62 protein-coding genes, 1 tRNA gene and 1 pseudogene (1 of these 64 running past the window's edge) are annotated in these 57671 nt (G+C 38.5%); 17 read left to right on the top strand and 47 right to left on the bottom strand.

The annotated features are described in order from the left end of the window. Nucleotides 1–205: the 3' portion of a cation diffusion facilitator family transporter gene (locus M028_RS0115140; RefSeq protein ID WP_026574596.1), read on the top strand. Its footprint begins 659 nt before the window's first position; the window shows 205 of its 864 coding nt (coding positions 660–864); the start codon falls outside the window, past its left edge; its stop codon occupies nucleotides 203–205. Between the two features lie 4 nt (nucleotides 206–209). Here the strand turns inward: M028_RS0115140 and M028_RS0115135 are convergent, their stop codons facing one another. Together M028_RS0115135 and M028_RS32855 are read right to left on the bottom strand one after the other, a co-directional pair. Next, nucleotides 210–416, bottom strand: a complete 207-nt coding sequence (locus tag M028_RS0115135; RefSeq protein WP_026574595.1) for a hypothetical protein — start codon at nucleotides 414–416, stop codon at nucleotides 210–212. After that, complete coding sequence (locus tag M028_RS32855) at nucleotides 401–535, bottom strand: aminotransferase class V-fold PLP-dependent enzyme (RefSeq protein ID WP_231510820.1); 135 nt, start codon at nucleotides 533–535, stop codon at nucleotides 401–403. The genes M028_RS0115135 and M028_RS32855 overlap by 16 nt, the downstream gene beginning before the upstream one ends. 44 nt (nucleotides 536–579) lie before the next feature. On the opposite strand from M028_RS32855, the gene M028_RS0115125 reads away from it, so the two are divergent. Beyond that, the gene (locus tag M028_RS0115125; RefSeq protein WP_026574594.1) at nucleotides 580–849 is read left to right on the top strand and encodes a hypothetical protein; all 270 of its coding nucleotides are present in this window, start codon (nucleotides 580–582) and stop codon (nucleotides 847–849) included. A 300-nt stretch (nucleotides 850–1149) separates the two neighbouring features. Here the strand turns inward: M028_RS0115125 and M028_RS0115120 are convergent, their stop codons facing one another. From M028_RS0115120 to M028_RS30160, 6 genes are all read right to left on the bottom strand, one after another. Further along, the gene (locus M028_RS0115120) at nucleotides 1150–3330 is read right to left on the bottom strand and encodes a malate synthase G (protein WP_026574593.1); all 2181 of its coding nucleotides are present in this window, start codon (nucleotides 3328–3330) and stop codon (nucleotides 1150–1152) included. Between the two features lie 817 nt (nucleotides 3331–4147). Beyond that, the gene (locus tag M028_RS0115115; protein ID WP_026574592.1) at nucleotides 4148–5392 is read right to left on the bottom strand and encodes an NAD(P)-dependent malic enzyme; all 1245 of its coding nucleotides are present in this window, start codon (nucleotides 5390–5392) and stop codon (nucleotides 4148–4150) included. Between the two features lie 416 nt (nucleotides 5393–5808). Continuing rightward, nucleotides 5809–5982 carry a protein YhfH gene (yhfH, locus tag M028_RS32145; RefSeq protein ID WP_081810758.1) on the bottom strand — a complete coding sequence of 58 codons (174 nt, stop codon included), beginning with the start codon at nucleotides 5980–5982 and terminating at the stop codon, nucleotides 5809–5811. 943 nt (nucleotides 5983–6925) lie between these two features. After that, complete coding sequence (locus M028_RS0115105) at nucleotides 6926–7294, bottom strand: cupin domain-containing protein (protein WP_231510819.1); 369 nt, start codon at nucleotides 7292–7294, stop codon at nucleotides 6926–6928. 149 nt (nucleotides 7295–7443) lie between these two features. Next, complete coding sequence (gene allE, locus M028_RS0115100; RefSeq protein WP_026574590.1) at nucleotides 7444–8208, bottom strand: (S)-ureidoglycine aminohydrolase; 765 nt, start codon at nucleotides 8206–8208, stop codon at nucleotides 7444–7446. A 278-nt stretch (nucleotides 8209–8486) separates the two neighbouring features. Continuing rightward, entirely contained in the window at nucleotides 8487–9845 is a 1359-nt protein-coding gene (locus M028_RS30160) for an allantoinase (protein WP_035424166.1), read from the bottom strand. Nucleotides 9846–10106: 261 nt separating this feature from the next. Here M028_RS30160 and M028_RS0115090 point away from each other — a divergent pair, with 261 nt between their 5' ends. Continuing rightward, on the top strand, nucleotides 10107–11741 hold the full coding sequence (locus M028_RS0115090; RefSeq protein ID WP_026574589.1) for a PucR family transcriptional regulator: 1635 nt from the start codon (nucleotides 10107–10109) through the stop codon (nucleotides 11739–11741). 154 nt (nucleotides 11742–11895) lie between these two features. Here the strand turns inward: M028_RS0115090 and M028_RS0115085 are convergent, their stop codons facing one another. From M028_RS0115085 to M028_RS0115050, 8 genes are all read right to left on the bottom strand, one after another. Beyond that, entirely contained in the window at nucleotides 11896–13161 is a 1266-nt protein-coding gene (locus tag M028_RS0115085) for an allantoate amidohydrolase (protein ID WP_026574588.1), read from the bottom strand. Between the two features lie 227 nt (nucleotides 13162–13388). Further along, a complete protein-coding gene (locus M028_RS0115080; protein WP_231510818.1) occupies nucleotides 13389–14384 on the bottom strand; it encodes a sugar phosphate isomerase/epimerase family protein in 996 nt (331 codons plus the stop codon). Nucleotides 14385–14493: 109 nt separating this feature from the next. Continuing rightward, nucleotides 14494–16257 (bottom strand): thiamine pyrophosphate-binding protein, encoded by a 1764-nt coding sequence (locus tag M028_RS0115075; protein ID WP_035424165.1) that lies wholly within the window; start codon nucleotides 16255–16257, stop codon nucleotides 14494–14496. Further along, nucleotides 16258–17709 carry a four-carbon acid sugar kinase family protein gene (locus tag M028_RS0115070; RefSeq protein ID WP_231510860.1) on the bottom strand — a complete coding sequence of 484 codons (1452 nt, stop codon included), beginning with the start codon at nucleotides 17707–17709 and terminating at the stop codon, nucleotides 16258–16260. It abuts the gene before it with no gap. Between the two features lie 42 nt (nucleotides 17710–17751). Beyond that, nucleotides 17752–18699, bottom strand: coding sequence for a transketolase family protein (locus tag M028_RS0115065; RefSeq protein ID WP_026574584.1), 948 nt, complete (start codon nucleotides 18697–18699; stop codon nucleotides 17752–17754). A 1-nt stretch (nucleotide 18700) separates the two neighbouring features. Continuing rightward, nucleotides 18701–19525, bottom strand: coding sequence for a transketolase (locus tag M028_RS0115060; RefSeq protein ID WP_026574583.1), 825 nt, complete (start codon nucleotides 19523–19525; stop codon nucleotides 18701–18703). Nucleotides 19526–19765: 240 nt separating this feature from the next. After that, a complete protein-coding gene (locus M028_RS0115055) occupies nucleotides 19766–20521 on the bottom strand; it encodes an IclR family transcriptional regulator (protein ID WP_026574582.1) in 756 nt (251 codons plus the stop codon). Between the two features lie 593 nt (nucleotides 20522–21114). After that, nucleotides 21115–22032 carry a class II fructose-bisphosphate aldolase gene (locus tag M028_RS0115050; RefSeq protein ID WP_026574581.1) on the bottom strand — a complete coding sequence of 306 codons (918 nt, stop codon included), beginning with the start codon at nucleotides 22030–22032 and terminating at the stop codon, nucleotides 21115–21117. A 213-nt stretch (nucleotides 22033–22245) separates the two neighbouring features. Here M028_RS0115050 and M028_RS32850 point away from each other — a divergent pair. Next, a pseudogene (locus M028_RS32850) lies at nucleotides 22246–22326 on the top strand (nitronate monooxygenase); the annotation flags it as partial. 1242 nt (nucleotides 22327–23568) lie between these two features. Next, nucleotides 23569–25242, top strand: a complete 1674-nt coding sequence (gene hcp, locus M028_RS0115040) for a hydroxylamine reductase (protein ID WP_442852793.1) — start codon at nucleotides 23569–23571, stop codon at nucleotides 25240–25242. A gap of 127 nt (nucleotides 25243–25369) precedes the next feature. On the opposite strand, the gene M028_RS0115035 is transcribed toward hcp, so the two are convergent. The 11 genes from M028_RS0115035 to M028_RS30150 all read right to left on the bottom strand — a co-directional run bounded on the left by M028_RS0115035 (nucleotide 25370) and on the right by M028_RS30150 (nucleotide 32291). Continuing rightward, on the bottom strand, nucleotides 25370–25552 hold the full coding sequence (locus tag M028_RS0115035; protein WP_026574579.1) for a hypothetical protein: 183 nt from the start codon (nucleotides 25550–25552) through the stop codon (nucleotides 25370–25372). A 777-nt stretch (nucleotides 25553–26329) separates the two neighbouring features. Further along, entirely contained in the window at nucleotides 26330–26548 is a 219-nt protein-coding gene (locus tag M028_RS0115025) for a hypothetical protein (RefSeq protein WP_026574578.1), read from the bottom strand. A 65-nt stretch (nucleotides 26549–26613) separates the two neighbouring features. Beyond that, nucleotides 26614–27072: a hypothetical protein gene (locus M028_RS0115020; RefSeq protein WP_026574577.1), complete on the bottom strand. Its 459-nt coding sequence runs from the start codon at nucleotides 27070–27072 to the stop codon at nucleotides 26614–26616. Continuing rightward, a complete protein-coding gene (locus tag M028_RS0115015; RefSeq protein ID WP_026574576.1) occupies nucleotides 27069–27800 on the bottom strand; it encodes a hypothetical protein in 732 nt (243 codons plus the stop codon). The genes M028_RS0115020 and M028_RS0115015 overlap by 4 nt, the downstream gene beginning before the upstream one ends. A gap of 2 nt (nucleotides 27801–27802) precedes the next feature. Continuing rightward, on the bottom strand, nucleotides 27803–28042 hold the full coding sequence (locus M028_RS0115010; RefSeq protein ID WP_026574575.1) for a hypothetical protein: 240 nt from the start codon (nucleotides 28040–28042) through the stop codon (nucleotides 27803–27805). Beyond that, entirely contained in the window at nucleotides 28030–28422 is a 393-nt protein-coding gene (locus M028_RS0115005; protein WP_026574574.1) for a hypothetical protein, read from the bottom strand. Before M028_RS0115005 ends, M028_RS0115010 begins: the two co-directional genes overlap by 13 nt. Nucleotides 28423–28424: 2 nt before the next feature. Continuing rightward, the gene (locus tag M028_RS0115000; protein ID WP_026574573.1) at nucleotides 28425–29366 is read right to left on the bottom strand and encodes an HNH endonuclease; all 942 of its coding nucleotides are present in this window, start codon (nucleotides 29364–29366) and stop codon (nucleotides 28425–28427) included. A gap of 315 nt (nucleotides 29367–29681) precedes the next feature. Further along, nucleotides 29682–29858 (bottom strand): YolD-like family protein, encoded by a 177-nt coding sequence (locus M028_RS34085; RefSeq protein WP_081810755.1) that lies wholly within the window; start codon nucleotides 29856–29858, stop codon nucleotides 29682–29684. Nucleotides 29859–30050: 192 nt separating this feature from the next. Then, entirely contained in the window at nucleotides 30051–31082 is a 1032-nt protein-coding gene (locus M028_RS31530) for a TIR domain-containing protein (RefSeq protein ID WP_051591059.1), read from the bottom strand. A 142-nt stretch (nucleotides 31083–31224) separates the two neighbouring features. Continuing rightward, a complete protein-coding gene (locus M028_RS0114990; RefSeq protein ID WP_026574572.1) occupies nucleotides 31225–31986 on the bottom strand; it encodes a helix-turn-helix domain-containing protein in 762 nt (253 codons plus the stop codon). 56 nt (nucleotides 31987–32042) lie between these two features. Beyond that, nucleotides 32043–32291 carry a helix-turn-helix transcriptional regulator gene (locus M028_RS30150; protein ID WP_035424164.1) on the bottom strand — a complete coding sequence of 83 codons (249 nt, stop codon included), beginning with the start codon at nucleotides 32289–32291 and terminating at the stop codon, nucleotides 32043–32045. Between the two features lie 1741 nt (nucleotides 32292–34032). Here M028_RS30150 and M028_RS31525 point away from each other — a divergent pair. Next, nucleotides 34033–34731 carry a DUF4145 domain-containing protein gene (locus M028_RS31525; RefSeq protein ID WP_051591058.1) on the top strand — a complete coding sequence of 233 codons (699 nt, stop codon included), beginning with the start codon at nucleotides 34033–34035 and terminating at the stop codon, nucleotides 34729–34731. A gap of 281 nt (nucleotides 34732–35012) precedes the next feature. Next, the gene (locus tag M028_RS0114975; RefSeq protein WP_026574571.1) at nucleotides 35013–35555 is read left to right on the top strand and encodes a hypothetical protein; all 543 of its coding nucleotides are present in this window, start codon (nucleotides 35013–35015) and stop codon (nucleotides 35553–35555) included. A 14-nt stretch (nucleotides 35556–35569) separates the two neighbouring features. Here M028_RS0114975 and M028_RS30140 read toward each other — a convergent pair whose 3' ends face one another. The 6 genes from M028_RS30140 to M028_RS0114945 form a co-directional block, all read right to left on the bottom strand. Next, nucleotides 35570–35767 (bottom strand): hypothetical protein, encoded by a 198-nt coding sequence (locus M028_RS30140; RefSeq protein ID WP_035424163.1) that lies wholly within the window; start codon nucleotides 35765–35767, stop codon nucleotides 35570–35572. A 36-nt stretch (nucleotides 35768–35803) separates the two neighbouring features. After that, complete coding sequence (locus M028_RS0114965) at nucleotides 35804–36286, bottom strand: hypothetical protein (protein ID WP_026574570.1); 483 nt, start codon at nucleotides 36284–36286, stop codon at nucleotides 35804–35806. A 5-nt stretch (nucleotides 36287–36291) separates the two neighbouring features. Then, nucleotides 36292–36672 carry a DUF1878 domain-containing protein gene (locus tag M028_RS0114960; protein WP_231510817.1) on the bottom strand — a complete coding sequence of 127 codons (381 nt, stop codon included), beginning with the start codon at nucleotides 36670–36672 and terminating at the stop codon, nucleotides 36292–36294. 74 nt (nucleotides 36673–36746) lie between these two features. Further along, nucleotides 36747–37586 (bottom strand): helix-turn-helix domain-containing protein, encoded by an 840-nt coding sequence (locus tag M028_RS30135; protein WP_051591057.1) that lies wholly within the window; start codon nucleotides 37584–37586, stop codon nucleotides 36747–36749. Between the two features lie 199 nt (nucleotides 37587–37785). Beyond that, nucleotides 37786–38829 (bottom strand): tyrosine-type recombinase/integrase, encoded by a 1044-nt coding sequence (locus M028_RS0114950; protein ID WP_026574568.1) that lies wholly within the window; start codon nucleotides 38827–38829, stop codon nucleotides 37786–37788. 196 nt (nucleotides 38830–39025) lie between these two features. Further along, nucleotides 39026–39098: transfer RNA gene (locus M028_RS0114945), tRNA-Val, on the bottom strand. A gap of 177 nt (nucleotides 39099–39275) precedes the next feature. Between M028_RS0114945 and M028_RS0114940 the strand changes: the two genes are divergently transcribed. The 5 genes from M028_RS0114940 (at nucleotide 39276) to M028_RS0114920 (ending at nucleotide 43889) form a co-directional block, all read left to right on the top strand. Beyond that, nucleotides 39276–39500 carry a WYL domain-containing protein gene (locus M028_RS0114940; RefSeq protein WP_026574567.1) on the top strand — a complete coding sequence of 75 codons (225 nt, stop codon included), beginning with the start codon at nucleotides 39276–39278 and terminating at the stop codon, nucleotides 39498–39500. A gap of 165 nt (nucleotides 39501–39665) precedes the next feature. After that, a complete protein-coding gene (locus M028_RS0114935) occupies nucleotides 39666–40388 on the top strand; it encodes an alpha/beta hydrolase (protein ID WP_026574566.1) in 723 nt (240 codons plus the stop codon). Between the two features lie 132 nt (nucleotides 40389–40520). Continuing rightward, the gene (locus M028_RS0114930; protein ID WP_026574565.1) at nucleotides 40521–41036 is read left to right on the top strand and encodes a YjcG family protein; all 516 of its coding nucleotides are present in this window, start codon (nucleotides 40521–40523) and stop codon (nucleotides 41034–41036) included. A 3-nt stretch (nucleotides 41037–41039) separates the two neighbouring features. Then, nucleotides 41040–41462 carry a GNAT family N-acetyltransferase gene (locus M028_RS0114925; protein ID WP_026574564.1) on the top strand — a complete coding sequence of 141 codons (423 nt, stop codon included), beginning with the start codon at nucleotides 41040–41042 and terminating at the stop codon, nucleotides 41460–41462. 117 nt (nucleotides 41463–41579) lie between these two features. Next, the gene (locus M028_RS0114920; RefSeq protein ID WP_026574563.1) at nucleotides 41580–43889 is read left to right on the top strand and encodes a UvrD-helicase domain-containing protein; all 2310 of its coding nucleotides are present in this window, start codon (nucleotides 41580–41582) and stop codon (nucleotides 43887–43889) included. Between the two features lie 17 nt (nucleotides 43890–43906). Here the strand turns inward: M028_RS0114920 and M028_RS0114915 are convergent, their stop codons facing one another. From M028_RS0114915 to M028_RS0114880, 7 genes are all read right to left on the bottom strand, one after another. After that, the gene (locus tag M028_RS0114915; protein WP_026574562.1) at nucleotides 43907–44164 is read right to left on the bottom strand and encodes a stage VI sporulation protein F; all 258 of its coding nucleotides are present in this window, start codon (nucleotides 44162–44164) and stop codon (nucleotides 43907–43909) included. A gap of 131 nt (nucleotides 44165–44295) precedes the next feature. Then, nucleotides 44296–44412, bottom strand: coding sequence for a YjcZ family sporulation protein (locus M028_RS32135; RefSeq protein ID WP_081810753.1), 117 nt, complete (start codon nucleotides 44410–44412; stop codon nucleotides 44296–44298). Nucleotides 44413–44533: 121 nt separating this feature from the next. Continuing rightward, nucleotides 44534–44890: a stage V sporulation protein AE gene (gene spoVAE, locus M028_RS0114905; protein WP_026574561.1), complete on the bottom strand. Its 357-nt coding sequence runs from the start codon at nucleotides 44888–44890 to the stop codon at nucleotides 44534–44536. A 4-nt stretch (nucleotides 44891–44894) separates the two neighbouring features. Further along, nucleotides 44895–45920 (bottom strand): stage V sporulation protein AD, encoded by a 1026-nt coding sequence (gene spoVAD, locus M028_RS0114900; protein ID WP_026574560.1) that lies wholly within the window; start codon nucleotides 45918–45920, stop codon nucleotides 44895–44897. Next, entirely contained in the window at nucleotides 45921–46397 is a 477-nt protein-coding gene (gene spoVAC, locus M028_RS0114895) for a stage V sporulation protein AC (protein WP_026574559.1), read from the bottom strand. It lies immediately after the preceding gene. Nucleotides 46398–46412: 15 nt separating this feature from the next. Beyond that, complete coding sequence (locus tag M028_RS0114890; protein WP_231510816.1) at nucleotides 46413–46793, bottom strand: YhcN/YlaJ family sporulation lipoprotein; 381 nt, start codon at nucleotides 46791–46793, stop codon at nucleotides 46413–46415. A 420-nt stretch (nucleotides 46794–47213) separates the two neighbouring features. After that, a complete protein-coding gene (locus tag M028_RS0114880) occupies nucleotides 47214–47570 on the bottom strand; it encodes a DUF1360 domain-containing protein (protein WP_026574557.1) in 357 nt (118 codons plus the stop codon). A 142-nt stretch (nucleotides 47571–47712) separates the two neighbouring features. On the opposite strand from M028_RS0114880, the gene M028_RS0114875 reads away from it, so the two are divergent. Then, nucleotides 47713–48213: a CotY/CotZ family spore coat protein gene (locus tag M028_RS0114875; protein WP_026574556.1), complete on the top strand. Its 501-nt coding sequence runs from the start codon at nucleotides 47713–47715 to the stop codon at nucleotides 48211–48213. Nucleotides 48214–48253: 40 nt separating this feature from the next. On the opposite strand, the gene M028_RS0114870 is transcribed toward M028_RS0114875, so the two are convergent. From M028_RS0114870 to M028_RS0114860, 3 genes are all read right to left on the bottom strand, one after another. Next, nucleotides 48254–48751, bottom strand: coding sequence for a CotO family spore coat protein (locus tag M028_RS0114870; RefSeq protein ID WP_026574555.1), 498 nt, complete (start codon nucleotides 48749–48751; stop codon nucleotides 48254–48256). 119 nt (nucleotides 48752–48870) lie between these two features. Then, on the bottom strand, nucleotides 48871–49638 hold the full coding sequence (gene fabI / locus M028_RS0114865; protein WP_026574554.1) for an enoyl-ACP reductase FabI: 768 nt from the start codon (nucleotides 49636–49638) through the stop codon (nucleotides 48871–48873). A gap of 91 nt (nucleotides 49639–49729) precedes the next feature. Then, the gene (locus tag M028_RS0114860; RefSeq protein ID WP_026574553.1) at nucleotides 49730–51589 is read right to left on the bottom strand and encodes a monovalent cation:proton antiporter family protein; all 1860 of its coding nucleotides are present in this window, start codon (nucleotides 51587–51589) and stop codon (nucleotides 49730–49732) included. 69 nt (nucleotides 51590–51658) lie between these two features. Between M028_RS0114860 and prpE the strand changes: the two genes are divergently transcribed. Then, complete coding sequence (prpE, locus tag M028_RS0114855; protein WP_026574552.1) at nucleotides 51659–52399, top strand: bis(5'-nucleosyl)-tetraphosphatase PrpE; 741 nt, start codon at nucleotides 51659–51661, stop codon at nucleotides 52397–52399. 55 nt (nucleotides 52400–52454) lie between these two features. On the opposite strand, the gene M028_RS0114850 is transcribed toward prpE, so the two are convergent. From M028_RS0114850 to M028_RS0114835, 4 genes are read right to left on the bottom strand one after another with little or no spacing between them, the layout of a single operon-like run. Continuing rightward, entirely contained in the window at nucleotides 52455–53354 is a 900-nt protein-coding gene (locus M028_RS0114850) for an RluA family pseudouridine synthase (RefSeq protein ID WP_026574551.1), read from the bottom strand. A gap of 18 nt (nucleotides 53355–53372) precedes the next feature. Further along, nucleotides 53373–54167 carry an NAD kinase gene (locus tag M028_RS0114845; protein ID WP_026574550.1) on the bottom strand — a complete coding sequence of 265 codons (795 nt, stop codon included), beginning with the start codon at nucleotides 54165–54167 and terminating at the stop codon, nucleotides 53373–53375. Nucleotides 54168–54189: 22 nt separating this feature from the next. Then, nucleotides 54190–54828: a GTP pyrophosphokinase gene (locus tag M028_RS0114840; protein ID WP_026574549.1), complete on the bottom strand. Its 639-nt coding sequence runs from the start codon at nucleotides 54826–54828 to the stop codon at nucleotides 54190–54192. A gap of 20 nt (nucleotides 54829–54848) precedes the next feature. Beyond that, complete coding sequence (locus tag M028_RS0114835) at nucleotides 54849–55208, bottom strand: hypothetical protein (protein ID WP_026574548.1); 360 nt, start codon at nucleotides 55206–55208, stop codon at nucleotides 54849–54851. 111 nt (nucleotides 55209–55319) lie between these two features. Here M028_RS0114835 and M028_RS0114830 point away from each other — a divergent pair, with 111 nt between their 5' ends. The 3 genes from M028_RS0114830 to M028_RS0114815 all read left to right on the top strand — a co-directional run bounded on the left by M028_RS0114830 (nucleotide 55320) and on the right by M028_RS0114815 (nucleotide 57492). Further along, a complete protein-coding gene (locus M028_RS0114830; RefSeq protein WP_026574547.1) occupies nucleotides 55320–55904 on the top strand; it encodes a CYTH domain-containing protein in 585 nt (194 codons plus the stop codon). A gap of 317 nt (nucleotides 55905–56221) precedes the next feature. Continuing rightward, the gene (locus tag M028_RS0114820) at nucleotides 56222–56626 is read left to right on the top strand and encodes a globin domain-containing protein (protein WP_026574546.1); all 405 of its coding nucleotides are present in this window, start codon (nucleotides 56222–56224) and stop codon (nucleotides 56624–56626) included. Continuing rightward, a complete protein-coding gene (locus M028_RS0114815; RefSeq protein ID WP_035424161.1) occupies nucleotides 56623–57492 on the top strand; it encodes a ClpXP adapter SpxH family protein in 870 nt (289 codons plus the stop codon). Before M028_RS0114820 ends, M028_RS0114815 begins: the two co-directional genes overlap by 4 nt. Nucleotides 57493–57671: the final 179 nt, after the last annotated feature.

Below are 57671 nucleotides of genomic sequence, written 5' to 3'. Positions count from 1 at the left end.
GATTGTAAAATCTCTACAAGAAACCAACCAAGATCTAACTGTTGAGGATGTAAAAGTATGGTGCATAAATGAAGAAGAAGTATACACATTAATTAGAGTAAAATCTTCTTCGAAGTTAGTTAAAAACATTCAAAAAGTGATAAAGGAATTAGTATCAAATCATACCAAAATACCTTTAGATAATATCTATGTCGATTTAAATTAATTGACTATAAAACAAATAGATTAAAGCCTGAATCAATTAAATGGCGTTTTAATAGAGCAATGAAAAAGCCTAATTTCTTCGCATTAGATACCCAGGTGTGGTCCAAAAAACTTTTATGCGGAACAAAATAAGAAATCGGCACCGATTTTATAGAACTGTACCAGAAAATGCGGGTAGCATGAACGGCATCTACAGTTAGTAACGCTTCCACTTCACTTTTTCCAACTTTGCAATCCTTTCAACATCCGTAATGGCCCCAACGACATTGGAGGCAAGTGTTACGGCGGCAAGTTTGGTATTCTCATCAATCAGATTGTCTAACAAAATCAAATCAAGAGTTAATCTCTCTTTGTCAACCGAAATGAAACGAATTTTTGTATTTGTTTCATTGGATTGCTCTTAAAGGTTATATTAATTCGCATCAACATCTTTTGTTGAAAACCATTTTAAAGCATATTGAGTTTTTGACTGAACAAATCGAGATGCTGGATCAAGAAGTGGCGAAAAGAGTAAGCACCCACCAAGAAGATATCGAAAGACTAGATTCCATTCCTGGAATAGCTACTGAATGGCGGAACAAATATTATCCGAAATCGGGACTGATGTTAAAAAACAATTATTTAAATAAAGTTGATTTTATTTAAAATACCCCACTTACCAGTATTTTTTAAAATAATAAGAATCCATTTTGATTGGTCAAAATGGATTTATTTAAAGAAAAAAACAGTAACCTCCGGCAATGAAATATATATTCAGGTTTTGAAGCAGAGTTGAAGACCAATGTGTAACCTTGTAAATTTCATTGTTTCAACTGAGGTTCATATTCTTAAGAGTAACTACATTATTGTTAAAGCTTCCTCAAATACATTAGTGGCTGCACCTAGACGGTATAAAACAAGGCATTCTAATCACTAGAATGCCTCTTATCATATCCATATGATTAATTATTGATCTACCGCAAACTTTGCTTTTGCTTCAATACGTCTTCGATGAAGAATTGGTTCAGTATAGCCATTTGGCTGGTCATAACCTTCGAAAATCAGGTCGCAAGCAGCCTGGAAAGCCACAGAGTCGTCAAAATTGGGAGCAATTGATCGATAATAAGAATCTCCTAGATTTTGCTGGTCTACTACTTTTGCCATGCGCTGCAATGTACCAAGGACCTGCTCTTTTGTACAAATACCATGGTGAAGCCAGTTAGTCAAATGCTGACTAGAAATTCTTAATGTTGCACGATCTTCCATTAATCCCACATTATTGATATCCAATACTTTTGAACAGCCAACTCCTTGGTCAACCCAGCGGACAACATAGCCAAGAAGAGTTTGGCAATTGTTATTTAGTTCTTCCTGAATTTCCCTAGCAGTCCAGTTATGGTTTTTAACAACTGGAATTTCTAAAATATCTTCAAGTAAGTCTGCTGACTGATTTAGTTTTTCATTCTGCACTGCTTTTACATCTACTTCATGGTAGTGTAAAGCATGCAATGTTGCAGCTGTTGGAGATGGTACCCAAGCGGTATTTGCTCCGGTTTTTACTTGACCAATCTTTTGCTTAAGCATATCAGACATTAAATCTGGCATTGCCCACATTCCTTTTCCAATCTGGGCACGGTCGATTAAGCCGCATGAGAGTCCTGCAAATACATTTGATTGTTCATACCCCTGCAGCCATTTGGATGATTTCATATCATTCTTCCGAATCATTGGGCCAGCTTCCATAGAGGTATGAATTTCATCTCCTGTTCGGTCGAGAAACCCGGTATTTATAAATACAACCCGGTCTTTCACTTGTTTAATACATGCCTTCAAATTCAATGTCGTTCGTCGTTCTTCATCCATAACACCTATTTTAAGAGTGTTTTGTTCAAGTCCAAGTAAATCTTCAACCCTGCTAAAAAGCTGATTAGCAAAAGCGACCTCTTCCGACCCATGCATTTTCGGCTTTACAATATAGATAGATCCCTTAGCCGTGTTTTGGTATTTTCCGTTTCCAAGCAGCGTATGTTTCGCGACAAGGCTCGTGATGACAGCATCCATTATCCCTTCTTGTATCTCATCCCCGTTTTGATCAAGGATTGCACTATTTGTCATCAAATGTCCTACATTACGGACAAATAGAAGGGAACGGCCTTTTAACGTAATTTCATTTCCTTTGGGCGATACATACCTACGATCCGGATTGAGCATCCGTGTCATGACTTTATCGCCTTTTTTGAATGTTGATGATAAGTTTCCTTTCATAAGGCCCAACCAGTTTCGATAGACTAGCACCTTATCCTCAGCATCTACCGCAGCAACAGAGTCCTCGCAATCGATAATCGTTGTAACAGCTGCTTCTAAGAGGACATCTTTAATACCAGCATTATCCGTTTTGCCAATCGGATGATTACGGTCGATTTGTATTTCAAAATGAAGTCCGTTATTTTTCAGCAAGATAGCAGATGGGTTTTCATGATCACCCTGGAAGCCGACAAATTTTGCTTCATTCTTTAAACCAGTCTTGATACCATTTCTTAAAGAAACGTTAAGTTTTCCATCTGCCACCGTATAGCGATCTACGTCCTTGTGAGAGAAATCTTTTAAGGGTGTTGCTTGGTCTAGAAAATTTCTGGCAAATTCGATTACTTTTTTGCCGCGGACAGGGTTATAACCGCCTTGACGCCCAGCTCCATCCTCCTCACTGATTGCATCTGTACCGTACAAAGCATCATAAAGGCTACCCCAACGAGCATTGGCTGCATTAATCGCATAACGCGCATTATTTACCGGTACAACTAATTGCGGGCCTGCCTGTAGGGTGATTTCATCATCCACTCCAGCTGTACCAATCTCAAAATCTTCTACTTCCGGTTCAAGATAACCAATTTCTTTCAAAAATGACTTATATGTATCGAGGTCAAAGTTTCCTTTGTTTTCGCGATACCATGTATTTAGTTTGCTTTGAATAACTTCACGTGTCATTAATAACTTCTTGTTAAGAGGTGTTAAGTCATGGATTAACCCTTCAAAACCAGACCAAAACTGATTTGTATCCAATCCGCTACCTGGAAGGGCTTCTGAATTAATAAATTCATAGAGTTCTTGAGCTACTTGAAGTTTTCCTTTTTTAATATAATTTACCATGATACGATTCCCCCCAAATTAATTGAAATACAATTTGTGTTTTTACTTCGTCGTTCGTTATTACGCCACAACGTTTCATTATTTGTTTAAAATAGCATAGCATGATAATCTATTTTATTTCAATATTTTTCAAAATATTTATTTCAAAATTATAAATTTTAAAATAAATTTTTTATTCCTTTATTTATTATTGATTTTATGTAAATCTCAGACAAAGTGTAACCAAACTTTATTGAATGAAATTGGGGATAAATATTACATCTGCTTAATTTGTTCATTACTTACGGCACTAATCTTTCTTGTCTAATTACCGTAGATTTTGGGCCGTTTAGTTCAAAAAAACACATATTGAAATGGTAGAAATATATTCTTCCTTCTGTCTAGTTCATACTAAGATAAAAGAATCCTAGTTTTTAAAAACAATAATCATTCACGGAAATAAATGAGAGGCGGTTTTAAGGTTAAATAATAACGACTTATTAAACAGGAGTGTATTTTACTACTTTTTGAGTATTTGAAGAGCTTGAACGAAGAACTAACCGGGGAGAGTAAACCAAAAAGGGTAACAATAAATTAACTTCAACGTTACTAACGTGAAATATTGCTGGAACAATACAGTTATATCATCCATCAAAATCTAATAATAAAATTAGCACAGATTAATTAAAATAAATTATCCTTGGACATACTAACTCCACTCTGTGTTTATATTGTTGTGTCCGTATGTCCAAGTTTTCAAAAAAAATACTGTATGTCTGCTCATAACTTTACGTGTAGTTTGTTTTCCTAGACAACTATATCAGTGAATAGGCTTTCTTTATAAAAAAATTGGCTGTTTTTCTTCTACCAATAAAAGATTCTTTTTGATTTCTTCTACATTAACATGTTTTTGTGAAACACCAGTTTCCATCGCTGCTCTGGCAACAGCTGCTGCTACATGTGCTGCAACTCTTCGGTCGAATGGATCTGGAATAACATAATCCACATTAAGCTCCTTATCTGAAATCAATCCGGCAATGGCATAAACTGCTGCCATCTTCATTTCTTCATTGATTTCTTTTGCGTAAACATCTAATGCTCCACGGAAAATTCCTGGGAACGCCAATACGTTGTTAACCTGATTCGGAAAATCAGAACGGCCTGTTCCAATGACTAGCACTCCCGCTTCTTTTGCATCTTCCGGCATGATTTCCGGAACCGGATTGGCCATAGCAAAAATAATCGGATGATGGTTCATGGTACGAATCATATCTTTCGTTACAGCACCAGCGGCTGACACACCAATAAATACATCAGCTCTCTCAAGTGCATCTGCCAGTGTCCCTTTCCTTTGTCCTTTATTGGTGATTCGAGCCATTTCCTCTTTGAACGGATTCATCCCGAAAGGACGTCCTTCATAAAGGATCCCTTTTGTGTCACATAAAATAACATCATTTACCCCCATATGAAGTAAGAGCTTCACAATCGCTACACCGGCTGCTCCAGCGCCGTTAGTCACAACACGAATATCTTCGATTTTTTTGTCAGCCAATTTAAGAGCGTTGATTAACCCTGCAGCCGTTACGATGGCCGTCCCATGCTGGTCATCATGGAAAATAGGAATATCACACACCTTTCGTAAGCGATCTTCAATTTCAAAGCATTGCGGTGCCGCGATATCTTCTAAATTAACTCCACCAAAAGTCGGTTCCAATAATTTGACGACCTCCACGATTTTATCCGGATCCGTTGTATCCAGGCAAATCGGGAATGCATCTACGCCTGCAAATGATTTGAATAATAATGCTTTTCCTTCCATAACAGGCATAGCAGCTTTCGGGCCTATATTACCAAGACCAAGTACGGCTGTCCCGTCCGAGATAACAGCAACGAGATTCCCTTTCATGGTGTAATCATAGACTTTGCTTTCATCCTCATGAATGTCCAGGCAAGGCTCCGCTACACCTGGAGAGTAGGCAAGACTTAAATCATTTGCATCTTGCACAGGAATTTTTGAATGAACCCCCAGTTTTCCTTGATACTTTTTGTGTATCTTTAATGCTTCTTCACGTAACGTTGACATACAATCCCTCTTTCCATTTCTTAATGGTTGCACTATTTGTTGTTGCTGTTATCTCCAATTCGCCTGGGGCAGAAAATGAACCTCATAGATGTCCGCTTCCTACATGGTTTACACTGTTCCGCGAATTTCTTTTGATAAACCTAATTAAATTCCCCCTCTATCTGGTGCTAACACCACCTTTCATTTCCTCATGTTGCCCATTAAGGAACGACGTTTCTATACTTTTTTAAAAAAAAGCAACGATTTACAGATTACTTTTTACAATGAAGAAATTCTGAAACTCATTTTATAGATCCAAAACCATACATTTTCACTTCGATACCTTCGTTAAGTGCCTATTGTGATACATAGTTCCATAAGGTACTTATCGAAGATGAGAAATTCAAAAGCTTTTTTGTAACACCGTTTTTCAATATTCATTTTTTATCCCAATCATACTCCTTCTTTATGCACTGTTCACATTTAGTCAGGTACAATTCATGCTGTTCGATAATATCATAGCCGCAATCAGAACAAATTTTTGAAGGGAGATTTTTATAAAACCCTAGGTAATCAGTGTCTTTCCGTTCAATTGTAATATTTGCGCACATAAAAATCCTCCTCTTAATCTAGTTTATTAATCTTGAAAGAAAATTCAGTCTAACCCATTGGTATATAAGCATAAATTTCATTAATACCGTCTTTATTGATAATTAGAAAGCACTAATTCGTTCGCTATCAAACAACGCCGTTTTAAATTCATTTTAATAAAAAAGACCTGTATTACCAAGTTATTTATTTAGTTGTGATTTTTTCTAAATGCAACTTCCAAGTTTAACTATGACCGGATAATTCCAATAGGAAATATCCGTTTTTTAAGGAAATCGTTTAGGGGCTAGATATTGTATCCACCTTTCTTTACTTATTTCATAAATATCACGCCTTTCTATTTTCTGTTGCTTATTGAGAAATACAGTTTCTCTTAAATCTTTTGTTGAAATGAATTTTATCACATGTAAGAAATTGATTCAAGAATATTCAGAATATTTTTTATCAAAGTTAAGGGGATGCCATATCATTTAATAGATTAAATCCTGCATAAAAATGACCCCAAATTTTAAAGTGACAACAAATAAAGAAAAGGTTTCAATCCATTTGTCTTTATTTATCGTAATGCCTATCCGGCTAATTTCGTTGTTAACTTATTCCAATCAACCATTTTCTCTAAAATATCATAAACGGCTTTCTCCTATATAATTTTGTACTTTGTAAGAATCCGATTGTGGCTGTACAGGAGACAAGAATGCTACAACATCTCCTTGCTTTATCATGAATCGACACCTCTTCCAAAAAAATGATTACTTTATGAATCCTATTGATTTAAATAAATTGGATTTATTTATATAAAATGAAGAGAAGCGACTGTCTTCATTACAATCGCTCCTCTTCAATCACTTATTATATGAATGTTTAAAGCATCAATCGACTTTTTAAAGACGGATACTTACATTATTTAGTTTAACAAATTTATAGTTTATAAATTCATTATTACTATTAATATCTCGTAATATCCATTGGCAATGAACCAGCAGCAAAGCCTACAAACATGAATCGCTCTGTCCCTGTATTTTTCATTCCATGAATTTGATTTGGTTTAGCTAATAATACCATGCCTTTTTTAATCGGAATTTCATTCTCTAAGTCTGGGAAATAAATTCCTTCCCCCTCCATGCACACCCAAATATCATCAACATTCGAATGGGAATGTAAATATAATTCCTGACCAGGCTCAAGACACCAAACGGCTCCAACTGTTTTATCTGTTTCATAGAAATAGTTTTTTTGCGCTTCATCTGGATCAAATTTTGCGATTTTATCAATTTCGAAAACTCTTTCTGCTTTTATCGCTTCGATGTTTGTCAAAGTCGCTTCCCCTTCCACTTCCCAACACCTCATTTTTCTTATTTTTTAGCTATTTTCGCATACTTTGTTGCGAATTTTATATATGATCATTAACAATGAAGATATACTTTCTTTCTATTCTTCATTTAAGCTATCATTCTGCTGACTTTTTACAATGCAGCGTCACGGTTGCAATCTTTAGAATAAACGTATGTTAAATTTTCTCTGCCTACAGCATAAGCTGCCTGGTGTACATATGGTCCCATAAAAATGTAATCTCCTTTTTTCACTGGAACCCATTGATTGTCTAGATTATACATACCTTCTCCTGAAAGTAAGTAGGCACCATGCTCTTGTACATGTGTTTCGATAAACGGATGGCATGCAGCAGGGTCAAAAGAAAGAATGTGAAAATTCATATCAAAATCTAGGTCTGTCGGTAAAAGATCTTTAATATTGACATTATGCATATCATCATAATTTCTATATTCAATCTTGTTCGCATGGTCTGAATAAACCCATGGTTTCCGTCCTTCAAGTGGACGATATTTTTGTTTGTAAAGGAATAGTTTTGATTCTCCGCCAAATTGGTTTTCTAGATACATTTTTGTTCCTGGAGGACAGTATAAATATCCGCTTTCTTCAAGCATAAATTCTTGCTCACCTGCAGAAGCTTTAATTTTGCCTTCAAGAACATAGACGAACGTCTCGATATTTTCTTGCCCGCCGAATCCCTCGCTATTTTTACCATCTTGTTTCATGGTTACAACGTAATCAACAAAGCTTGCACCAAGTTTTGGTGAACCTAAAATCGAAATAATGCAATTTTCAAATCCTGGAATCACATTGTTAACCAAGCCTTCAGGTGCGATTAATGCATATTTACCGTGCTCAATGATTGATCTGCTTGATAATAAGTCTTTAGGATAACCCATCTTATTTAAACTCCCCTTATGTTTTATTCTTTGAATTATTCGTTTCTAATTTAAATGTTAATCGTTTTCACTTCATTCGTCATTATCACTAATGAATAAAAACACTTTTTATTTTTGTTTACTTTGGATAAATTGTGACTGTTGCTTCTACTATTTTCTTAGTCCTTCAAACCGATTTGTATCTCCCATTTTTCTTTAGACATCTAAAAAAGCCAATAATAGGACATGAGGTAGTAATCTAGTCCTGTTATTAGCTTTTTGCTTCCTAACATATGGTATTAGTAGGAGTTGATTTCGGTTTTTTCCCCAATTGTAATATTGCCATTTTCAAAGACAATCTTTCCACTTACGATCGTTGTTGTCACTTTTCCTTTAAAGGTTTTGCCAACATATGGGGATTGCTGATGGCGGTAGAACAAATCTTCCTGTTTCAGCTCGAAGCTTTCGTTTAGATTTACTATTGCCAGATCGGCATCACTATCAACGGCAATGATTCCTTTTTGCGGATAAAGTCCGAACAGCTTAGCAGGATTCGCAGCCGTTAACTCAACAACCTTTTCTAAAGGCAGATTACGATTAAAATACCCTTCAGTCAACATAATATTCAGTGTAGATTGAGCACCTGAAATACCGCCCCAAGCCTTGAAAAAGTCTCCATTTGTTACTTTTTTCATGCTTGGCGGGGCAGGAGAATGGTCAGAAGCTATGACATCAATTTCACCATTTGCTACAGCCAGCCATAGCTGTTCTACTTCGTGATCATCGCGCAGTGGTGGGCAACATTTTGCCACCCCGCCTTTTTCCTCTAAGTCTTTCAAAGTCAATGATAAATAATGAGGACATGTTTCCACAGTAATATCTACACCTCTCTGCTTAGCCTCATTAATGACTTGGACGACTTTTCGGCTGCTCGCATGAACGATATGCAGTTTACAACCTGTCGCTTCAGCATAAGATATAATCCTTCTTACTGCTTCAATTTCGGAAATAATCGGTCTTGATTCGACAAAGTCTTTGGCAGATGTTTTATTTTGCCTTTGTTTTTCTTCAGCGAGTTGATCACAAATGACCGTACTTTCGGCATGTACTGCTAATAAAGAACCGATTGAAGCGATTTCACTCATTCCTTTAAAAATCGACCGATCATCTACATGATTGAAATCGGCAATTCCACTCGGCGACATAAAAGCCTTAAAACCAATTACCCCATTTTCATATAGTTCCTTAATATTCTCAATATTTTCTGGTACGAGTCCACCCCAGAAGCGGCAATTGATAACCGATTTTTCTTCGGACAAGACTCTTTTTAATTCTAAATTTTCTTTATTAATTGTTGGAGGTGTACTATTTAATGGCATATCAAAATAGGTTGTTCCCCCCCCTGCCGCTAAACTTCTACTACCTGTTCGTGCGCCTTCCCATTCAGTCCTGCCTGGCTCATTAAAGTGGACATGGGTATCAATTAATCCAGGTAGGATGTGCTGTCCACTTGCATCAATCTCCCTCTCTGCAGTTGCTGCTAAACTTTTTCCGACAGACAATTCTTTAATTTTCCCATCTTTAATGGCAATATCCCCTTGAACAATCGAGTCTATTACAATATTTCCATTTCGAATAATTAAATCATATGTATCCATAATTTCCCTCCCCAATAGTAAAAACCACAAGATAATAAATAACTTTTATATTAAGCTGCCTTTTTGCAATTTTTTTGAAAACAGTTTCATTCCAAATCAATTCTTTGTACAATTAATTTTAAATGATTTAATTTTCAAAATCATTATTCAATCTAAACAATTTAGTTAGAGATTTTTGTTTAAACAAAACATTAAAAAATGTCTATTCTCGTTCAATCATTAAAATACACTTGGCAAAAGAAGGAAAAAAGAGGGATAAGAATGAAAATTGTCGAAGATTTATTCATCGTAGATGTATTACAAGAAGCAAAAATTCTTGCTGGACATGCCGGACTCAAAAGGAAAGTTGAATCAATTGAGATATCAGAAACTCCTGACGTCATCAATTTTTTAGCCGAGAATTCCTTATTATTGACGACAGGCTACGCCTTCAAAGATGCCCCGCAGCAGTTAGGTGATCTCATTTCGCAAATAAATAAGCGTCCCTGTGCTGGAATTGCGATTAAGCTTAAACGATTCATTGATGTCATTCCACAAGAGGTAATCGATTTAGCTGACTCATTACAATTTCCAATCATTCAAATTCCGGAATCATTAACATTAGGTACGGTAGCCCATCAATTATTAAGCTTTATTTGGGATAACCAAATTGAAGAATTATTTTACGCGATTCATGTACACAAGAAATTTACCAATATGATGATGAAAGGCTATAGTTTGCATTCTTTAATCGAAAACCTTGGTTCTTTATTAAAATGTCCTGTTCTCCTTCTAGACCCTATCGGTGATGTAACATCATTTTCCCACCATTTTCAAACAGGAAATATGAAAATCGTCATGGAAATTGTGGAGGAACATTTTAAACGTAATCTTGATATCTACCGAGAAAAAAATGACCTTACAATCGGTATCACTCGTCAACATCATTCAGTAATTTCGTTAAAAATGTATAAAGTAAAAACGATGAACCCATATCCATATTTATTAATTATTTTAAATCCGGAGAAGCTGCCATATCCTTCTTCACAATTAACCATCGAGCAAGCATCAACTGTCATATCATTCACCTTGCTTAAAAATGAGGCGATTAGAGAGAACAGCCGTATGTTAGAAAATCACTTTTTTGCTTCGCTTGTTGATGGAAACGTATCGACTAAACAAGAAATAATTCACATGGGAAAACAGTATGGCTTATTAGACAATCAGAAATACGTTTGCATTGTATGTAAGATAGATGATAAAAAACAAAGCACAGATATCATGAATAGATTATACGATTATTTATATAAATTTTTTAAACAATCATTTTTAAAAATCGATAATAAAAATATCGTTTTCATGAAGGATTCATATTTTGTGATTTTAATACAGTTTCCTTCAAATATTGATGAGCCAAATAAAAGCTCAATTGAAGAAAGACTTATAGAATTTCAGAATGAGGCTTATACAAATTTGAAAATTTCACTCTCGTTTGGAATCGGTAACTTTTTTAATGATCTTACCAATATTCCTGTAACGTATGAAGAAGCGGTGAAGGCATGGAAACAAGGAGAAGAATTGTTTCAATACAAATTTATAAATTTTTATGAAACGAAGCAATTAAAGGAACTGATTCGATTAATTCCTGAGAAGGATCTGCGGAAATTTTACGAAAATACGTTGCGCTCTCTGGCGTATCCGAAAAATAAGGATGAAGAAGACTTAGTTAATACTTTATTTGTCTATTTAGATAATAATTGTGAAATTGCAATTACCTCTAGAAAATTGTATGTACACAGAAATACAGTAAAATATCGAATTGCCAAATGTGAGGAAATTTTAAATTATTCCATTCATGATTCTCAAGAATCGCTGCAATTACGAATCGCGTTACTTTTACGATCAAATTTCACTTAAATAAGAGGGAGTTAATCAGACCTTTCAATGAAATTTCTCATTCTATCATCGATATAAGTGAATAGTTTCTGCTTGTTGTTTTTTTATTATTCTTAAAGAAAAAACTTGTGATCCTATATAGGCGATTCACAAGTTTTTTTGTAAGTCTTTTTAATTAATCATCTATATTATTAGACTGTTTTCCAGCTATTTTCATAACTGTAGATAGAAGCACTTCAGCTCCGGCACCCATATCTTCATCTGTCACGAATTCATCAGGGTGATGACTAAGACCATCTTTACAACGGACGAAAATCATCGCAACATCCGTCACATCGGCCATCGCCATTGCATCATGACCAGCACCACTCACTAACTTAATAACGCTTCCACCCTGTTCACTAATTGATTGTTCAATTAAAGTCATGATTTCTCCGCTACAGTATACCGGGTCAGCTTCCATTACTTGTTCAAATGTAATTTGCAATCCTCTAGTCTGAGCTATTCTTTCACTTTCCATTAAAATCGCATCAATCGCTTTTTGTTTACGTTCGACATTTAAATCCCGAATATCGAGCGTACCTGTAACCAGACCAGGAATGACATTACTCGCACCAGGACTAACTGTAAGTTTACCAACTGTTGCAACTAATGGTTCGTTTTCGAGTGCAATTTTCTCGATAAAAGAAATAAGTTCACTTGCACCTAAAAGGGCATCTTGTCTAATAGCAACAGGAACTGTCCCTGCATGACCCGGTTTTCCAATAATGTCAAAAGAAAACCTTGTCGCACCGGCAATCCCGGTAACGACTCCAACAGCCTCATTTTCCTTCTCAAGAACAGGTCCCTGTTCGATATGAAGTTCTAAATAAGCGAGAAGTTCCTCAGGAGTACGTCTAGCGTTTTTATAAGCATCTGGATCAGAAATTCCAATTGCATTTAAAGCTTCAGCAATTGTGATTCCATTTTCATCTGTTCTTTCCAAATCTTCTTGAGTAAACGTTCCAGCGATTGCTTTACTTCCAAGGAAAGTTGAATGAAATCTTACTCCTTCCTCATCACAGAAACCAACTACTTCAATTGGATTGTCTAAAATAATTTGATTATCGCGAAGGTATTGAACAACTTCTATTCCCGAAATAACACCTAAAATTCCATCATACTTACCTGCTTCAATGACACTATCTAAATGGGAACCAATCATTAAAACGGGTGCTGTTGGATTTTTTCCTTCATAACGGCCGATCATATTATTAAGACCATCTTTTCTAACAGACATCCCTGCTGCTATCATCCACTCTTCAACAAGTCTTTCGGCTTTCGTACTTTCGATGGTGAATGGTAATCTTGTGACACCGACAGTAGTAGATGAACAACGAGCAAGTTCTTCAATTCTAGTACTGATTCTTTTCGCGTCAATGTCCTGCTGCAGTTTAACCAAACAATAACTCCCCTTCCTATATAATCAATATAAGATCATAGTATTGTTTATTACAAAACGTAATTTTTAATAGAATCATAACATCCTAGGCAGATGATAGACAATAAGTCATTTTGAATCATAAGCGAGTTAAACGATTGAATCATTTGTATAGTTATTGGTGTATTTTTCATGATATTACTCAGCGACAAGTACAAATACTTGTCGCTGAGTAAAGCAATTGCAATTTATATAGAAAGACTTACGAGGCGGCCTTTTGTTGAATGCACTAATGACCATGCATCAATAAGCGTACGTTTTGACTGGGCAATAACAATATCTGATGACTCTGTACCAACTGGTTTTACCTCAAAGGCAACAACATTCTTATTCCCTTCGCCGATATAACCAATTTCTAATAGAGCTCGTAAGTACTCTGCTAATTCAGGAACATCTACTTCACTTCCTGGATAGCCGAAACGAGGATGCTGATCACCATAGGCAAGATCAGAAGTATCTTTAATGTAGCAATTTCCGATATGCGCATGATTAATATAGTCTCGAGCAACCGTTAATGCATCAATTGACGTTTCGCGCTGCATTGGTAGATGGCTTAAATCAAGCATTAAACCAAAAGTAGGATCTACTTTACGAACCTCTTTTGCCACTTCAACAGCAAGTTTATTAGAACCGATTAAACATTTTTTATCTGTCTCATCATCAAATGTTTCAAGCGAAAGAATAAGATCACCTTTAGATCTTGCATATTCACATAATTCTTTAATCGAATCTGTTAATAATTGTAACGCTGTATCTTGATCAGTATCTGGTTTTGCACCGCTTAAGAAACCAAATTTAGAAGCATTTAATTCGTATGCCTGGTCAATACCACCCTTCACTAATTCGATCGCTCTTCTACGCTCAGTTTCATCAAAAGAGTTAAGGTTTCCTTTGTTTCTTAAAAGAATTGGTTGTGCACCAAATCCGACAGTCATTCGGCCAGATTCTAAAATTTGCGCAACCGCTTTACGATCTTCAAGGTTGTTAATAGATGTAATCTCAATTCCAGAGAAGAAATCATCTTGAACAATTTTCTTAACTGTTTCAACAGTTGGACCGTCTCCACCCATTGTTTCAGGATAAGCCATAAAATGGACAATTCCGACTTTCATTGAATTATGAAGATTTGCTGACATGTTTTCGCCGATTTTTCGGCTTCCCTCCCTTAATATTGAAACTTTCATGTTAACTTGATTCCATTTACATAACTGTTATTTTGATAAGATTATCTTTGAAGCAATTGGAAAATGACCAATTGCTTCATTACGTTCTCAGAGATTTACAAAGCAAAATTTATTTAGAATAGTTGATTTTATCAGAATATTTAAATCCGTTAAGTGCCCCGTTATTAGAGAACTCACATGCTTTTTCAGGATCACCATCTACTAGTACTTCAATAATATATGGTTTACCTGAGTCAACTGCACGTTGTAATGCTGGTTTGATATCATCATAATGAGTAACTAACTCACCACGAACACCCATTCCTGCTGCAGTTTTAACGAAGTCAATTCCCCGTTCACTATGTTCACCATCAGTTAATTCGTTTTTGTATTCTAAGTCAGTCGAAATGCGACGGTTATCATAGAACCAGTTTTGTTGTTGACGAATTAATCCAAGTAATGAGTTGTTCATACAGAAAATGATAACTGGGATATCATGCTTTGCAGCTGTCGCGATATCTTGTAATGACATTCCTAAGCTTCCGTCACCAAGGATGTTAACACTTTGTCTTTCAGGGAAAGCAAGTTTTGCTGCCATTGCTGCACCAAGCCCCCAGCCCATTGTACCTGCACCGCCAGTTAATAGGTATGTTCTTGGTTCATACGTTTCAAATAATTGGCAAGACCAGATTTGGCTGATACCGCAGTCATGTGATACGAATGCATCGCGATCTAAGAATTCACGAAGTTCGCGTAATGCACGCTCTTGTCTGATCGGAAGTGTTGTGTAATCCGTTTTACGAGCCCATTTTTTACGTTCTTCCGTTAAGTCAATTTTAGTATCTGCCTCGGCAGTTGCAGCTACATTAGCCCCAAGGTCTTTATACGCTTCTGTCAGTTTAACCATGAATGTTTTAACATCAGAAACGATACCTAAAGTAGTTGGTACAACTTTACCAATTTCTTTGTTATCAAGGTTTACGTGGATAATTTTCTTACCGTTTTGTGTAAATACGCCTACATTACCAGTAGAACGGTCAGCAAAACGTCCAGCAAGGTTAATTACTAAGTCAGCTTCAACAATTGTTTTGTTACCAAATGGAGTATCAAGCATTGTTCCCATACGTCCAGCGAATAATGGGTGATCGTTAGGGAAGGTATCCATACCCATACCAGTAGTTACAACAGGAATTTGAAGTTCTTCAGCTAATGCTTTTAATTCAGCAGTAGCGTTTGCAAGGTTAACCCCGCCACCAGAAAGCAATACTGGTCTTTTAGCATCTTTTAATAATTCAAAAGTTTTTTGGATATCCGCATCAGTAGCTTGTGGTAAGTTATCTACAGGAGTAGATGCAATCAGTTCATCGATATCAACTTCGATTTCAACTTTTTGTTGGTCAACTGGTAAGTCAAGTAGAACTGGACCCTTCCGACCTGTAGTAGCAGTTATCCATGCTTCATGAATAAATTGAGCAGCTTTCGAACCATCAGTTAAACGATATGCAGCTTTCGTAACTGGTTTAGCCATTTCAACTATTGGAGCTTCTTGGAATTGCATTGTTCCTATTAAACTATTTTTTTGTTGGCCAGTAATTGCAATCATAGGAACTGAATCCATCCATGCACTGTAAAGGCCTGTTAAGAAGTTCGTTCCTCCTGGACCTGAAGTTGCAGCACATACACCAACTTCCCCAGTTGCTCTTGAATAACCGTCAGCCATGAAAGCACCCGTTTGCTCATGACGAACAACATATGACTCGATTTTCGTTAATTCTTTTACTGCATCATAGAATGGTAGGATTGCAGCTCCTGGTACACCGTAAAGATGTTTTACTCCTCTTTTTTCTAAATACAATGCAATTAGCTCTGCAGCTGTCATTATTTGTTTAGCCATTTAAAACTCTCCCTTTTGATCGTTTTTAATATTTTCAAAGATTTGAGCAATCGATTCTTTTTCCCCTACATTTCCTGGAAACACGATATAAGGTGTATCTTTAAATTTTGCTTCGCTACCAGTTAACCAAACTGGAACACCAGCAATTGCCTGTCCTAAAATTTTTGCATATTTTATTTCCAAACCGTCAGTTGCCACATCACTAGAAGTGATACCGCCTTTTGCGATAATAAATTTCGGCTTAACTTTTAGTGAACGAACCACTTCGACCAAAGCACTTGAAACGGTTTGACTAATTTTTAAATTTTCTTCTTTATCTTTCGCAATAATTACATCTCTACTTGTATAAACAAGCGTATCTCGATTAGAAGAAATATTATAATCTACTAATTGGCATACTCGTGTTAGCTCATCAGCTCTCGTTTCTTCATCTATTATTTTCACAACATTAAGTTGGATTTGTTCAATCGGGTATTTCTTCATTAGTTCGTTAATTTGTTCCGTTGTTTTTTTTGTGTGAGAACCTACAACGATAAATCCACCATTGTTACGGCTTTCATCTTTTGAAACAATCTCATCAGCTGACAAATAGGGACGATCATTTATTCCAGTAATCGATTTTACAAAAGATGCTGCAGTTCTAAATAAGAAATGTTTACCAGAGTCAATTGCTTTAAGGATTGCTAATGATACAATGTCTAAATCATAATAAGATTTAGCATTCACTATAATAGGAGTATTATTGTTGGCAGAGAGTAAAATCTCGTAAATTTTATCAATACCACCGATATGAATATCTTCGAGTGAAATGATCAATGCGGACTCTGAAGATACCCTTCCATTTGTCTTCTCTTCAATCCATTTTGGCAAATTAGCTGTATGGAAGCCGAATACCGAATCCTTCGCAAATTCCGTTTCACATACAGGGACAAGCTGGCCATCTACAGCTAAATAATGAGTATTATCTAATGTATAACGATGCCCTTCAAAGAAGGCAGGGATAATTAAGTGTCCTGAAATCTCACTATTACCCACTTTAAAAAGTTCATCTTGTAGGACATCAATTTCCAGTGGATAATGTCCTCTTAATGTTGAGTCACCTCTACTAATAATTGAGAAGTTAATATCCATTTCTTTCGTTACTTCAACAATGTTTTGAACAATCTCTCTATTGATGTTTTCTGCTTTTTCCGCATTGTAACTTCTTGTATTTGTTAAAATGTAAAGTACACTTCTCTGATCAGATAAACCTTTTTTAATCCAATCTTTGCTCCAATCTGTAATGACAAAAATATCATGAACAGTTTGGACACCAGTTGGATCATCATCTAAAACAATAAACTTATGTTTTGTTTGTTTTAAATGATCTTTGATTTTTGCACGCAGGCTATCATCCGATTTAGAGAAGAGAGGATTTTCTATAGTATCCGTTAAATTTGGATATTGGGTCACGTTTGACAAAACCCCTCCCCCTTTCATTAGCTAAAAAGGTTACTAACTATTTACTCTCTCACCTAATAATTCATTTGCAGTCGAAACAATTCGATGTGCTCTTAATTCAAAGAGGTCGAGTAACTCATCCATTTTTCCAGAAACTCCGAAACGGTCATTTGTACCGATTCTTCTTAATTTAGCAGGTTGGTTTTCTGATAGTACTTCTGCAACTGCACTACCTAAACCTCCGATAATTGAATGCTCTTCAACTGAGATAACATTTTTTGTTTTCGCAGCTGATGCTACAATTGCTTCTCTATCAATAGGTTTAATTGTATGAATGTGCAAAAGTTCTGCGCTTACACCTTGTTTTTCTAACTCCTCTACTGCTTTTAGTGATTCATCAAGCATAATACCAGTACTGATGATTGTAATATCAGATCCTTCACGGTATTTAATTGCTTTACCGATTTCAAAAGGTTCTTCTTTCTTTGTAACAATCGGTACTGGTAATTTACCAACACGCAGATAAATAGGTCCTTCATGGTAATAAGCTGCTTCTACTGCTTTTTCCATTTCAACAGCATCTGCTGGAACAATTACTGTCATACGCGGAAGAGAGCGCATTAAGGATATATCTTCAAGCGGTAAATGTGTTGCTCCTTCTTGAGCAGCTGATGTACCAGCGTTATGACCGACAATTTTCACATTGTTATTTGAGTAACATACCGAAATTCTCATCTGATCAAATGCGCGCCCAGTAAGGAAGTTTGCATAAGCATTCGCAAATGGTACTTTACCTGCTATCGCCATACCAGCCGCAGTTCCAACTAAATCACATTCAGAAATACCGATGTTAAAAAAGCGTTCTGGAAATCTATTTTTAAATAGATTTGTCATATTTGATTTTGCGCAGTCCGCATCAAGAACTACTAAATTATCATGTCTTTCTCCAAGTCTAATTAGTGCATCAGCAAAACCTTTACGTGGTGCTTCTAGATTTGCCATCTTAAACCAACTCCTTTAAAGCGATTTCTAACTGCTCATCATTCGGAGCCATTCCATGCCACTCATGTGTATCTTCCATAAATGAAACTCCCTTACCTTTAACGGTATGAGCTAGAATTGCAGTAGGTTTACCTTTTGTACGTTTAGCTTCTTTAAATGCGTCATTAACTGCATTGATATCATGGCCATCGATCTCAACAACGTGCCAACCGAAAGCTCTAAATTTATCTCCAAGATTTTTAACACCTTTTACATTTTCAACGAAATCATCAAGTTGGATTTTGTTCCAGTCGATTATTGCACAAACGTTATCTAGATTGTAATGTGCAGTTGTCATCGCCGCTTCCCATATTTGTCCTTCTTGTAATTCTCCATCACCGATCATGCAATAAGATCTTCTATTGCTGCCATCTAGTTTTGCAATTAATCCAACACCATTTGCAACTGATAATCCTTGACCAAGTGATCCTGAAGATACGTCTACACCTGGGATATGCTCTCCACATGGATGTCCATGTAATCTACCGTCTACATCCCTGAATGTCATTAACTCTTCAATAGGGAAGAATCCTTTTTCAGCTAAAACTGAGTAAAACACAGGTGTACAATGTCCTTTTGATAGGAAGAAACAATCACGGTCTTGCCAATCTGGGTTGTTGGGATCTACATTCATGTGTTCAAAAAATAGTACTGACATTAGTTCAGTGGCAGATAAAGATCCACCAGGATGCCCACTTCCGGCATGATTTGTCATTTTAACTATGTGTCGGCGAATTCTTTTGGTTAGATCATTATAAAATTCGCTTTTTTCTTTAGAAAAAACCATTATTACTCCTCCTCTTTTCGTAATAAGCAACATAGTTTCAATTTATAATTAAAAAAATAAGACATTTTATTGTTGCTTATCAACTAACCGTGTTCCATGTTTTGATAATATCACCGTTTTTTGAATATTTCAAGTGTTTGTAATTAAATTTTTTTATAAAAATTCGTCGGTGAACAGAAATCAATAATTTTTTGCATAAAAAAAGAACTGGTCTTATAACCAATTCTTACTTCATACCAATCAATTGTCTGTGTAACCAAGCCGCTTGGAAATCTTTTTACCAATATCCATTATAATTGGTTTAATTTCTTCTAATCTTTCTTCAGTCATTCGGAAGCTAGGTCCTGAAATACTAACAGCAGCAGTAATTTTCTTCCGATGATCAAAAATTGGTGCTGCAATACAGGAGACTCCAGGTTCATTTTCTTCAACTTCTTTACCAATGCCTTCGTTCCTGATTTTTCCCAATTCCTTAAAAAAAGAGTCTTTATCTGTAATCGTTTGTTCAGTTTGTTTTGGTAAACCATACTTGTCAATTATATCTACAATCTCATTAAGCGGCAGATGTGCTAAGATGACCTTCCCAACTGCCGTACAATGCATCGGGGCCCTTCTTCCTACTTGTGAATGTGTTCTAAGGGTTTCACTTCCTTCAAGTTTTTCAATATAAATTACCTCTCCTTGATCATATACCGTCAAGTGGATCACTTCATTAAATTGTGATTCTAACTCTTCCAAAAAAGGTTTAGCTTGAGTTCTCAGGTCAATAGATTCAAGTAGCATCGAACTTAATTCTAAATATTTATAGCCTAATCTATATTTTTTAGTTTCAGGATTTTGTTCGATGAATCCATGATCTGCAAGAGTACTTAATAATCTGAATATAGAGCTTTTATTTAAATCTAGATTGGCGGCCAGCTCAGTAACACCCATCCCTTCTTTACGCTTGCTTACTAATGAAATAATTGTTAATGCCCTATCTACTGACTTTACCATTTATATTAAACCCCCGATTCAGGCCTAAATTACTGATCCCGTTTACTTATCACAAGAGTAATACGACCTTATTTATATAAAATGACACCACTGTAATTTTTATTTTCTTCCATTTTAACAGAAAAGACGTTGCGTATAAAGCAATAATACCTCACTCAATTATCTTTAATTAGAAATTTTACCATAAGGTCGTAACTATTCAAATATTTAAAAATTACTTTTTGAATCAAGGGTTTGATTTAAAATTAATTATCATAGGCATAAAACCATTCAAAATTTATATTTTCCGATAAATTAAAAAGAAGGTATGACTCCATAAAGAACACCTTTCATGCCCTTTTAAGTCAACCTTCATTGAGTAGTGGACGATAAAAAGACATCCACTCTAAGTTAAAGTTAAAGAAGCTTTACGATGAGCTAAATATCACGGACGCAAGTATGGAACATGATAGAAACGAGATCTATTTTATGGTTAAAAAATAGACCCCCTCTCATCACACCCAGGGGACTACAAAAAAATTAAATTGAAATGTCCCGGAAATATGGGGAGTTACAGTTTAAAGTAGGTTACTATATTCATGTAATGTCACTTCTTAAACATAGTATGAAGCACTACCGTTACTAATTAAAAAGTTTTCAATTTTATCTTCTACTACGTTTTGAACAACCTTTTGAACTAAATTTAATGTTTCTGCAGGTAGTTCAGCCCACTCCTTTTCAGTAACATAATTTTTTCTATTGAGAGCTTTTAGCATCGAATGTTCTAAATCTGTTGCAATATTCACTTTACTAATTCCACCGTTAGGAATTTGAATTGCATTCTTAATTATTTCTGATGGAATGCCTGAACCGCCATGTAACACTAATGGTACAGATGTTAACGCACGAATTTCAATTAAACGCTCAATATCAATTTTTGGATCTTTAACAAGATAGACCCCATGTGAAGTCCCTACAGAAACCGCTAATGCATCAACTCCTGTCTCTTCAACAAACTGTTTTGCTTCTTCAGGTTCTGTAAATAGCTCTTCATCAACGTCTGTTTCAATAAAGTCAGTTGTCCCAATTTTGCCTAATTCAGCTTCAACTGTTACGCCTTTTGAATGTGCATACTCAACAACCCTTTTTGTTATTTCGATATTTTTCTTAAATGGTTGCTCTGATGCATCAATCATAACGGATGTAAAACCAACTTCGATAGCTTCCGAAATTACATTGAAGTCCTTCGTATGATCCAAATGTAATACAGCAGGGATTTTAATATTCTCCTCTTGAATAACACGATAAAACTCTCTACTAAATTCCTCTAAATTAATTCCATATCGTTCTTGCTCCCTCTCAGAAGTCTGAACAATAACTGCAGAATTCATTTCTTTGGCCGCTCTAAGAATAGGAGCTATCATTTTTGTAGCCCTAGGAGTAAATGAACCGACAGCAAATTGATTTTGCTTAGCCAATGCAAGGACTTTAGTTAACGAACAAACATTATTTGCTTTTAAATTTGTTTCCATTCATTTCTTACCACCTTTCTGTTTGAAATACACAAGTTTTAGATTTTAACTCTTTTTTAAACGGTGTAACTTATTTCTTTCACCCAATTTGTTATCCAATAAACAACGCCGTTCCATTTTATTTTAATCATTTTGCAAAAATATTGCAAAAATTTTTACTCTTCCCACCCAGAAAAAAATAATGCCTCCGCAAAAGGTTTAATTTGATATCAAATAATACAAGCTCCTATGGCTGGCGGAGTAACAACTTCGAAATTAGTTGCTGAGGTATCAAATTCTGGGGGGCTAGGAATGAGCCTACCCTAATCCAAACTCTTTCTATACAAAGGAAATCATTATCGTTATTAATCATCTCAAAAAATAATTATTTTTTGTCTACAAATTAGACCCATGTTATTAACCCAATCACTTTTATTGGTATCCCTTCCCCCTAGTTATCTCCTAAAATCTGAAGTTGTATTTTTTAGATTGATTTTACTATCCTTCGAGATGTCACAGTAATCTGATTGCAATTTATGAAACTTAATTAATATTTTTATTTTCTTTTTTTTCAGAAAACTCAGTGTTATAATTATCCTACCAACTTATTTAATATTTTAAGTTGTGGGTTTTCAATAAATAACACCGAAAGGGGGATTGTTAATGGATATTTGTATTTCATGCGGAGTGGAATTATCTATTATGGAGAGGAATCGAGCGGAATGCTGGGAGTGCAGAGACACAACAAACTCAGAAGCTGAGTGATCATGACATTTAATATTTTTATGATAGTTTTATATAAAAAATAGTGTTCCTAATCCTTTTAACCGCCCTTGGACCCGGACATAAACGATTTTTCTGAGCAAAAAGGTTAAGTTTAAAGCTCCACCCCGGAAAGAGATGAATTCTTATATTTATACCAATTCAATTCTTAAAGTCTCCAATATCATAAATACTTTCTTAATATACCCTTCACAAAGTTTTAAATAAATGATTTTATTTCGTAGAATACTTCCTGATAGTTCAACCACAAAAAATGTCGGCCTCTTAGTGGTTATTTCCCTTTAAGCTTCATTTCTGCAAAATTCACTTTTCCATTGAAAAATAGCTTTTGCTCCTTATGAGTGAAGGCTATTTTTGACGAGTTTCATCTATTATAAAATATATAATAATAAATATATGACAATATAATTACTAGTCAATTCTGAAGACACCTAAAAAGGGTTCTTGTCACCATCAAAGACGGCCTCTATATCTCCAAAATGAAAATATTCTTCCTGATTGGGGTCATCATTTAAAACGGCCCAAAAATTCAACTAGGCGTTTAATGCAAACCGCATCCACTTGTCCTTTTTTCACGAAGTGTTCAAATCTTTTTGACTTGTTTGTGAACAGAATCATAAAGCACTCCAAATTTATAATAAATGAATTTACAATAACGATGTAAACACGTTGATTATATCGCTTATTGCTTATGATACTTATTCAATCATTCACACTAAATAAGAGAAGAATTAGAAATCGAAAATCATTTACTGGAGGAAATTATAAATGAGTATGTTTTGTTTTCAATGTCAAGAAACCTCAAAAGGAACAGGTTGTACCGTTGTTGGAGTATGCGGAAAAAAAGATGATTTAGCTAATATGCAAGATTTATTGATTTACACGATTAAGGGAGTTTCGATTGTGAATACAATGGCTCGTGAAATCGGGATTAATCAAAAGAAAACAGATCAGTTTATCATCAATGGCCTTTTTATGACGATTACAAATGCAAATTGGGATAAAAATGAATTTTTTAATACAGTAAGAGAAGGACTAAAGCTCCGGGAAGAAATTAAAGCGGCAATCAGAAATGCAGGGTACACTATAGACAATAATAGCGACTTTGTCACTTGGTATCTTGAGACCAATCATGAGCTTGAAATGAAATCTGCTTCTCAAGAAGTTAGTATTTTAGCTACAAGAGATGAAGATATTCGTTCATTAAGAGAGTTAGTGACTTACGGTTTAAAAGGAATGGCAGCATATTTAGAGCATGCGGCAAATCTTAGCTATGAAAATGAAGAGCTAAATGCGTTTATGCAAAAAGCACTAGCAAAGATTACAGATGATTCCGTAAGTATGGAACAATTAATCGAACTTTCAATGGAATGTGGAAAGTACGGTGTTCATGCCATGGAGCTATTAGATACAGCAAATACATCAACGTATGGTCATCCTGAAATGACAAAAGTAAACATTGGTGTACATCAAAATCCTGGAATTTTAGTTAGCGGTCATGACCTAAAAGATATGGAAGAGTTATTAAAACAAACGGAAGGCACGGGAGTAGATGTGTATACACATAGTGAAATGCTTCCAGCGCACTATTACCCAGCATTCAAAAGATATGACCATTTTGTCGGTAACTACGGAAATGCATGGTGGGAACAAACTCGTGAATTCGAGAGCTTTAACGGTCCAATTTTAATGACAACAAACTGTATTGTACCACCAAGGGAATCTTATAAAGGAAGAATGTATACAACTGGCGCAACTGCCGTCCCTGGTGTAACCTATATTCCTAAAAATGAAGATGGTACTAAAGATTTCTCCGTTATAATTGAGCATGCAAAGAAATGCCAACCACCAGTAGAAATTGAAAAAGGTGAAATTGTTGGAGGATTTGCGCATAATCAAGTAGCTCAAGTAGCTGATCAAGTTGTAGAAGCTGTGAAAAAGGGTGATATTAAACGATTCTTTGTAATGGCTGGCTGTGATGGTCGCCATAAGAGCAGGACTTATTATAAAGAGTTTGCTGAAGAGCTTCCAAAAGATACGATCATTTTAACAGCCGGTTGTGCAAAGTATCGATACAATAAGCTAGATTTAGGTGATATCAATGGGATTCCAAGGGTCCTAGATGCCGGTCAATGTAACGATTCCTACTCTCTCGTCATGACGGCATTGAAGTTGAAAGAGGCATTCGGATTAGAAAGTGTAAATGAATTACCGTTATCTTACAATATCGCATGGTATGAACAAAAAGCGGTTATCGTTTTCTTATCTTTACTTTATTTAGGTGTGAAAAATATTCACGTTGGACCAACATTACCAGCTTTCTTATCACCAAACGTAACGAACTTCTTAATTGAGAATTTTGGTATAGGCGGCATTTCAAATACCAAAGACGACATAGAAATGTTCATGAACAGTGGAATTGAAATCCAAGAAAGTGCATTAGTTTAATATTAGACTCGGGTCCCGGATGGGATGAAGGATAAAGGGAAAGTCTCAGTGGCTTTCCCTTTATCCATTTATATATTAAAGCAAAAACATCTACTGACGCTAAATTTAGCAGATTTTCGTAATGACCTCACGGTTTTAACCCGCCTGCCAGTTCGTTTATCACCCAAAATAAAAACGCCTCCTGTTCGGTTAAGTCAACGGAACAAAAGACGCAAAAATCCAGCGCAACCTTGCCGAAAATAGAAGGACTACCCTGCGAGTAAGTCTTCGCAAAGCCAACAGCAATAAAAAACGGTAGAAACTCCGTCATATCAACGTTTCTACCGCAGTGATGACCTGTACAGGGATCGAACCTGTGACCTCAACCCTGTCAAGGTTGCGCAAGTAATGCACGACTAACCATCGTTTCCTGGACGTCCTTTGATTAGCGTCAAGTCAACGCCCAGCCAGCGATATGATCTACGTCTATTCATCTTATTATCTCCAATTATAACGGTAGCTGCGCAACCTTGCAAAGAATAAAATCATTACCCTGCTTCAATCAACACAAACATCATCGACTGGATGATCCGCAGGATCCCGATGGATTTCCCGCAGCATTTTCATCATATCATCAAATTCTGCCTGGACGTCTGGCGGTGCGCCCTCTTTCAATCGCCATGATCCCGGAACAAGATCGACCCATTCTTCGAACCAGATCGGCTTTCAATCTCCACCATTAATCCCCATTGCGATCTATTACATAGTAGAAAAACGCCACTATCGTGCGACGTCCGTCTGTTCAATTAAAAACGCAAAAGGGTTCAGCTGCAGATCGCTGCTGTATCCTGGACGCTTGCGCTGACGGCAGGCATCCCTTCGAAAAGATATACAAACAGATCGCAAACTGTATCAAACGGCGACAATGCCGAATCCCGCTTCCTCTTCCCTATCGTTTTATGTGCGCAGATGTACGATCCCGCGCGTTCTTTCGGTAACTGTTTTACTGCGTAACTTTGTGCCCCTCTTCCCTGCCGCAAGATAGTCGTCCAGCACTGCCGAATAAAAAAAAAGACGCCCATGTATCGCCAGGCGTCATTCTTTCGTCTTATTGCTTTATTTTCCCGTATCGCAGCATTAATCGGATTTGTGCTTCAGCTTCGGATCTGGATGTCACGCCATCTTCAAGCGCTTGGCAGACATCTGATGCTTCAAATAGAAACGCAGGATCCAATTGCATTTCTTCCATTAGCGCAGTGAACTCTGATATCGTTATATTTGCGTCATAGGCTTTGATCAATCGATTCAGTGTTTTCTTTTCTCCCATTTCGATCTCCCTTTCGGATATACAATAAGCCAGGACACCCCCGACACGCCCCGGCTTCTGCGTTTTTATCGTTTCTTGCTGCGGACTCTGTGATATAGCTTTCTTCCAATATCTTCGTAGCTGATCGACTGATACTCTTGCCGCAGCCGATTTCCAGGACTAGGATCAGCGCATTGCTGAAATTTTCCCAATTTCAATTCGAACAGGATCGCGTCGATCTTTGCACTGATTTCCGCCGGATCCTTCAGTCCTTCCAGGTGCGTCAGCATGTTTTTCTTATCCGCTTCAGCGCCAATCCCTGCGGCTGCCATCGCTGCCTGTTTGCGCAGCTGAATCAATTCGCTGCGCTCGTCGTTTATTAAAGGCTGCGGATCTTGTTGATCATGACAGCCAGGAAGATCTTTTCGATCATCTTTCGGATCATCGATTTCACCTCCTAGCTTTGGAACGGTAGCTGGCGGCGGATCCATCGCAAACTGTTGAAGATCCAGCTTTAAAAGATAGCGATTCGGATCGATTATCATCGACCTTCACGCCCTTCCATTAGATTCATCAGCTTGTACGGCGATGTCGGATTATACGATGATGTCAGTGCCGACAGATGCGCAATTTTAGTCTTGAATTCTCTAATGCCGGGATGTGCCGCTTCCAGCTGTGAATAAATGCTGGACAGCTGCTGCTTTGCTTCGTCGTTTACAGCTGGTAGTACAGATCCGAATTTCACGAACAGCGCAGCCTTGACATCATCCCCAACAGCGGCGATCTGTTGCCCGAACAATGCTAGGACATCGGCTTGATTTGCGCTGAATGCAAGCTGTGTTCCCAGGATCGACAACATGTCGGCAGCTTGCGCAGCTGCTTCTGGCTTGACTGCCAGCTGCGTCGATTTCTTTGCAAGATCAGCCTGGATCAACTGAACGTTTTCTTCGTACTTTGTGCGCAGATCTTGGATCTTTGCGTCCAATTTCTCACGCAGATCTTGCAGCTGAAACTTGCGCTCGCTTTCGTTGTCGTTATATCTCGTAGATGTGCGGATCTGATCACGCTGCTGCTTGTAGCTTACGACCTCTTGATCAATGTCCAGTTCTATCTTTTCAAGGGCAGGGAATGAAACATTTTCGATCTTGTCTGCGTGATATTCAGCTTGTTCCTGCGTCAGATCGTAGATAGCGCCGTCATTATAGACGTTACCCAGATCCATGAATTTGTGCTTGATATAGTATCGATTACCTTTCGGCGCGATTTTTGCCATATTTATCGTCTCCTTATTGTCGGTTTGTTGTTGTATTGATTGCGTTGGCGTTTCTTGCGCGGTTTTTCCAGGAATGGCGGCTGGCCTTTTTCTACCTGGCGCAGCTGGATTCCCAATTCCTCTGCGATAACTTCTGTCCATTTTGGATCCCTGTCGAAGTATTCGCCAGCTTTTCCGCCGCGGATCACCTTCCTCTTCCACATGCTGGCATTGATTCGTTTGTTTCCGTCTAGTCGTGGCATTCAATCGATCCCCTCTGTATTTCAATTTCTTGTCCGAATGGAGTTATTTCTCCCTGGATCTCGTCCATTTCCAGTTTTCCGATGTCGCTGAAATGATCTAGGCGCCCGCTTTCAAACGTAGCCTTAACGCGTCGACGAATAAAATTTGGAATCTTTGCGGGATAATCGCAGATCATATCAATCGGCATCCATTCTGGATGGTTTTTTAAGATCTCCCACAACACAGAATCCAAATTGTACGATGCGGACGACAGCGGCTGGCGGTGATAGTCCTTGCTATAATCGTCCAACAGCGTGCCGTCAGTGTCATAGATTTCGAAGCTACCTGCATAGACGCCAGCGCGCCGCACTTTGATGCTTGCGATTATGATGATATCCATTTTTAGACGCCCCCCATTTGGTGTTCATGCAGCGCAATCACAGCGTCCTGGATCACTTCTATGTCCGCAGGATCATCCAGCTGAAAATCGAAGCGCTGCTTGAAAAATTCCCGGATCGCTGCGACTTGCAATTTTTGCTGTGCGCCTAGATCGACATTCATTTCGTCCAGAATAATCGATACCGTTGCGATCTGATCCGCATTTTCAACACCGTCAGCTTGCAGCGCATCGCCTACCAGGATCGCAGTCGCTTCTTCCCTGGATATGTTCTGTTCCAGCGCAATAAATTGGATCAATGCCGATGATTTGTCGACAAACATCAAAGCAGGCTTGTCGCCCTTGGACGAATTGCATCTTCTGCAACAGATCGCAATATTCCCGATCTTGCTGTCTCCTTTGCGCTTTGTAGGGACGATGTGATCGACTGTGACATCCTGGGAACGCTTGTCTGACAGATCCGTACCGCAATAGATACAGCTAGTTGAGATTAACAGCAGATTACGCAGCTGCTTGATCGTAAGATCCGCAACAGATCCAACTTCTTTTGCTCGTAGCCTGGCGACTCGCACCCTGTTTTCAATGCTTCGGCATGTTCTACATTCGTCGCGATGCCCGTCTGCTTTTCCTGCGTTCTTTGCGAATGCTGTGATTTCCTTGAGTTCCTGGCAGATATAACATTTTTTTGTCGCTGATATTGTTGTCATTGCGTTATTCCCCCGTTGGTATTTTATAGATCCGTAGAAGTCGCGGATTTTTTGCATTTTGAATTCTTTTATGTCAAATGCTGCGCAGATCTTTACCGTTGTTTTATCTGACACTGTCATCAGATCCGATTCGATTCGGCTGATCGTGCTGGCATTGATCCCGCAGATTTCCCCGAAGTCCTGCATTGAGAAGTCGAAGGCTTTGCGAATCAGCCGTACATCTTGATTCGATAGTTTCATAGATAGCTGAGCCCCTTTCGTTTGTTTTAAGTTGCAAATAGACAATAAAAAGACGCCAGGCTGCTTGCCTGGCGCTAATATATACAGATAAGGATTCAATCTGATAAAAAGATTGACGCCTGGATTTCCGCCGTCCAGACGTCATCGTGGTTCTGTCGGGAACCAATACCGTTTAAAGGGAACCCCATCGCGACAATGGGTTAAAGAAAGGTTGACCGCCTTCCTTCACTTCTTGTGGTCTGAAATGCAATATTTTTTGCATTCTAATTTTATTTTTGTGGCAAAAAAAGAAGCAGTAGCGTTTCCGCTACAGCTTCAGTACAGGATATTAACTTTGACCACGTCATAAAAATCGATCTTGTGCTTGTCATCTTGCGGATCTTTCATCCGCAGTACCCTTGTCAATGGATCAATATGATGAACCTTCCCTAGGACAGATTCGATAAATCCATCGCACCAGATCTCGAAAATAATCGGGAAGTTGAATTCCATCGCATAAGGATCTTGTTTTCTATTTCTTCGATCTAGTATTCGATCAGGATCGGCGTTTTTGTCTTATTGTCATCTATCCATAATTTTTTCATCATCCCAACATGTTCTGGCATAAGAAGGATGTCCACTTCTTTCTCCCACGATCTCTTATCATATAATAACCATATTAGCCATTACACTAGAACGTATGTTTTATATCAATTCTGAAGCTCTAAGTTCTTTTTGAATTTGCCTGAATACGTCATCTAAACTGTTTCTATACCTTAATTGCATGATTCCATCTAAATCACTAGGAACAGACGCACCTTCTTCGACAATTATGCACACCCTTTTACGACCTAATTGTCCATAAAACCAACCTATTTCAAAGATTACATTTGGTCTGGCTTGAAGATACGTCACATCGTTCTTTACCACAGTGTCATCGGCAGTGATTAGCGCAAAAGCGTATGAACACTCTTTTGCGTATTTCTCAAATTTTTCTATTATAGTCATCCCCTCGCTCTCTACCTCAGACAAAACGATGGGATTTAAATTAAACTCATCCTTGAGTAAGGATGCCAATTGACGCCATCTTGCTTCATTATGACCGTGAATTATAAATACATTGTTATTATTCATTTTCGTTTCCTCCTTTTTGTGTGCCTGATTTATCATTTCCCCTAATTTATGCGCTTGAATTTTCATTTCCTCCAATTTCTGTTCTTGAATACCTAGCCATTCCATTTCAATGTCAACTAGGTAAGATCTTACATAGTCCTTTATATTATGATACGTCGTTGTATAGGCGCTATAATGATTTTCGTCAAAAAGTTTATATCTATTGATTTCCTTATTGTTCATTATTCGGTCTTTTAAGATTCGAATGTGATTTTCTAATTCTGAAATAGAGTATGCTACAACTTGTTCCCCTTTTATTTCCTCCAGATTAGCATCACGAATTGAATGTACCCGTCTAAGTGTTATGGCTTTGGCTAAAGCATCTTTTTTAAGATTTTCAAATTCAGATCCTTTAATTCCGCGCTTTTCTGCAACAACCATCGCAGCACGAATTTCTGCAGAAGGAGTACCATTGTTAGCGTTTTTACTAACATATTTGAAAACAAGGTAGTTAAAAGCGTCACGACTTTGTTCAGCTAATCTTATAACCCGTGGCATAACTTTTGATAAACTGAATTCTTCAGCTTCAAGACTCTCTAATGTTTTTTGTATCATACCTAACATTCCGACAAACCCCCTAAAATACAAGTTAAATATACCATATTCCGACAATTTTTCGAATAAAAAAAAAATAGCCAGCCCCTCAGGACTGGCGTATCAATACTTCATTTCACAGGCTTTTGATCATAGCACCTTTTCGACCGATTTAGATCCATTCCAGATCTTCGTCGTCGTCCGATGGAACCGGCGCAGGATACACAAGAGGATTGTCCTGGACAGATTCCCGCGCTGGCCGGACATATGGATCCGCTGGCTGATAGTCGACCTGGACGATCGGATCAGCTGCTAGCGGCTGCATAGATTGATCGCCGTTGACACAGACAGATTCTCGTGCATCTAGCTGTTCCGATTCCGCAGGATCTGGAACAATCTGACGCGCTGCTTCCTCCATGATTTCCGCGGCTCTGGCTGCCGCCTTTTCTTTGCGCTGCTCACGTTTTTCTTGCTCTGCGTGCTTAGCTGCAGACTTCGCCATGTTTTCGTCACGCTGCGCACGACGTTTCTTTTTGTGCTTTTCCTGGCGCTCGAATACGGCAATAGTTTCTGGATATGCAGCTAAGAAGTCAGCTTCATCTGCTATGGGCATTTTCAAATAATAGCTGTTATTTAGTCCGCTGCCCTGCTCTCTTTTCTCGATTTTGACTAGATCATAGTCCACCAAAACTTCCAGCCATGCGGCGACAGTTTTCGGCGTCGTACCTGTATCGAATGCAAGCTGATCCTGTGATGGGTACGCATATCCGTCAGTATCGTTGTGATAGCTACGCAGTGTGATCCATAGAAAAGCGTGTTTCGCTTCGAATCCAGGCAGACGTGTATAAAAGCGGCGCAGCGCATTCGGCGCCATTGTGAAGTCTTTTTCTTTTTCTTTTTCTGTTGTCATTGTTTTGTCTGTTGTCGCTGTCATAGCTGCTCATAACTCCTTTGTGTGGTTTTTCAAATGCAAAAGGACGCAATCACTTGTCAGATGGCTGCGTCCCATTTTTTCGATTTGAATGTTCTCACGAACTGATCCAGCGCCTGGATTTCTTCGTCTGTTAGCGCAAAATAGTCGGATAGTTTCTGCGCCGTCCTTTTTCCCAGGTTCAGATCTCCCAATTCACAGCGGCAGATCGTCGATTGATTTAGTCCCAACGCTTCAGCAAGTGTCTTTTGATCGATTCCTTTCATGTGACGCAAGATCTTTAAGTGATCGCCCTTCAGTGTTGACATAGTCTGATCATCCCTTCGTTATGTGCGATAATTTTTTATGCGTTCGTGCCCAAAAAATATGCAGGCGCAGTTGACAAGACCGCGCCAAGCAGCTGACAAAGACAACGAACGGAAGCGATCATCATCTAATCCCTTCGCCAATAGTGGCAGCAGATGGCTTCCGTTTTGACATTTACAATGACAACAATTGAAGATTTTTTCTTCGCTTAGTTATACACAGGCGGCGCAGGTTATAACGGAGACGTGGCAAAAAAAAAGATCCGACCCCTTTTGGGATCAGATCGATATGCAGCGCAAGCTGCGCCAAAATAATTCAGCAGTGTCGCCACATTCTATTAGTCTCTTTTTCTAGCGCAAGGTAGTATATGTAATGGCGGACGCGCCGCTTTTTATATCGTAAACTATCGTTCATAATATCGTGTTCAATCCTGCGTTCATTATTTTGCGTTTATCTTTTTAGAATATTATCTGATCTCTGCGAACGTAGTGAGCGGTAGACTATAGATATTCCTATATAAATATTAGTACTATAAATATTACTACGCGGTAGTTTTTACAGGTACTCTACCCGTAATTTTTACAGGTAGGTATCCGTAATTTTTACAGGTACTTTTAAGAAATGGGCGGATCATAAAAAAGTATCCGTAATTATTACAGATACTTTTAAGCCGTATCCGTTATTCTGCACAAATAGACCCCGAAGGCTGCGAATTTTTTGAAAAAATTTTTTCGGATCGACTTTCTATTATGGAATTCGCATTTTATGATCGGCGACGTCCGTTTCCTGGCGCCACTGGCTGCACATATCTGGGATTATTCTGCCATGGCTGCGACCTGGATTGGCAGGATCTGCGACTGTTAATCGTCCTGGGATTGCGTTCCGGATCCGCAGATGATCGGATCGATCACCGTCCTAGTTGCTGCACATGTTGCGCTTGTAACATTGAGGTTTTCGAAGGTATCGCGAAAGGTTCTGGTGCTTGCTAGACGGCATGCGCCGCGACCCGCCCCCGGGCATATTTTCCGCTCATGATCCCGCTGATATGCGCCTGGCAGCTGTTCAACCGACGCCTGAATCCGTGTCCATGCGATGAATAAAGATGCACGCATTATTACGTAAAATATAATTACGTTGAAATAATGTAAAAATCAAAACGTTGATCTGGCGCGGTTCCGTTCATTACACAGATAATATCGATATGCATGATTCTATACATCATTGATATGGCGCCCTTCTGCGCATATGAACACTGTCCACGGATGGCGCAATTATGCATAAAATACTGTATAAAAAGGCGCTGATCATGGCGTACTGGCTGCAAAGACCCCCTAAAGTTTTCCGGCCATGTCTGCGCCACAGCCTTTTGCTGATCATACGCAGCAGCTTCATCCGCACTGATCCGGCACTGGATAACATGTCACCAGACGCCCATATTCGCCGAACACACCATTCATCTGACCCATAAATAGTCCATTATTCGCCCATACACGCCGGATAAAGTTGCATTCGTCACATTTTTGCGCCAGTACAACATTTACGGATCCGCGCCGTTATTGGGTTTATAAACGATATATCAATACATAATGAATGTTACAAACGTAATGATTGCGCATTATTCACATAATCGACTTTCAATATCACCGCTATATCGTATAAATCAATAACAAAATACTGATACTACCCATGGTTTTAAATTATGGCATGATACCGACATATCGCACATACATAGGAGTGATTGAAATGATCGCAAGATACAGCAGAGACGTTGTGACTCTTTTGGGGGTTGCTAACAGCACACTGCGGAAGTATTGCCAGACGCTTGAATCAGCAGGGCATAGATTTCAGAAGGATACGCAGAATCGGCGCACGTTTACCGATGATGACATCATTCTACTGAAACGGTTGGCAGAATTCAGTGCGTCCGGGATCCGACTTGAAGACGCGGCTTTGGATCTTGTGAATCGCCAGCAGCAGGACGAAACGAAAACAAATGACATAGAATCAGCCGATTATATAGAACCTTCAAATGATATGCCTGACGAAGTAAACCAGCTATACACTGAAGCATCGCTTGTAGTTAACCATTCACCACGATCTTCAGCTGCACTCTTGCGCCTAGCAATTGAAAAATTGATCCCTTTGCTGGAAGGATACAATATCCAAAAGCGCAACCTGAATACTATGATCGATGATCTAGTAAAAACCGGGATTCCTAAACACATCCAGCAGGGACTGGACGCTATCCGAGTGTATGGAAATGAAAGAATTTACTCTTCAGCGACGATAGATTTAAACGATAAACTGGAAGACGCGATCTTCTTGTTTGAGTTATTAGATCTTACCGTATATGAACTAATCACACGCAGAAAGAAAATCGCCAGTCTTCTGAAAAAATTGCCGCAAGAAAAGCTTGTTGATGACCCGAACCTATACAGTTAATCTCTTATAGTTTTAGACGGCAATGTCTATTTGCGCAGTATATTATCAAGTTGTCGCCTGGATTACAGACAGTCCGATCAATAACTAGATAATATTCGTAGATGATTCACCCAGACGATCGCCAGGATACATCTGCCAAGATCTAAACCAGGAACATGTGAATTTTTCACAATATCAAATTATTCGTAGATCCTCAGGATTGATTTGAATTTACCATGAAGGACAATGGAAAATTATGTCGAATTGTTCCAGTATAGTTCAATATTTAAAGGCGGGATCATATGGGGACAAATGGAACACAAATTAAGACAGTAAAAATAGACGAACAGCTTTTAAATCTTTATCTTATGGAAGTGCGGAATCAAGCACAATTTCTTATGATAGCAGCAAAAGACATGGATATGTGGCGACAGCAGGGTGACATGGACCGCTTCTGGTATTCTGCGCAATCGTTTCTTGTAGCAGCAGCAAACCTGTCGAAATTGTTATGGGGATCTAGCGACGAAGCTACTACTGAAAGAAAACCATTGCGGGATCGTTTAAAAGTTAAAGATCGATCTCCTTTAAAACCTAAAGGGATGCGAAATATTTTTGAACACTTTGACGAAAATATTCAAAAATGGTTCAATGAATCTACTCATAAGATCTTTGTTGATCGAAATATTGCACCAGCTGGGCGTTTGGGGGATTTTGCAATTGGTGACAACTTGCGCAATTACGATCCTGAAAGGCATATTTTGTCATACCGTGGACGCAAATACAACTTTATCCCTGTCTATAGTGAAGCAAAAAGGATTTATGAGTTAACAATGAGTCATATGTGAGAAGAAGGCGCCTTTCAATTGTGACTGGCGCCTTCACTTGGATCAATTAAAACTGCTGGATCTTGCAAAAGTTCATGGCTATTCATCGCCTTTATAAATCGATTGAATTCACGTTGGACTTCTGATAGCGCACCAGGCTTCAAATGCCAGTTCCCAGGTTCATTTACAAAGTACGGCGAATCTATAAAGTTGGGGCGCTGCATGCTAGTCATATATCAGTCCTCTTCTCTGCGAAAGGATCAGTAAATTTAATCCGCAGTCAAATTGACCAAATCTTTCCTTAAGTCCTCAAGCTCAGTTTTTACTTCACCTATTGCGAGGGTTATAGCTGTTTTAAATGTCATTAGATCTTCACTGTCTATAATTTGATCCTTCTGAATAAGTACGTCTACTGTTTCTTTTAGTGCTATTAATCTCGAAACAATCTGACTATATTTTGAGGGAATTATAGTGATTAGGCTATCAAGTTTCTTTCTAATTTCTTCATATTCTCTTAATTCATTACTAATCTTAAACCCACGTTTACCGCTGTGGTTTAATTTATATACCGATTCTTGTATGCTTTCAAGACGCACAAAAACTGTCTGTAATTTCTCTTTAGTATCGGTAGTGTAGTATATCTCACTGTATTTTTTTGCATTTTTTGAATTAATCCATGAAATAAATGCGCCAATAATACTTACTATACTTGCGATACTCCCAATAACACCGAGTATTCCGCTAAAACTCAAAATTCTTACCCCTTATTTTTGTATTTTGGCATATCACCATAAAGAGCATCAAAAACTTCTTCCCAACGATTCTCTTCTTTAAACGCGATCGTTAAATATTCGCAAAAATGGTAGTCTCCTTTACGATGCGGCACTGTGTTGTAGATTTCTTGCTCAAAAGTTCCGTGATGAACGTCTTGTTTTTTATCTATTTTATTCCGATACCTATCCATCAAATCCATTATCTCGTTATACTGTTCTTTGGTTATTTTATATTCGTACAAAAGCCTGTTTACCGAAGAATCGTAGAATAATAGATCTTGTCTGAATTCCATTTCTTGGATCGTTTGTCTTAAGTTCCCTATTTCATCCTCTAAATCATTTATTTTTTTCACATATTGATCCAAAAGAACCACTTCCTTCCTTATTTTTATATCTTAATTTTACTTCAAACTAGTAAAAAATGCACTTTTCATTTCCGCTATAAATCAGATTTATCCTCATTCAGCCAATCATAAAAGAATGGATTCACGGATCCAGTGGCAGCTGCTGTTTTTCTGCGTATCCATGTTGTCGTATTTCGCCATGCTGCGAATAAATATCCGTCCAGATTGCGGATTTTGCGCTGTTTCAGCATTAGAATGGCGTATCTGAAGGCGTCAGCATAGTGCTGGACATGATCCTCGATAAATACGTCAGATCCGCCTGCCGCTGCTTTGCTGCGCCATAAAATGCCGATCTTTTTATATAGTTCCTGTGCGCCAAAATATGGACGCATTGCTGCAAATAATTCGCCTGGAATGGCATTACTAAGCGCAGCATTATCGTCGGGATCCGTCTGCTTTTGAGTGTCTATTGTGCTTTTTTTAGATGCTTTATGTATAGATGATTCTTTGCGCCCAGATCCGTCGTCAGCGCTTGTCTGGTGCGTGCTGTTGCTGTCTGACCGCCTGGACATATCATCAACGCCCGCCTGGACATGTTGTGATTCTGGATGATCCGCAGGCTGCAAGATCTGGATCACATTTGCACCCGTTCCTTTCGACTTCGGACGGATCGTCCCGATCTTACGGATGATTCCCAACTGCTGCAATTTATTGAGAACGCGGCGCGCAGTCTTTTCGGACTTGCCGATCAGATCGCCCATCGTGGCAGCTTTCAGATGTGCTGCGCCTGGAAATTTAACAGCATAACGTGCCAGAATCTTGATAGTCTTGCGATCCGTGTCCGTCAGATCGTCCCAGTGATTGCATAAATGCGTATAGATGGCAGCGTTTAGATCTTCGACGCTGCAAAATGTCTTGTAATCTTCTAATAGCATATTTTCCGCCCCTATGAGCGCAGCACAAACAGAACGTACGTTCTATAAAATGGACAGACGGACAGAATTTTACGATTAATAGATTTTTTGTTATAATCGCAGTGTTGGATCCTGTTGCGCCTGTCCTGAAAATGTGCTGGCGCCAGTGATTTCTGGACGTCTAGCTGTTGCCGCAGCCAGGCGTCCTTTTTATATGTTTTTATCGTTTAATCTTTCGTGACTTGTTCAGCTTGTCCAGTACGTTATTGATCGCAGAATATTGGTCATGCTGCCGCTTCAGCGATTCCCTGGATAAATGTGTATAACGTGTGACCATGCGCAGATCCGAATGTCCCAACAGCAGCTGGAGATGTCGGATGTCACCGCCAGCTTCCAGGAACATCGTCGCAGATGTATGTCGGAATAAGTGGGGATGGACATTTTTGCGGATTTTGGCTGCGACTGCAAATTTATTCAATCTATTGCGGAAGTGATCCCGCGTTAATAGTTCGCCATAGTTTGATAGAAAAATATGATCTCTGTCGAAGTCTGCGGCATTTTCTTCGATTAGTTCCTGGATCAGCCGCATCGTCCGTTTTTGCAGCGGTAAAGTCCGCGCCTTCCTATTCTTTGCAATTTCTCCAGGGATCGTCACGGTCTGCGCCTGGAAGTCGAAGTCCTGAATCCGAAGTCCCAGCGCTTCACTGATCCGCAGCATTCCGTCCAGCAGCAGATTCATCATCACATAATCGCGGAAGTCCGCATAGTTCCGCTGATTCGGAACATTCAGCAGCCTGCGCAGTTCGTCCGCATTCAGCACGACTATTTCTTCTTCAGGTTCATTAATGTTCTTAATGCCGTCCATCGGATTTTCATCGATCAGTCCTTCGTCCATCAGCGTTTTAAAATAGACACGCAGTGTCTTCAGCCGTGTATTTATTGTGGATGGCGCCAGTCCGATCGTCTGATCTTGTTCCGTCTTGCAGCGATGATCTTCGAACTTAATCTTCTGATCCTTCATGTAAACGATATAGTCGCGGATCACTTCCCTGGATATGGCGTCCATTGATCGTGGGATCCCATAGTCGTCCAGGTATCCGATAAAATATCCATAGTTCGCAGAATACTGGATCATCGTTCCAGCCGCGCGCCCTTCCGCCTGTTTTATGCGCTTGAATTTTTCGAATAAGTCGTCCAGATTGCGTAGATCTCTGGATCGGCTGCGTGCAGACTTCACCGTCTTGCCCTTGCGTTTTTCTGACATAAAAAAAGATCACGCCCTTTGTCGTTTATTACAGACAAATAGACGTGACCCTTCTGGATGGTTGATAGAAGCAGCGCAACCCTGCGGAAAATAGGAGCGCAATCCTGCCGCAATTTTTTGGCGTTTTCAAGTCCCGATCCCAGGAACGCAAAAAAGCCGACAATCGCTTATTTATCGCGGTTTGTCGGCATTTAGATGACCTGTACAGGGATCGAACCTGTGACCTCAACCCTGTCAAGGTTGCGCTCTCCCAGCTGAGCTAACAGATCGTAATAGATAAGTACATTTTTAATTATAACTATATAGCCAAAAAAGTCAATATCTTTTTGTATTTTTTGAATATAAATTGGAAATAACTAATAAGAACAAGCGTTCTAAAAATATTGAATAAAGAACGAATGTTCGGATATAATAATACTATATTAAAAAGAAAGATGTGATTTTACATGGATGGACTTCTTTATCGTTCAATCGAAGAACATATGCCGTTAGAAATGATTTATCTTTCAGAAAATCAACAGCTATCGCAGAGAAAATTAATTGTGAAGGAAGTCAATGAAGAATACATTCGTGCCTATTGTCTGCTACGCAAACAGGTTCGGACTTTTCGCCGGGAAAATATTTTATCGATTATGCCGGATGCTCGCTCTAAGCAGCGATATCTCCACTAGTCTTAATATTTGAGGATGGCCCCAAACTTTTTGTACCACCCCTCTCACATATTCTCACTTTTCATCCCACTATTTCTGCTCAGCCATCCCCTCTTTCCAAATAAACAATTCAGCTATCTTTATGTTAGAATGCATTTGTACAGTTTAAAATTGGAGGTATCATCAATGAATTATCCAAAAGGCACAATTAAAGAACTTACCTTTCAAAGTTTAGAACTTGGAGAAGAAATGCAGCTTCTTGTCTATTTACCGGCAAATTTCTCACCCCTTTATAAATATTCCCTTTTAATTGCACAAGATGGAAAGGACTATTTTCAACTGGGGAGAATTGGACGGTTGGCAGACGAATTACTTTTTGAGCGTAAAATTGAAAATTTAATCATGATTGGGATACCCTATAAAAATGTAGAGGATCGCCGCAGAAAATACCATCCAGATGGTGACCAAAACAAACAATACATACGTTTCCTTGCTCATGAATTAGTTCCTTTTATCGAAAACGAATTCCCGACATACCAAATCGGAACCACAAGGGCCTTGATTGGCGACTCACTTGGTGCAACCGTCTCATTTTTGACAGCGCTTCAATACCCTCATACCTTTGGGAAAGTATTATTGCAATCACCATTAGTTGACGAACAGGTTCTTGAAAGGGTTCGCAGCTGTTCTGAACCGCAGCTTTTGGAGGTATATCATGTGGTTGGAAACCAGGAAACAGAGGTACCTACTACCGATGGAAAAGTGAGTAATTTCATTGAGCCAAATCGTCTGCTTTCAAAAGTGATGAAAGACAAGCCATTTTCTTATTTTTATGAGGAATTTGATGGAAACCACACATGGAAATACTGGCAGCCTGATTTAAGACGTGCTCTTACGATGATGTTTTAGCTTATTACACATAGTGAGGCAAAGTAATGTTATATTTTTTGAAAATTTGCTATAATCTTATTTGTGAATAATATTTTCATTTTGGAATCACCTATTTTTATATAGGAAAAATTGACTAACGGAGGTATACATATGAAATTTGGTGTTGTTATTTTTCCATCTAAAACTCTTCAAGATTTAGTAAATTCCTATCGTAAACGTTATGACCCGCATTATTCTTTAATTACTCCACATTTAACATTAAAAAATGCGTTTGAAGCAACTGAAGATGATGCTAAACAAGTTGCCGATACATTACGAAAAATCGCCGGTAACCACTATCCATTCTCAATCAAAACAACCAAAGTTAGTTCTTTTCAGCCTGTAAACAATGTCATCTATTTAAAGGTTGAGCCAACTGTTGAATTAAACGATTTGCATGTTGAAATTAATCATGAACTAAATCAAGAAGCCCCTGAATATAAATTTGTTCCACACATTACGCTTGGTCAAAAGCTTTCAAATGATGAGCACTCAGATATTTACGGTTCATTGCGTATGAAGAAATTTGATCATGAGGAAAAGGTTGACCGGTTCCATCTTCTTTATCAATTAGAGAATGGTTCTTGGACTGTATATGAAACATTTCGTCTTGGAAGGGATCAATAAAAAGTGACTGTAAAGATTGTTGAGAATGAAAAAGAATTAGAAGATGCTTTTTCTGTAAGAAGAACCGTATTTATCGACGAGCAAAATGTCCCTGAGGAGGAGGAGATTGATCAGCACGAGGAGGAAGCAACTCATTTTGTGCTGTATCATGAAGGCTCGCCAATCGGGGCCGGCCGCTTTCGCCTAGTGGATGGGTTTGGAAAAGTTGAACGTATTTGCATAATGAAAGAGGCTAGAGGTACTGGTGCAGGAAAAGCGATTATGAATGGGATCGAAGACTATGCACAGAAAAAGGGGATTCAAAAATTAAAGCTGAATTCTCAGACACACGCAATTCCTTTTTATGGTGGATTGGGCTATGAAGTTGTTTCCGAAGAATTCATGGATGCGGGAATCCCCCATAAAACGATGATGAAAAAGATTTAACTAAAAGCACTTGCCTACTTTGGGCGGGTGCTTTTTAAATTTCAAGCCTTTTTGTTACTTCAGGGTTTTGTTATGATTAAACATGTTGCTTTATTTTTTAGAGACAGAGGAAAAACTATGAAAACTGTGCTATACCAAAACCAAACGATTATACTCGATCAATTAGATCGGGATGAATATCAAAAAATATATTTAGCGGGAAAAAATGGTGAATTAGTTTGTCCCGTTTGCCGTGAGAGTGTTCGCTTAATACTTGGCATTCAGGAATCACCTCATTTTTCTCATACTCATTCAACCATACCGGATTGCCCGGAACCAGCCGTTCAGGAAAGAAATGAAGAAACCAACCAAAGCCATAAAGAAGTGGATAGCTTCCGTCTTCCAAAAGGCATTACAATCCTGGAGACACCTAAATCCGTCCAAGTCTTCAAAACAGCTAAAATCCTTGAAGCACAGACTCCCTTTCAGAAAAATGCAAAAAACTCGATAGACTACCAATCTCCTTACTTACAACAGTTAGCAAAATCGGATGTCGTTCTTGATGAGGCACAGGCAGCAGCGGTCTCAGAAACAGACGGGGCATTATTGGTTCTTGCCGGCGCAGGGAGTGGTAAAACAAGGGTGTTAACAGCGAGAACAGCCTTTATGTTAGAGGTCAAAAAGATTGACCCGCGAAACATCATGCTGGTTACCTTCACTTCCAAAGCCGCAAGTGAAATGAAAAGCCGCTTACTTTCCTATCCGCAAATGAAAAGAGAAGTGATAAATAAACTCGTTACCGGCACCTTCCACAGCATATTTTATCGAATTCTTATGTTCCATTCCAGGGATAAATGGACCTCAGACCGCCTTTTAAAGAAGGATTGGCAGCGGGATAGAATTCTCAAGGATGCCGGGAAAGAGATGGAATTGTCGGAAAAAGAGTTTGCCTATGATTTAGCCCTTCAGCAAATCGGCTTCTGGAAAAACTCACTTCTTTTTCCAAACGATATTAGACCTGCATCGGAATGGGAAGAAAAGGCGCTTTTCCTTTATAAAAAATATGAGGAATATAAAGAAAGGGAACAACTTTTTGATTTTGATGATATGCTCATTGGCTGTTATCAGCTGTTAAGCTCCACACCAGAATTGCTTGAACAATATCAAAATCGGTTTCAGTATTTCCTTATTGATGAGTTTCAAGATATCAACAAGGTGCAATACGAACTGATTAAACTACTAGCGGGCAAACATAAAAATGTCTGCGCTGTCGGAGATGACGATCAGGCGATCTATTCTTTTCGAGGCAGTGATCCTAGTTATTTACTTGAATTTGAAAAAGATTTTCCTTATGCAAAAGTAATTACCCTTGAAGAAAATTATCGCTCTTCACATGAAATTGTTACAGCAGCCAATCAAATGATTGCCGCTAATAAAATAAGAAGACTGAAGAAAATGAAAGCCCAATACTCGACTGAAGTAGCTCCCACTTTATTTTTCCCAAACGATGAAGAGGAAGAGGCAACGATGATTGTAACAGACTTACAGGAAAAAATCACTCAGGGTGCGAACCCTTCCGATTTTGCGATCCTCTACCGGACGAACGCAGGTGCACGTGCCGTGTTTGAACGGTTAGCCAGTTCGAATCTTCCGTTTCGAATCGAACAGGATGTCGAGGCTTTTTACGACCGGAGGATTGTAAGAAGTATTCTCTCCTTTTTAAGATTAAGTTTGAATGAGGATGACCAATCTGCCTTGTCTGATATATTGCCCTTTTTGTTCTTAAAACAAACGGTTTTAAGGGACTTAAAAGCAATGAGTATACTCCAGGATTGCAGTAATTTAGAGGCTTTATCCTATTATAAAACGGCACATGCCTTTCAGGAAAAAAAATTAAAAAAAGCGGTCACCTCAATTCGGACATTAAAGCAATTGGCCCCGCTTACGGCCATTGAAATGATTGAAAAGGATATTGGGTTTCTGGATTTCCTGAAGAAGCGGGGAAATGAATCCAATATGTTGGAGAAAGGTTCGGATGATATTAAGGACCTGAAAGTAGCAGCGAAAAATTTTAGTACAATTGAAGCCTTATTGGCTCATGCAGAGCATATGTCTGCGATGAATAAGGAAATCAAAAATTTAAGTAAGCATTTTACTGAGGCCATTACTTTAAGTACGATTCATCGAGCAAAAGGACTCGAATATCAAACCGTTTATGTTCTTGGTGCTGTGGATGGAAGCCTGCCGCATGACTTTGCTTTAGAAAGCTATCGGAACGGTGACTCCTCAGCATTAGAAGAAGAAAGAAGATTATTTTACGTTGCGATGACACGTGCAAAGGAACAGCTATACATCTCCGTTCCAAGTAACCGTAGAGGCAAAAAAGCAAATCGCTCACGTTTTTTGGCACCATTAATCAAAAGAAGACAAAGGCCCACTTCCTTATAGGAAAGCGGCCTTTGTCTTTATTTTTTATTATTCATCATATTTGCAATGGTATTAAAATCAAGCGATTTTCCATCGTTTATGATCGATTTAACAATTTGGTCTTCTAATTCCTGAGGTACCGGTTTATTAGCAATTTGGGACACTCTTTTAATAACATTCCGAACTGTTTTTTCATCCCTAAAATTTGCATTTTGCAAAGAATTCGCTAATTCAAAAATATCTTTCATGTTCACGCCGGTTTTCTTTTCTATGTTTTTAAAGAATCCATTATCCATGTGTATAATCTCACTCCTTCATAACAACTACTTTAGTTTATGAAGGAAGGGCAAAAATGTGCTTAAAGGCCAAAGAAAAGGCTGGCCATTCTCATGGCCAACCCTTATCTTTGATGCAAGCTCAGGAATTCCTAGTAGAAGCTAGCACCAACAATGATTAATAAGATAAACAATACAACGATTAGAACGAAAGTTGAACCTCCGTAGAAACCGCCGCCATAGCCGTAGCCGCCGTATCCGAAGCACATAGACCTAGTCACCTCACTTTAGTAATCTCACTTATAACATATGAGAATACTGTAAAAAGTGTATAGGCAGCGTCCTTTTTTCGAATACTGGCGGTGAAAAATGGAGTATTGTCCTACTCTTCTACCCTTTTGGTCTAAATACGAGCGCTCCAATAAATCCAAAAATAATGGCGGCGGAAATTCCGGAGCTGGTTACTTCAAACATCCCTGTTAAAACCCCAACAATTCCATGTGCTTCTGCCTCTTGAAGGGCCCCGTGTACCAAAGAGTTACCGAAGCTCGTGATTGGAATGGTTGCCCCTGCTCCAGCAAAATCAATTAAGGGCTCATAAAGGCCAAACCCATCCAATACAGAACCTATGCAGACCAGTAAACTTAAAGTATGACCCGGTGTTAGTTTGGCCACATCGAATAATAATTGTCCAATCACACAAATAATTCCTCCAACTACGAACGCCCAAAAAAACATAGCAAGCATTTTATCACCCCTTTTCCCCATTCATTTCAATAGCAACGGCATGTGCAATGCAGGGAATAGATTCATTTTGTTGGAAACTTAACGGTGATAACAAAGCACCTGTGGCTACGACTAAAATTCGTTTGTATACACCTTTTTTCATTTGGTTTAGTAAATGTCCATATAAAACAGTTGCTGAACAGCCTGCACCGCTTGCCCCGGATTGAACAGGCTGATCTTTTTTGTAAATAAGTAAGCCGCAATCCTGGAATTGTTTTCGCTCCAGCTTTAAGCCGCTTTTATTGATTAATTCAAAAGCCGTATCATGGCCGACTCTCCCTAAATCACCGGTGATGATTAGATCATAAAAGGATGGATCCAATTGTAAATCTCGAAAATGGGCCATAATCGTATCCGCAGCGGCAGGGGCCATCGCTCCCCCCATATTAAACGGATCTGTTAACCCCATGTCAATTACCTTGCCAATTGTTGCGGAGATCGTCACAGGCTGATTCCTTGATGAATCATTGGCTGCCATCAATGCTACACCTGCTCCTGTAACCGTCCATTGTGCTGTTGGCGGCTTTTGCCCGCCATACTCCGTTGGGTAGCGGAACTGTTTTTCAACAGCTGAATTATGGCTCGAAGCCCCTGTGAGAATATATTTCGCTCCCTGATTATTAATTACAAAAGAGGCAAGTGCTAATCCTTCCATGGATGTGGAACAGGCTCCAAAGAGACCGAAATAAGGGATTTGCATCGACCTTGCTGCAAAGCTTGTCGGTGTTATTTGATTAATGAGGTCCCCGGCAAATAAAAATTGAACCTCCTCCTTATGAACATTTGCTTTTTGCAGAGCCATCTTGATCGATTCCTCCAGCAAAACCCGATGTGCTTTTTCGTAGGTTTCCTGTCCCATCCACAAGTCTTCATGTAATAGATCAAAATCATTCGCTAAATTCCCATTCGCCTCAAATGGGCCACCTGATACACCCGTGGCCATAATCATTGGCCGGTTTGCAAATACCCAAGATTGATGCCCTTTTAACAATTACAAAACCCCCCACATTGCCAGTAACGTTTTAATGAGCGCGACAACAAAAGCCGAAAAGACACCAAACAAAATAACAGACCCAGCCAGTTTAAACATATTTCCGCCGACTCCTAAAACAAACCCTTCCGTTCGATGCTCAATCGATGCAGAGATGACCGCATTACCGAATCCTGTTACCGGTACTGCGCTTCCTGCTCCTGCAAACTGACCTAGACGGTCGTATACTCCAAAACCAGTTAAAAGCATCGAAAAGAATACCATTGTTGCGACAGTTGGGTTTCCAGCTGTCTGCTCTGTAAAATTGAAAAAATATATGTAAAAGTAACTAACAGCCTGACCAATTACACAAATCAATCCGCCGACGAAAAAAGCCTTCAAGCAATTTTTTAAAACTGGCCGTTTAAACTCATGCTTTTGCTGCAGTTGTTGATAGTTTTGTTGCTGTGGAGTTAAATTTTTTTGTTTGCTTGCCATTCCAATGTCTCCCTTCTATGTCATATCTTTTGTCATTTTAATGATTTCACGCAGCCTTTTTTCAGCATCTTTTTCCGAAAATTTCTTGCCTTCTATCCGCTCATTTAATCGAACCGCTTCAAGGAAAATTTTATAATCACTCGAAACGGTGATATCCTCTTTTGGAAATCTCTTTTCTAAGAATTCGGTAAGGTTTTTTTCGATTTTTTTCATTTTGAAGCGGTGCATATGCTTAACCTTATAAACCACAAGTGTTTCTTTTGTTCCTTTGATGACTGCCGCATCATAGATTTCTGGAAAAGAACTGACTGCCTCTTCAATTTTTTGAACATGTGTTGTTTTTTTATCTCGATCGGTCATAATCGGATTGGGATTGGTTGTTTTTATCAGAGCCAATTGGCTATCCTTTCCCTTTTGGTTCCCGTTGCAGGATACTAAAAGACATACACATGAAAGTAGGATAAGTCGTTGAATGTAAATCATATTTTAGTTCCTTCCCTTGTCCATTAGTAAGAATCTTGTTATCCTATAGTTTTTTCGACCTGAACCAAAATTATGACAGATAAGATTATTTTAAAGATAAAAAAACACTGCCGGTGTTCCCGAGCAGTGTTTTCTCTTATTTCTGTGTCTTTTTCCCGCATCCACAGCCATTTTTTTTAATCCGCTTTGATTCTTTAAAAGATTGGCTTGAGCTTGAGTCTTGATTGCTTTTATTTTGCTTATTCACTGTTCACTCCACCCCATTGTAGTAACATTATGTTTTAGAATATGTGATGAAATGAAATCTTGTCTATATAAATAACCATTTTTCCTTTATTTTTGAAGCCAATTTTGAACGATGGTTTCCAAAATGGACGACAGTCCAGCAATCGCTAAAATCAAGACCAAGGGCTCATACAGAGCAGAATTAACATAATGTAACAGGACCAATGCGATGGAGGACCAGATTCCTGTACACCAATAACAGCTTAGAAGCTCCCCAAAGAATCTTTTGATGGGGGTCTCTTTCGGCACATAATATACTTCCATTTCCCCCTGGTCATTCTCTTCGACCACCTCCGTAAAAAAAGGATTGCGGAGAAATTCTGTAATTTTATCAAATACCAATAATCTTGTCAGCCGAAAGGCCGCTAGCCCCAAAATAGTGAATTGTAAAAGACTAATATCCATAAACAAATTTGTCCTTCCTTTCATTGATATAGTGAACTAGCCTAATTTTCTTAAAAAAGGCAATTGTCCGTAACCCAAAGGGCCCCTGTGAAATATGTTAGTAATGTAAGATATATATCACGGATTTAAGGAGGAAAAATAAATGGGTTGTGGAAATAATCATAACGATTTTCACGGTGACAGCTGTGTGTGCGAAGTAGTTCGTGCGATTAAAGATATACAAGATAATGCTGTTGAAAATGAGTGTGCGGAGTGTTCAAGTTGTTTTACTGAACCACTTGGCTCATTAGTTTCACCTACAAGAAGAGAGCCAGTAGATACACGTGTGTTTGTTTTAAGTGATGCAAAGGGTAATCCATTCCATGCATTCTTTAACGGTGAAAATAATGCGTGTGTGTCAATCTTCTTCAGGGTAGAAGATGTATTTGACAACTGCTGTGCAACACTTCGTGTTCTAATCCCTGGACGCAGGGAAAGCGGAAACTTTGTTCCGGTTAACCTTGTTAATAATGGTAATGTTGACCTTTCAAGAGTTTGCCAAGTGGACCGTTTCCGTGCAAGCAATGACTGCGTAACAGTTGATTTAAAATGCTTCTGTGCAGTACAATGTATTGCTGATGTTAACTTAGGAATTTGTAACTAATAAAAGTAGCCAGTCGATAACGGCTGGCTTTTTTTATTGTTTAATTTTTTATTCCAATCATTATGACATCTTTTAAGTCATCCACTGGAATCGTTTTAGTTGTTTGATCATGGAATTGGATGGTAATTTCCTGCCCCCGATAATCCTGTAAATACCCCTGATAATTTCTATCTACTGTATAAAATACACACGGTACAGGTGGCAGAGCCTTTGGAAAATCCACTAAATACCTTAAACGTTCTTTCATGTTCATTTCCTTAAAGCTTTTAACCTTTTTAAAGGAATATCTTTGCTTGTCACTTTTCTCCTTTTTATCAGCAGTCTTCTTTTCTGACATTGTTACCTCAATTGGTACAATCTCCTGGCTCGATTCCTCCTTTAAAGAATTCCTTTTGGATTCGCCTTTTTGCTGGTTTTCCACTATCGGAAGCGGCTTTTCCTGTTTATTTGTATACACTTCCTGCATTTTAATGGAAGGGGTTTTTGAAAAAGGCTGGTAAATATAAAGTAATGGACCTTGGTTTTTCTTTTCTGTCATAAACCTTGAGCACCTCCAATACAAAGTCCTTCACTTTATATGTATGCTCGATGCCCATACTCGTTCACTTCTAATCTAAAATTCAAAATAAAAAACCCGCAAAAATGCGGGTTTGTATATTAAAGAATATGGTAACCAGAGTCAACGTGGATGTTTTCACCGGTAATTCCACGAGAAAGGTCACTAAATAAAAATACGGCTGTGTCGCCAACCTCTTCTGGAGTTGTCGTTCTCCGCAATGGAGCCTTTTCCTCAATTTCCTTAAGGATTGAATTAAATTCACCAATTGCCTTTGCAGATAAGGTTCTGATCGGCCCTGCAGAAATGGAGTTTACGCGAATCCCTTCCTTGCCAAGGTCAGAAGCTAAATAACGGACACTTGCATCAAGAGAGGCTTTTGCAACACCCATTACATTATAGTTTTGAATCGCACGTTCACCGCCAAGATAGGTTAAGGTCACAATACTTCCGCCCTCTGTCATTAAACCGCGTGCTTCTTTGGCAACTGCAGTTAAGGAGAAAGAACTGATATTTTGAGCAAGCAAGAATCCATCTCTGGATGTATTTACAAATTCACCTTTTAATTCTTCAGTTTTAGCAAAAGCAATACAATGAGCAACTCCGTGTATGGTTCCCACTTCTTCTTTAATCGTTGCAAAGCACTTTGCAATATCTTCATCACTTGTTACGTCACATGGTAGTACAAGTGTACCTTCTGCTTCTAGAGAATCCGCTAATTCACGGACGCTGCTTTCGATTCTTTCCCCTACATAGGTGAAAATTAATCTTGCACCTGCATTGTGAAGAGAGCGGGCAATACCCCAAGCAATACTGCGTTTATTGGCAACACCCATGACTACAAATGTTTTTCCGTTTAGTGAAAACATGTATTTATTCCTCCTATATTTAACACAAGTTATTAGCACTTGGTACTAATTTTACACTATATTCGAAAGTATGTACATATCTAGTTGATTTTTAGCAATGCTCACAAAATTCAAGCTCCCTTTTCAATTGGTCAACGTATTCCTTGGATCCAGTCACAATTAAACGGTCGTTTACCTGCAGCTCTGTGTCACCATGAGGCACAATCGACTCATTCCCTCTGAAAATCCTGACAAAAATGATATCGCCTGTAAACGGAAATCTCCTTAACGACATCCCATCAAATTGCTCGTTCACCATGGCAATTTCATACAATGCCATCTCTTGATTGGTCAAAATATTAATTACTCGTGGCGATTCAATTAATGAGCGAAGCAGGGCATTGGTAGACTTAAACACTGAAAATATTTCAATATTGTGTTCCTTTAAGTTTTGTTCCAGATCAGGACTTTCAATCCTGGCAATTACCCTTGGTACTCCTTTTTCCTTCACCGCAACAGACAGGGTGGCATTTAATTCTTCATCACCTGTGGATATGACAACCACTTCTGATTGGTATACCTTCGTTTGGCCAATCGTTTGGAGCGAAAAGTCCGGAATCTCAACAATATTAAACAGAGAATTTGCAATCTGCTTTTCCGATTTTTCAATTTTTGTATGGTAGAGAACCGGGTCATATAAGCCTGATTTTAATTCTCTTGAAACAGGCATGGTAATTTGATTTGCTCCCAGAAAAGCTACATTGACCTTTCGATTTGAAACCACTTCTTTTGGAAAGAGCTTTTTAAAAACCATTGGAGTAAAAATTGACGTAATAACTGCCACCAGAATTAGTGTTCCACTCATTTGTTCCGTTATAACCTTCATTCTCTCACCAATTGTAGCTGCTGCAATAACTAGGGATAGGGTGGAGGTTAAAAGAAATCCTGAGGCCAAAACGGTCTTTGTATCGTACCAAATCTTTAATAGATAAACAGGAATAAGCTTTGATAACAGCAGTCCAATCAATAAAAGCGGTATTAACAACAAAAGCTTTTTTTCACTAAAAAGGGACCAAATATCAAGTTTCACCCCTACCTCAACGAAAAATATCGGGATTAAAAAACCATACCCAAAGGAATCAAGCTTATGGACGAGCTCTTGATTCGGAGCCAATAGTGAAACAAGAACGCCTGCAAGGAATGCTCCTAATATATTTTCCGCTCCAACTGTTTCAGATAACCCCACTAAGACGATAATAAGCGTAAACACAGCCCTTGTGCCTATTTGGGAAGTCCCCGTTTCCAGCGCTTTGACAAAAGAACGGCTTTTAAATCGCTTTCCTACAAAATAAAGTCCAACACCTGCGGCAAATAAAATTAATAGGAGCCATGTGTTCCCATGTCCTTTATCATAAATTGAGACAAAGACTGCTAAAAGAATCATCGTAACCAAATCAGCAATAACTGCGATAAGCAGAATAATTTGGCCAATTACCGTTTTCATCATGTTGCCTTCCTTTAGGGTCGGCACAACTACACCTAATGAAATCGTTGAAATAATCAGAGTCATCAAGAATCCATTATGAATAAAGTCCAGCATGACAAAAACAAATGATAAGACTAAAGAAAAAATGAAAATCCCGATGAAAATAACCGTTGAGACAGCAAAAGAATTTGGCTCTCTTTTTCCATTCGGAAGAATTTCTCTTTTCTTTCCTTTTGAAAATACAGTAAAATCAATTTCCAAACCGCTTAAAAACATCAGAAAGATAAATCCCAAGGTGGATAAAGTCGAAAGCCACATATCCTGATGAACGACATTGAAGCCGCTTTTCCCGATGATCAAACCCATAATAATTTCGGCAACCACTACTGGGATAAAACTCAATTTAAGCCGATGCAAAATAATTGGTGTCAAAAATGCCATAGTGACAACAATTAATAAAGAAAGAACCGACGCATGCTGGGCCAAATTAATTCCTCCTCTCAAAATAAAAAAAGTAAAATAACAAAAAATAGAAGGTAAAGGGGGCTTCATACCATGAAAATAGATATTATTGGTGATATTCATGGCTGCTTTAAGGAATTCAAAGACCTGACGACAAAACTTGGCTATGATTGGGAAAGCGGGATTCCTCTTCATCCCCAAAAACGAGTTCTTGGTTTTGTTGGTGACTTAACCGATCGAGGCACAGAGTCCTTAAAAGTGATTGACATTGTATGGAACTTAGTCATTGAGCAGCAAAAGGCTTATTACACTCCTGGAAACCATTGTAATAAATTGTACCGTTTCTTTCTTGGAAATCGTGTTCAAATCGCCCATGGATTAGAAACAACAGTAGCAGAATACGAAGTATTAGACAAACGTGCCCAAAAATCAATTCGAAAAAAATTTATGGACCTTTATGAAAATGCACCGCTTTATTTAGTTTTAGACGAAGAAAAACTTATTATTGCCCATGCTGGAATTAAGAAAGAAATGATAGGAAAATCCGGTTCAAAGGTTAAGACATTTGTTCTTTACGGAGATATTACCGGTGAAAAGCACCCGGATGGATCACCAGTTAGACGAGATTGGGCAAAAGCTTATCAGGGCGAAGCCTGCATTGTCTATGGCCACACACCTGTAAAGGATGCAAGAATCATTAACCATACATACAATATTGATACCGGTGCTGTTTTTGGTGGTAAACTGACTGCTCTGAGGTATCCGGAAATGGAAATCATTTCTGTGGATTCTACTATGCCATATGTAGAAGAAAAATTTAAGCAATTTGATTGAAAATGAGTAAATATATCTAAAAAAAAACGAAACAGGCTGACACTGAGTATGTGAATTAGCGGTCAGCCTGTAAAAGTTCTTGCATATCATTTGGAAGGTTAGCTGTAAACGTCATTTCCTTCTTTAAAAGGGGGTGAATAAATGTTACTTTTTTACAATGCAATGCCTGCCGTTTAAGCAACGTCGTTTCTCCCCCGTATAAATCATCTCCGAGTAAGGGATGTCCAATCGAAGACATATGTACCCTAATTTGATGCGTTCTCCCCGTTTCGAGCCGCAGCTCTACATGGGTAAAAGCTTTATGTCTTTTCTTTACCTTATAATGGGTACAAGCATATTGGCCATCAGGACGGACTTCTCTTTCAATAATACTATCCTCTTTCCTGCCAATTGGTTTTTCAATCGTCCCTTCATCATCCTCCAATGTCCCACCCGCAAATGCTTCATACGTTCTTTTTACTTTGCCTACTAGCTGATCCTTACTAAAGAGATGATGAACATGGCGGTATTTAGCAATTAAGACGATTCCCGATGTATCCCGGTCCAGCCGGGTAACAATGTGAGAGGTTGCTTCTAATCCAATCCGCTGGTAATACCCCACTAAGGCATTAGCAAGGCTTCCCTTTGGATGCTCTCTCGAAGGAATTGTGCTCATACCTGCCGGTTTTACCACGACAAGGAGGTATTCATCTTCAAACACAATATCAAGGGGTAAATCTTCTCCAAGTACACCTTCACTGGGTTTTTCTTTAGGAAATATTAATGAAAGTACATCATCCTTTTGTAACTTGTATCGCACATTTACTTCTTCATGATTAACAAGAATCCGTCCGCCCTTAAATTTAATATCTGTTAGGGCAGTCCGGGAAATTTCCTCATCTTTTAAAAAATCTTTAATCTGCCTGTCTGCATCTCTTTTATCAATTACCCAATTAAGTTCAAATTGTGAAGACATTTTCTATCCTCCAACAGATTAATCCGAAATAAAGGAATCGTGTACTCTCTTCCAAAATGGAAACGGTCGAAAGCGGGCAAAACGGATTTTTTCATCCGGCACTCTAAACTGAATCGATTTAACATCTTTGTGAAGCAGGGTAAGATGATCAATCGTTACCTGAAAATCCGAATGGTTTACAGGCTTCAGCATACAGGTATGATGGGCAGGCAAAATTAGTGGGGAGCCCACTGTCCGGAAAACCTTGTTATTAATGGAAGCCATCTCAGCAATCTGAATGGCTGAAATCGATGGGTGGATAATTGCTCCACCTAGTGCTTTGTTATAGGCCGTACTTCCGGAAGGTGTGGACACACATAGACCATCCCCGCGGAAACGTTCAAAATGTGCACCACGAATCTCAACATCCATGACAAGCGTACCCTCAACGCCCTTTACCGTTGATTCGTTTAACGCAAGGTATCTGGATTCCTGGCCTGCATGCTTATAACGAATGATGACCTCTAAAAGAGGATATTCAACCACCTGATAAGGAGTTTTTGCAATCGCAATGACAAGTTTTTCAATTTCATCCGGAATCCAATCCGCATAAAACCCAAGGTGACCGGTATGAATTCCGACAAAAGCTGTTTTATCTAATCGGCTGCTATACCGGTGAAAGGCATACAGCAATGTACCATCACCACCAATGGATACAACAATATCCGGTTGGTCTTCATCATAAACAAGATCAAAATCAAGTAAATAGGTTCTCATTTTGTGCATCAGAATATTTGATTTTTGATCTCCTTTTGAAGTAATCGCAAATTTCATTCAACCCGCTCCTTACCCGTTTTTAATTCTTTTCTTCCTGCTTTAATTCTTTTTTTCTAGAAAAAAACGCTTGTGCTTCCTGTATTTCACCGCGGATTAATGACATTTCTTCATCAAGGCGAAATGCAGCCTCCGCGGCTCTTTTCAGCCGCATATGAATATCAGCAGGAAACATTCCTTTATATTTATAGTTCAATGAATGTTCAATCGTTGCCCAAAAATTCATGGCCAATGTCCTAATTTGGATCTCCGCCAGGATTTTTTTTTCCCCATGGATGGTTTGCACGGGGTAACGGATGACCACATGGTAGGACCGGTAGCCGCTTGTTTTTTTATGAGAGATATAATCTCTTTCCTCAACAATTTCAAGATCATTTCGATTTCTTAATAAATTTACAACAGTATGTATATCATCGACAAACTGACACATCATGCGCAAACCGGCTATATCCTGCATCTCTTCCTCTAATTGATCGAGGGCAATTCCCTTTTGGGATGCTTTATCTAAAATACTGGCAATCGGTTTTACTCTGCCTGTTACAAATTCAATCGGCGAGTGGTTGGAGTCGAGTTCAAACTGCCCGCGCATTCCTTTTAATTTAATCTTGAGCTCTTCCACTGCTTGTTTATATGGAGCTAAAAATTTATCCCAGTGGTTCATGATCTCACCCCAAACAACTTTTAAAAATTCTCCTCAACCTTCGAAACCATTTGATCTCCATAGTTTCCGTTTCCTCTAATATTACTGATGATATAATCAAGCTCCTCTGTAAACTGGGATAATTCTACCTGTTCATTGTTATAGGAAAGCCATACAGGTAGTTTGTTCTTTACTGCTGTTTTTAAAAGCTCCCATGTCTCTTCAGGGAAAGCAATATAAGAGTAGTCCTCATGATCTTCCATTAAATAAATAAAGGAAAGCTGATCAGAGTCAACAAGAATTTGTTCTGCGGGCCGCAAATGAGTGATGGCTTCACCTACGGTAAACGTGATCTGATTCTCGGTAATCTTTCCATTCATTGCTGTTAATTTTTTTTTCATGATATAACCTCCATTTTCACATCCCTATTTTAGCATAGTCGAACCATTTCTCCCAGAAATTGCAGTCGTGTTATGATTAGAAAAGAAACTAACGTGGAAGGAATGTAGAGGATGTTTCAAAACATTGAAATAGAATTTAAAAATATGCTGACCAAGGATGAATATGAACTTCTTTTGATAAAATTCACTGCCGCTGAAAGTAAACTGATTACACAGGAAAATCATTATTTTGATACCAAAGATTTTGCTTTGAAGAATGAACAGTCCGCTTTACGGATTCGCCAAAAGGGCCAGCAATTTGAAATGACGTTAAAACAACCAGCAAATATTGGTTTGCTAGAAACAACACAAAAACTTACGGAAGCGGAGGCAACCCTTGCTATCCAGGAAGGAAAGCTTCCATCCGGAGCAATCAAAGAGATCATTTCTAAAATGGATATCGTGTTTTCTAAACTTAGTTATTTTGGGTCGCTTATAACAAATAGAGCAGAAATGAACTATAAAGGTGGCATCCTCGTCCTTGATCACAGTCTTTTTTTAAACAAAGAAGACTATGAATTAGAATACGAAGTAGAAAACGAACAACTTGGACAAAAGATTTTCAAGGAATTATTGAATCAATACAACATCCCCCACCGAAAAACCGAAAACAAAATCCAACGCTTTTACAATCAGAAAAAATTATTAAAAAAATAGCTAATTTAAAAACAAAGGTGATTGGAGCGGAGAGCACGAAGACTCCAGTGGGAGTACGGGGTTAGGGGAGACCCCGCAGGAGCAAAGCGACGAGGAGGCTCCCCAGACCGCCCACGAACCACTTGTGCCAGGAGCGGTAAAAAAGCCAATATTAAAAGGATATTTTTCCAACTTTCTTTTACAATTAAAAGAAGGTTGGATTGTAAATATTACTAAGGAAGATAAGGATTAATTTAAGCTTTTGAGCGATTTATTTGAGATATGAAAAAGCCATTGCTAAAATAAACTCATACAAACATTCTAAAGGAGTTGTCAACATGATTGAGAGTAAGCCTACACCATATGAGGCCATTGGCGAAAAAAACCTACACCGTCTTGTGGACACTTTTTATGGGCTGGTTGCACAACATCCTGACCTTGCACCAATCTTCCCTAATTCTTTTACTGAGATTGCTCGAAAACAAAAGCAGTTTCTTACACAATATTTAGGTGGACCACCATTATATACAGATGAACACGGACATCCTATGATGCGCGCTCGCCATTTACCCTTTCCAGTAACCCCGACGCGGGCGGAAGCATGGTTGTCCTGTATGAGACAGGCGATGGATAAAGTTGGTTTGGAAGGACCATTACGTGATGAATTTTACGCTAGGCTTCATCTTACTGCTCAACATATGATAAACACACCAGATACGCAGGAAACTGGTGAATTACAGTGAGCAGAATTGGACATACAAGTTCAAAAAAGCAATGTGGAAAAAGTGAAAAAAAGCCTGTTGAAATTTACATGTTTATTGACCCTTTATGTCCGGAATGCTGGGCGCTTGAACCGATACTTAAAAAGCTTCATATTGAATATGGCCGCTATTTTTCCATTAAACATGTCCTAAGCGGCAGGCTGGCCAATTTAAATTTAAGTAAAAAAAAGAATTATGAAAATATCGTGGAGCTATGGGAAAAGACCGCAAGCAGATCGGGAATGTCCTGCGATTCAAGTCTTTGGTATGAAAACCCGGTTGACTCCCCGCATATAGTCTCTATTGCCATTAAAGCAGCCGAGCTCCAAGGAAGACGAGCAGGAATCCGTTTCCTCCGTAAACTGCAGGAAGTTTTATTTTTGGATAAAAAAAATATTTCTGATATAGAAGTATTAAAGGATTGTGCCGGGGATGTAGGATTAGATATTGAGGAGTTTAGTACGGACCTCCATTCCGAGAGTGCGGCCAAAGCATTTCAATGCGATTTAAAAATAACCTCTGAAATGGATGTTCATGAAATTCCAACGCTTGTTTTCTTTAATGAAAATGTTGAAGATGAAGGGATTAAAATAACCGGAACCTATTCCTATGAGATTTATGTACAAATCTTGGAGGAAATGCTTTCAGAACGGCCCGTTCAAACACCGCCGCCGCATCTTGAGACGTTTCTAAAGTTTTTTAGATTTGTCGCTTCAAAGGAAATTGCTGTTGTCTACAATATGACGATCTCCCAGGTGGAAAAGGAAATGAAAAAATTACTTTTAAAACAGGTAGTTGAACAAATACCAGCTAAATACGGGACATTTTGGCGATATATTGAAGAATAAAAGGGTGAAGGGATCCACCCTTTTTTTGTGGATATCTTCTTAACGAAAGGTTCCTTTCGTAAACTTTGTTGCATTGGTCTAAAAACTGTTCCATTTAGAGGATTTTCGGAAAGCTTTAGCTAAGACTTGGGGCAATCGGGCCCGAATCAGGGGTTCATTCGGACAGCTTTGACCAAGAC

Source organism: Bacillus sp. UNC438CL73TsuS30 (assembly GCF_000482325.1).
In the GTDB taxonomy this organism is placed as follows: domain Bacteria; phylum Bacillota; class Bacilli; order Bacillales; family Cytobacillaceae; genus Neobacillus.
Note: the sequence above shows the minus strand (reverse complement) of the source record. Positions and strands in the feature narration are given on the sequence as shown.

Bases quoted from the DNA above. Each gene is read 5' to 3' on its own strand.
- hcp (WP_442852793.1), top strand. From the start codon at position 23,569: ATGTTTTGTTTTCAATGTCAAGAAACCTCAAAAGGAACAGGTTGTACC.
- M028_RS0114820 (WP_026574546.1), top strand. From the start codon at position 56,222: ATGATTGAGAGTAAGCCTACACCATATGAGGCCATTGGCGAAAAAAAC.
- M028_RS30135 (WP_051591057.1), bottom strand. From the start codon at position 37,586: ATGCTATTAGAAGATTACAAGACATTTTGCAGCGTCGAAGATCTAAAC.
- M028_RS0114840 (WP_026574549.1), bottom strand. From the start codon at position 54,828: ATGAACCACTGGGATAAATTTTTAGCTCCATATAAACAAGCAGTGGAA.
- M028_RS0115015 (WP_026574576.1), bottom strand. From the start codon at position 27,800: ATGGCAAAAATCGCGCCGAAAGGTAATCGATACTATATCAAGCACAAA.
- M028_RS0115065 (WP_026574584.1), bottom strand. From the start codon at position 18,699: ATGGCAAATCTAGAAGCACCACGTAAAGGTTTTGCTGATGCACTAATT.
- M028_RS0115090 (WP_026574589.1), top strand. From the start codon at position 10,107: ATGAAAATTGTCGAAGATTTATTCATCGTAGATGTATTACAAGAAGCA.
- M028_RS0115010 (WP_026574575.1), bottom strand. From the start codon at position 28,042: ATGCCACGACTAGACGGAAACAAACGAATCAATGCCAGCATGTGGAAG.
- M028_RS0115050 (WP_026574581.1), bottom strand. From the start codon at position 22,032: ATGGAAACAAATTTAAAAGCAAATAATGTTTGTTCGTTAACTAAAGTC.
- prpE (WP_026574552.1), top strand. From the start codon at position 51,659: ATGAAAATAGATATTATTGGTGATATTCATGGCTGCTTTAAGGAATTC.
- M028_RS0114950 (WP_026574568.1), bottom strand. From the start codon at position 38,829: ATGTCAGAAAAACGCAAGGGCAAGACGGTGAAGTCTGCACGCAGCCGA.
- spoVAC (WP_026574559.1), bottom strand. From the start codon at position 46,397: ATGGCAAGCAAACAAAAAAATTTAACTCCACAGCAACAAAACTATCAA.
- M028_RS0114935 (WP_026574566.1), top strand. From the start codon at position 39,666: ATGAATTATCCAAAAGGCACAATTAAAGAACTTACCTTTCAAAGTTTA.
- M028_RS30160 (WP_035424166.1), bottom strand. From the start codon at position 9,845: ATGGATACATATGATTTAATTATTCGAAATGGAAATATTGTAATAGAC.
- allE (WP_026574590.1), bottom strand. From the start codon at position 8,208: ATGGGTTATCCTAAAGACTTATTATCAAGCAGATCAATCATTGAGCAC.
- M028_RS31530 (WP_051591059.1), bottom strand. From the start codon at position 31,082: ATGTTAGGTATGATACAAAAAACATTAGAGAGTCTTGAAGCTGAAGAA.
- M028_RS0115025 (WP_026574578.1), bottom strand. From the start codon at position 26,548: ATGGGAGAAAAGAAAACACTGAATCGATTGATCAAAGCCTATGACGCA.
- M028_RS0114830 (WP_026574547.1), top strand. From the start codon at position 55,320: ATGTTTCAAAACATTGAAATAGAATTTAAAAATATGCTGACCAAGGAT.
- M028_RS0114870 (WP_026574555.1), bottom strand. From the start codon at position 48,751: ATGACAGAAAAGAAAAACCAAGGTCCATTACTTTATATTTACCAGCCT.
- M028_RS31525 (WP_051591058.1), top strand. From the start codon at position 34,033: ATGATCGCAAGATACAGCAGAGACGTTGTGACTCTTTTGGGGGTTGCT.
- M028_RS0115080 (WP_231510818.1), bottom strand. From the start codon at position 14,384: ATGAAAGTTTCAATATTAAGGGAGGGAAGCCGAAAAATCGGCGAAAAC.
- M028_RS30140 (WP_035424163.1), bottom strand. From the start codon at position 35,767: ATGACTAGCATGCAGCGCCCCAACTTTATAGATTCGCCGTACTTTGTA.
- M028_RS0114940 (WP_026574567.1), top strand. From the start codon at position 39,276: ATGGATGGACTTCTTTATCGTTCAATCGAAGAACATATGCCGTTAGAA.
- M028_RS0115000 (WP_026574573.1), bottom strand. From the start codon at position 29,366: ATGAAACTATCGAATCAAGATGTACGGCTGATTCGCAAAGCCTTCGAC.
- M028_RS0114920 (WP_026574563.1), top strand. From the start codon at position 41,580: ATGAAAACTGTGCTATACCAAAACCAAACGATTATACTCGATCAATTA.
- M028_RS0114845 (WP_026574550.1), bottom strand. From the start codon at position 54,167: ATGAAATTTGCGATTACTTCAAAAGGAGATCAAAAATCAAATATTCTG.
- M028_RS0115075 (WP_035424165.1), bottom strand. From the start codon at position 16,257: ATGGCTAAACAAATAATGACAGCTGCAGAGCTAATTGCATTGTATTTA.
- M028_RS0114930 (WP_026574565.1), top strand. From the start codon at position 40,521: ATGAAATTTGGTGTTGTTATTTTTCCATCTAAAACTCTTCAAGATTTA.
- M028_RS0114880 (WP_026574557.1), bottom strand. From the start codon at position 47,570: ATGGATATTAGTCTTTTACAATTCACTATTTTGGGGCTAGCGGCCTTT.
- M028_RS0115120 (WP_026574593.1), bottom strand. From the start codon at position 3,330: ATGGTAAATTATATTAAAAAAGGAAAACTTCAAGTAGCTCAAGAACTC.
- M028_RS34085 (WP_081810755.1), bottom strand. From the start codon at position 29,858: ATGGAATTCAACTTCCCGATTATTTTCGAGATCTGGTGCGATGGATTT.
- spoVAE (WP_026574561.1), bottom strand. From the start codon at position 44,890: ATGCTTGCTATGTTTTTTTGGGCGTTCGTAGTTGGAGGAATTATTTGT.
- M028_RS0115005 (WP_026574574.1), bottom strand. From the start codon at position 28,422: ATGGATATCATCATAATCGCAAGCATCAAAGTGCGGCGCGCTGGCGTC.
- M028_RS0115020 (WP_026574577.1), bottom strand. From the start codon at position 27,072: ATGATAATCGATCCGAATCGCTATCTTTTAAAGCTGGATCTTCAACAG.
- M028_RS0114875 (WP_026574556.1), top strand. From the start codon at position 47,713: ATGGGTTGTGGAAATAATCATAACGATTTTCACGGTGACAGCTGTGTG.
- M028_RS0114835 (WP_026574548.1), bottom strand. From the start codon at position 55,208: ATGAAAAAAAAATTAACAGCAATGAATGGAAAGATTACCGAGAATCAG.
- M028_RS32135 (WP_081810753.1), bottom strand. From the start codon at position 44,412: ATGTGCTTCGGATACGGCGGCTACGGCTATGGCGGCGGTTTCTACGGA.
- M028_RS0115055 (WP_026574582.1), bottom strand. From the start codon at position 20,521: ATGGTAAAGTCAGTAGATAGGGCATTAACAATTATTTCATTAGTAAGC.
- M028_RS0115035 (WP_026574579.1), bottom strand. From the start codon at position 25,552: ATGACGGAGTTTCTACCGTTTTTTATTGCTGTTGGCTTTGCGAAGACT.
- M028_RS0114915 (WP_026574562.1), bottom strand. From the start codon at position 44,164: ATGGATAATGGATTCTTTAAAAACATAGAAAAGAAAACCGGCGTGAAC.
- M028_RS0114975 (WP_026574571.1), top strand. From the start codon at position 35,013: ATGGGGACAAATGGAACACAAATTAAGACAGTAAAAATAGACGAACAG.
- M028_RS0114850 (WP_026574551.1), bottom strand. From the start codon at position 53,354: ATGTCTTCACAATTTGAACTTAATTGGGTAATTGATAAAAGAGATGCA.
- M028_RS0115060 (WP_026574583.1), bottom strand. From the start codon at position 19,525: ATGGTTTTTTCTAAAGAAAAAAGCGAATTTTATAATGATCTAACCAAA.
- yhfH (WP_081810758.1), bottom strand. From the start codon at position 5,982: ATGTGCGCAAATATTACAATTGAACGGAAAGACACTGATTACCTAGGG.
- fabI (WP_026574554.1), bottom strand. From the start codon at position 49,638: ATGTTTTCACTAAACGGAAAAACATTTGTAGTCATGGGTGTTGCCAAT.
- M028_RS0114990 (WP_026574572.1), bottom strand. From the start codon at position 31,986: ATGACAGCGACAACAGACAAAACAATGACAACAGAAAAAGAAAAAGAA.
- M028_RS0115115 (WP_026574592.1), bottom strand. From the start codon at position 5,392: ATGTCAACGTTACGTGAAGAAGCATTAAAGATACACAAAAAGTATCAA.
- M028_RS30150 (WP_035424164.1), bottom strand. From the start codon at position 32,291: ATGTCAACACTGAAGGGCGATCACTTAAAGATCTTGCGTCACATGAAA.